This window comes from Cystobacter fuscus, assembly GCF_002305875.1.
GTDB classification, from domain to species: Bacteria; Myxococcota; Myxococcia; order Myxococcales; family Myxococcaceae; genus Cystobacter; species Cystobacter fuscus_A.
Genome location: NZ_CP022098.1, coordinates 5,108,883 through 5,164,865, shown reverse-complemented (window position 1 = coordinate 5,164,865; position 55,983 = coordinate 5,108,883). Strand labels below are relative to the sequence as shown.

The 55,983-nt window shown below is 67.2% G+C and carries 56 protein-coding genes and 2 pseudogenes (1 of these 58 cut by a window edge); 20 read left to right on the top strand and 38 right to left on the bottom strand.

Going from position 1 to position 55,983, the window contains the following annotated elements; genetic code table 11:
- Positions 1-6: 6 nt before the first annotated feature.
- The 22 genes from rplF to CYFUS_RS21185 form a co-directional block, all read right to left on the bottom strand.
- Positions 7-576 carry a 50S ribosomal protein L6 gene (gene rplF, locus CYFUS_RS21290; protein ID WP_095986891.1) on the bottom strand — a complete coding sequence of 190 codons (570 nt, stop codon included), beginning with the start codon at positions 574-576 and terminating at the stop codon, positions 7-9.
- A gap of 58 nt (positions 577-634) precedes the next feature.
- On the bottom strand, positions 635-1,036 hold the full coding sequence (gene rpsH / locus CYFUS_RS21285) for a 30S ribosomal protein S8 (RefSeq protein ID WP_095986890.1): 402 nt from the start codon (positions 1,034-1,036) through the stop codon (positions 635-637).
- 178 nt (positions 1,037-1,214) lie between these two features.
- Positions 1,215-1,400, bottom strand: coding sequence for a type Z 30S ribosomal protein S14 (locus tag CYFUS_RS21280; RefSeq protein ID WP_071900185.1), 186 nt, complete (start codon positions 1,398-1,400; stop codon positions 1,215-1,217).
- A gap of 15 nt (positions 1,401-1,415) precedes the next feature.
- Positions 1,416-2,066 (bottom strand): 50S ribosomal protein L5, encoded by a 651-nt coding sequence (rplE, locus tag CYFUS_RS21275; RefSeq protein ID WP_002625377.1) that lies wholly within the window; start codon positions 2,064-2,066, stop codon positions 1,416-1,418.
- A gap of 179 nt (positions 2,067-2,245) precedes the next feature.
- A complete protein-coding gene (rplX, locus tag CYFUS_RS21270; RefSeq protein WP_002625378.1) occupies positions 2,246-2,581 on the bottom strand; it encodes a 50S ribosomal protein L24 in 336 nt (111 codons plus the stop codon).
- A 37-nt stretch (positions 2,582-2,618) separates the two neighbouring features.
- The gene (gene rplN, locus CYFUS_RS21265; protein WP_002625379.1) at positions 2,619-2,987 is read right to left on the bottom strand and encodes a 50S ribosomal protein L14; all 369 of its coding nucleotides are present in this window, start codon (positions 2,985-2,987) and stop codon (positions 2,619-2,621) included.
- A gap of 102 nt (positions 2,988-3,089) precedes the next feature.
- On the bottom strand, positions 3,090-3,404 hold the full coding sequence (rpsQ, locus tag CYFUS_RS21260; protein WP_095986889.1) for a 30S ribosomal protein S17: 315 nt from the start codon (positions 3,402-3,404) through the stop codon (positions 3,090-3,092).
- Between the two features lie 11 nt (positions 3,405-3,415).
- On the bottom strand, positions 3,416-3,622 hold the full coding sequence (rpmC, locus tag CYFUS_RS21255) for a 50S ribosomal protein L29 (protein ID WP_071900187.1): 207 nt from the start codon (positions 3,620-3,622) through the stop codon (positions 3,416-3,418).
- Between the two features lie 63 nt (positions 3,623-3,685).
- Positions 3,686-4,105: a 50S ribosomal protein L16 gene (rplP, locus tag CYFUS_RS21250; RefSeq protein WP_095986888.1), complete on the bottom strand. Its 420-nt coding sequence runs from the start codon at positions 4,103-4,105 to the stop codon at positions 3,686-3,688.
- A gap of 57 nt (positions 4,106-4,162) precedes the next feature.
- Entirely contained in the window at positions 4,163-4,828 is a 666-nt protein-coding gene (rpsC, locus tag CYFUS_RS21245) for a 30S ribosomal protein S3 (protein WP_071900188.1), read from the bottom strand.
- A 48-nt stretch (positions 4,829-4,876) separates the two neighbouring features.
- Positions 4,877-5,221 (bottom strand): 50S ribosomal protein L22, encoded by a 345-nt coding sequence (gene rplV, locus CYFUS_RS21240; RefSeq protein ID WP_002625384.1) that lies wholly within the window; start codon positions 5,219-5,221, stop codon positions 4,877-4,879.
- Between the two features lie 40 nt (positions 5,222-5,261).
- A complete protein-coding gene (gene rpsS, locus CYFUS_RS21235; protein WP_002625385.1) occupies positions 5,262-5,543 on the bottom strand; it encodes a 30S ribosomal protein S19 in 282 nt (93 codons plus the stop codon).
- Between the two features lie 15 nt (positions 5,544-5,558).
- Positions 5,559-6,404: a 50S ribosomal protein L2 gene (gene rplB, locus CYFUS_RS21230; protein WP_002625386.1), complete on the bottom strand. Its 846-nt coding sequence runs from the start codon at positions 6,402-6,404 to the stop codon at positions 5,559-5,561.
- A 32-nt stretch (positions 6,405-6,436) separates the two neighbouring features.
- Entirely contained in the window at positions 6,437-6,730 is a 294-nt protein-coding gene (locus tag CYFUS_RS21225; RefSeq protein WP_002625387.1) for a 50S ribosomal protein L23, read from the bottom strand.
- Positions 6,727-7,350 (bottom strand): 50S ribosomal protein L4, encoded by a 624-nt coding sequence (gene rplD, locus CYFUS_RS21220; RefSeq protein WP_095986887.1) that lies wholly within the window; start codon positions 7,348-7,350, stop codon positions 6,727-6,729. The genes CYFUS_RS21225 and rplD overlap by 4 nt, the downstream gene beginning before the upstream one ends.
- A gap of 51 nt (positions 7,351-7,401) precedes the next feature.
- Positions 7,402-7,710: a 30S ribosomal protein S10 gene (gene rpsJ / locus CYFUS_RS21215; RefSeq protein ID WP_002625389.1), complete on the bottom strand. Its 309-nt coding sequence runs from the start codon at positions 7,708-7,710 to the stop codon at positions 7,402-7,404.
- Positions 7,711-7,895: 185 nt separating this feature from the next.
- Complete coding sequence (gene tuf / locus CYFUS_RS21210) at positions 7,896-9,086, bottom strand: elongation factor Tu (protein ID WP_095986886.1); 1,191 nt, start codon at positions 9,084-9,086, stop codon at positions 7,896-7,898.
- A gap of 121 nt (positions 9,087-9,207) precedes the next feature.
- Positions 9,208-11,283 (bottom strand): elongation factor G, encoded by a 2,076-nt coding sequence (gene fusA, locus CYFUS_RS21205; protein ID WP_095986885.1) that lies wholly within the window; start codon positions 11,281-11,283, stop codon positions 9,208-9,210.
- A gap of 100 nt (positions 11,284-11,383) precedes the next feature.
- Complete coding sequence (gene rpsG, locus CYFUS_RS21200) at positions 11,384-11,854, bottom strand: 30S ribosomal protein S7 (RefSeq protein WP_002623637.1); 471 nt, start codon at positions 11,852-11,854, stop codon at positions 11,384-11,386.
- 142 nt (positions 11,855-11,996) lie between these two features.
- Positions 11,997-12,368, bottom strand: coding sequence for a 30S ribosomal protein S12 (gene rpsL / locus CYFUS_RS21195; protein WP_095986884.1), 372 nt, complete (start codon positions 12,366-12,368; stop codon positions 11,997-11,999).
- A 173-nt stretch (positions 12,369-12,541) separates the two neighbouring features.
- Positions 12,542-13,060 (bottom strand): ribosomal protein S18-alanine N-acetyltransferase, encoded by a 519-nt coding sequence (gene rimI / locus CYFUS_RS21190; RefSeq protein ID WP_095986883.1) that lies wholly within the window; start codon positions 13,058-13,060, stop codon positions 12,542-12,544.
- Entirely contained in the window at positions 13,057-13,746 is a 690-nt protein-coding gene (locus tag CYFUS_RS21185; protein ID WP_232537691.1) for a hypothetical protein, read from the bottom strand. The genes rimI and CYFUS_RS21185 overlap by 4 nt, the downstream gene beginning before the upstream one ends.
- 134 nt (positions 13,747-13,880) lie before the next feature.
- Between CYFUS_RS21185 and dnaJ the strand changes: the two genes are divergently transcribed.
- The 5 genes from dnaJ (at position 13,881) to CYFUS_RS21160 (ending at position 22,110) form a co-directional block, all read left to right on the top strand.
- Positions 13,881-15,062, top strand: a complete 1,182-nt coding sequence (dnaJ, locus tag CYFUS_RS21180) for a molecular chaperone DnaJ (protein WP_095986881.1) — start codon at positions 13,881-13,883, stop codon at positions 15,060-15,062.
- Between the two features lie 107 nt (positions 15,063-15,169).
- Positions 15,170-15,811 carry a HEAT repeat domain-containing protein gene (locus CYFUS_RS21175; protein WP_095986880.1) on the top strand — a complete coding sequence of 214 codons (642 nt, stop codon included), beginning with the start codon at positions 15,170-15,172 and terminating at the stop codon, positions 15,809-15,811.
- 225 nt (positions 15,812-16,036) lie between these two features.
- The gene (locus CYFUS_RS21170; RefSeq protein ID WP_095986879.1) at positions 16,037-17,716 is read left to right on the top strand and encodes a hybrid sensor histidine kinase/response regulator; all 1,680 of its coding nucleotides are present in this window, start codon (positions 16,037-16,039) and stop codon (positions 17,714-17,716) included.
- 88 nt (positions 17,717-17,804) lie between these two features.
- Positions 17,805-19,523, top strand: coding sequence for an arginine--tRNA ligase (argS, locus tag CYFUS_RS21165; RefSeq protein WP_095986878.1), 1,719 nt, complete (start codon positions 17,805-17,807; stop codon positions 19,521-19,523).
- Between the two features lie 34 nt (positions 19,524-19,557).
- A complete protein-coding gene (locus CYFUS_RS21160) occupies positions 19,558-22,110 on the top strand; it encodes a 1-acyl-sn-glycerol-3-phosphate acyltransferase (protein ID WP_095986877.1) in 2,553 nt (850 codons plus the stop codon).
- 28 nt (positions 22,111-22,138) lie between these two features.
- Here the strand turns inward: CYFUS_RS21160 and CYFUS_RS21155 are convergent, their stop codons facing one another.
- Genes CYFUS_RS21155 through CYFUS_RS21145 form a run of 3 tightly spaced genes read right to left on the bottom strand, consistent with a single transcriptional unit; the run spans position 22,139 to position 25,191 of the window.
- Positions 22,139-22,573, bottom strand: a complete 435-nt coding sequence (locus tag CYFUS_RS21155; protein WP_232537690.1) for an Ig-like domain-containing protein — start codon at positions 22,571-22,573, stop codon at positions 22,139-22,141.
- On the bottom strand, positions 22,573-23,745 hold the full coding sequence (locus tag CYFUS_RS21150) for a cytochrome c3 family protein (RefSeq protein ID WP_095986875.1): 1,173 nt from the start codon (positions 23,743-23,745) through the stop codon (positions 22,573-22,575). The genes CYFUS_RS21155 and CYFUS_RS21150 overlap by 1 nt, the downstream gene beginning before the upstream one ends.
- Positions 23,746-25,191, bottom strand: coding sequence for a hypothetical protein (locus CYFUS_RS21145; protein WP_232537689.1), 1,446 nt, complete (start codon positions 25,189-25,191; stop codon positions 23,746-23,748).
- Positions 25,192-25,271: 80 nt separating this feature from the next.
- On the opposite strand from CYFUS_RS21145, the gene CYFUS_RS21140 reads away from it, so the two are divergent.
- The 4 genes from CYFUS_RS21140 to CYFUS_RS21120 all read left to right on the top strand — a co-directional run bounded on the left by CYFUS_RS21140 (position 25,272) and on the right by CYFUS_RS21120 (position 28,974).
- On the top strand, positions 25,272-26,474 hold the full coding sequence (locus CYFUS_RS21140; RefSeq protein WP_157758559.1) for a type II CAAX endopeptidase family protein: 1,203 nt from the start codon (positions 25,272-25,274) through the stop codon (positions 26,472-26,474).
- The gene (locus CYFUS_RS21135) at positions 26,471-27,256 is read left to right on the top strand and encodes a HipA family kinase (protein ID WP_095986872.1); all 786 of its coding nucleotides are present in this window, start codon (positions 26,471-26,473) and stop codon (positions 27,254-27,256) included. The genes CYFUS_RS21140 and CYFUS_RS21135 overlap by 4 nt, the downstream gene beginning before the upstream one ends.
- A complete protein-coding gene (locus CYFUS_RS21130) occupies positions 27,234-27,629 on the top strand; it encodes a DUF3037 domain-containing protein (RefSeq protein WP_095986871.1) in 396 nt (131 codons plus the stop codon). Before CYFUS_RS21135 ends, CYFUS_RS21130 begins: the two co-directional genes overlap by 23 nt.
- 112 nt (positions 27,630-27,741) lie before the next feature.
- A complete protein-coding gene (locus CYFUS_RS21120; protein WP_157758558.1) occupies positions 27,742-28,974 on the top strand; it encodes a hypothetical protein in 1,233 nt (410 codons plus the stop codon).
- Here CYFUS_RS21120 and CYFUS_RS21115 read toward each other — a convergent pair whose 3' ends face one another.
- The 3 genes from CYFUS_RS21115 to CYFUS_RS50745 all read right to left on the bottom strand — a co-directional run bounded on the left by CYFUS_RS21115 (position 28,975) and on the right by CYFUS_RS50745 (position 32,238).
- A complete protein-coding gene (locus CYFUS_RS21115; protein WP_095986868.1) occupies positions 28,975-30,168 on the bottom strand; it encodes a macrolide family glycosyltransferase in 1,194 nt (397 codons plus the stop codon).
- 189 nt (positions 30,169-30,357) lie between these two features.
- Positions 30,358-31,257: a hypothetical protein gene (locus tag CYFUS_RS21110; RefSeq protein ID WP_157758557.1), complete on the bottom strand. Its 900-nt coding sequence runs from the start codon at positions 31,255-31,257 to the stop codon at positions 30,358-30,360.
- Positions 31,258-31,962: 705 nt separating this feature from the next.
- A complete protein-coding gene (locus CYFUS_RS50745; protein WP_157758556.1) occupies positions 31,963-32,238 on the bottom strand; it encodes a hypothetical protein in 276 nt (91 codons plus the stop codon).
- Positions 32,239-32,492: 254 nt separating this feature from the next.
- Between CYFUS_RS50745 and CYFUS_RS21100 the strand changes: the two genes are divergently transcribed.
- From CYFUS_RS21100 to CYFUS_RS21090, 3 genes are read left to right on the top strand one after another with little or no spacing between them, the layout of a single operon-like run.
- A complete protein-coding gene (locus CYFUS_RS21100; RefSeq protein WP_095986865.1) occupies positions 32,493-32,855 on the top strand; it encodes an ArsR/SmtB family transcription factor in 363 nt (120 codons plus the stop codon).
- A gap of 29 nt (positions 32,856-32,884) precedes the next feature.
- Positions 32,885-33,544 (top strand): arsenic resistance protein, encoded by a 660-nt coding sequence (locus tag CYFUS_RS21095; RefSeq protein WP_232537688.1) that lies wholly within the window; start codon positions 32,885-32,887, stop codon positions 33,542-33,544.
- Positions 33,541-33,942: a low molecular weight phosphatase family protein gene (locus CYFUS_RS21090; protein WP_095986864.1), complete on the top strand. Its 402-nt coding sequence runs from the start codon at positions 33,541-33,543 to the stop codon at positions 33,940-33,942. Before CYFUS_RS21095 ends, CYFUS_RS21090 begins: the two co-directional genes overlap by 4 nt.
- Before the next feature lie 93 nt (positions 33,943-34,035).
- Here CYFUS_RS21090 and CYFUS_RS21085 read toward each other — a convergent pair whose 3' ends face one another.
- The 3 genes from CYFUS_RS21085 to CYFUS_RS21075 all read right to left on the bottom strand — a co-directional run bounded on the left by CYFUS_RS21085 (position 34,036) and on the right by CYFUS_RS21075 (position 36,414).
- Complete coding sequence (locus CYFUS_RS21085) at positions 34,036-34,785, bottom strand: hypothetical protein (protein ID WP_095986863.1); 750 nt, start codon at positions 34,783-34,785, stop codon at positions 34,036-34,038.
- Between the two features lie 258 nt (positions 34,786-35,043).
- Positions 35,044-35,697: a hypothetical protein gene (locus CYFUS_RS21080; protein WP_095986862.1), complete on the bottom strand. Its 654-nt coding sequence runs from the start codon at positions 35,695-35,697 to the stop codon at positions 35,044-35,046.
- 255 nt (positions 35,698-35,952) lie between these two features.
- Entirely contained in the window at positions 35,953-36,414 is a 462-nt protein-coding gene (locus CYFUS_RS21075; protein ID WP_095986861.1) for a VOC family protein, read from the bottom strand.
- A 123-nt stretch (positions 36,415-36,537) separates the two neighbouring features.
- Here CYFUS_RS21075 and CYFUS_RS21070 point away from each other — a divergent pair, with 123 nt between their 5' ends.
- Positions 36,538-37,422 (top strand): LysR substrate-binding domain-containing protein, encoded by an 885-nt coding sequence (locus CYFUS_RS21070; protein ID WP_095986860.1) that lies wholly within the window; start codon positions 36,538-36,540, stop codon positions 37,420-37,422.
- Between the two features lie 693 nt (positions 37,423-38,115).
- On the opposite strand, the gene CYFUS_RS50740 is transcribed toward CYFUS_RS21070, so the two are convergent.
- From CYFUS_RS50740 to CYFUS_RS53985, 5 genes and pseudogenes are all read right to left on the bottom strand, one after another.
- Positions 38,116-38,469: a hypothetical protein gene (locus CYFUS_RS50740; protein WP_157758555.1), complete on the bottom strand. Its 354-nt coding sequence runs from the start codon at positions 38,467-38,469 to the stop codon at positions 38,116-38,118.
- 778 nt (positions 38,470-39,247) lie between these two features.
- Positions 39,248-39,418, bottom strand: coding sequence for a hypothetical protein (locus tag CYFUS_RS51765; RefSeq protein WP_198316665.1), 171 nt, complete (start codon positions 39,416-39,418; stop codon positions 39,248-39,250).
- Position 39,419: 1 nt separating this feature from the next.
- Positions 39,420-39,812, bottom strand: a pseudogene (locus tag CYFUS_RS54590) (hypothetical protein); the annotation flags it as partial.
- A gap of 292 nt (positions 39,813-40,104) precedes the next feature.
- On the bottom strand, positions 40,105-40,854 hold the full coding sequence (locus CYFUS_RS21055) for a hypothetical protein (RefSeq protein ID WP_095992145.1): 750 nt from the start codon (positions 40,852-40,854) through the stop codon (positions 40,105-40,107).
- A gap of 108 nt (positions 40,855-40,962) precedes the next feature.
- Positions 40,963-41,088 carry a hypothetical protein gene (locus CYFUS_RS53985; RefSeq protein WP_269770254.1) on the bottom strand — a complete coding sequence of 42 codons (126 nt, stop codon included), beginning with the start codon at positions 41,086-41,088 and terminating at the stop codon, positions 40,963-40,965.
- Between the two features lie 242 nt (positions 41,089-41,330).
- Here CYFUS_RS53985 and CYFUS_RS21045 point away from each other — a divergent pair, with 242 nt between their 5' ends.
- From CYFUS_RS21045 to CYFUS_RS21030, 4 genes are all read left to right on the top strand, one after another.
- A complete protein-coding gene (locus CYFUS_RS21045; protein WP_157758554.1) occupies positions 41,331-42,215 on the top strand; it encodes a hypothetical protein in 885 nt (294 codons plus the stop codon).
- Positions 42,216-42,385: 170 nt separating this feature from the next.
- Positions 42,386-43,183 carry an IclR family transcriptional regulator gene (locus CYFUS_RS21040; protein WP_095986855.1) on the top strand — a complete coding sequence of 266 codons (798 nt, stop codon included), beginning with the start codon at positions 42,386-42,388 and terminating at the stop codon, positions 43,181-43,183.
- Positions 43,184-43,312: 129 nt separating this feature from the next.
- Positions 43,313-45,547 carry an ATP-binding protein gene (locus CYFUS_RS21035; protein ID WP_157758553.1) on the top strand — a complete coding sequence of 745 codons (2,235 nt, stop codon included), beginning with the start codon at positions 43,313-43,315 and terminating at the stop codon, positions 45,545-45,547.
- A 115-nt stretch (positions 45,548-45,662) separates the two neighbouring features.
- Positions 45,663-46,877, top strand: coding sequence for an FAD-dependent monooxygenase (locus tag CYFUS_RS21030; RefSeq protein ID WP_157758552.1), 1,215 nt, complete (start codon positions 45,663-45,665; stop codon positions 46,875-46,877).
- A gap of 99 nt (positions 46,878-46,976) precedes the next feature.
- Here CYFUS_RS21030 and CYFUS_RS21025 read toward each other — a convergent pair whose 3' ends face one another.
- Positions 46,977-47,567 carry a hypothetical protein gene (locus CYFUS_RS21025; protein WP_232537687.1) on the bottom strand — a complete coding sequence of 197 codons (591 nt, stop codon included), beginning with the start codon at positions 47,565-47,567 and terminating at the stop codon, positions 46,977-46,979.
- An 873-nt stretch (positions 47,568-48,440) separates the two neighbouring features.
- Here CYFUS_RS21025 and CYFUS_RS21020 point away from each other — a divergent pair.
- Positions 48,441-49,046, top strand: a pseudogene (locus CYFUS_RS21020) (sensor histidine kinase); the annotation flags it as partial.
- Positions 49,047-49,053: 7 nt separating this feature from the next.
- Entirely contained in the window at positions 49,054-49,257 is a 204-nt protein-coding gene (locus CYFUS_RS50730; RefSeq protein WP_157758551.1) for a hypothetical protein, read from the top strand.
- Between the two features lie 30 nt (positions 49,258-49,287).
- Here the strand turns inward: CYFUS_RS50730 and CYFUS_RS21015 are convergent, their stop codons facing one another.
- Positions 49,288-54,654, bottom strand: a complete 5,367-nt coding sequence (locus CYFUS_RS21015) for a trifunctional serine/threonine-protein kinase/ATP-binding protein/sensor histidine kinase (protein ID WP_095986851.1) — start codon at positions 54,652-54,654, stop codon at positions 49,288-49,290.
- Positions 54,655-55,079: 425 nt separating this feature from the next.
- Between CYFUS_RS21015 and CYFUS_RS21010 the strand changes: the two genes are divergently transcribed.
- Positions 55,080-55,983 carry the 5' portion of an esterase gene (locus CYFUS_RS21010; RefSeq protein ID WP_095986850.1) on the top strand. Its footprint extends 161 nt past the window's final position, so 904 of the gene's 1,065 nt are visible here — the first part of the coding sequence; it begins with the start codon at positions 55,080-55,082; its stop codon lies beyond the right edge, outside the window.

Sequence of the window (55,983 nt, the reverse complement as noted above, 5' to 3'; positions counted from 1 at the left end):
CTCCGACTAGGCGGTACCGGTCTTGCCTTCCTTGCGGCGGATCTTCTCGGTCGCGTACTTGATGCCCTTGCCCTTGTACGGCTCGGGCGGGCGCAGCGACCGGATGTTGACCGCGGCGGCGCCGAGGACTTCCTTGTCCGCCGAGCGCAGCGTCAGGCCCAGCGTGGGCAGACCATCCTCGGTGCGCGCGGTCTTGTCGACCTCGGCCGTCACGCCCTCGGGAAGGTTGAACACCACCGGGTGCGAGTAGCCCAGCTGGAAGTTGATCGCCTTGCCCTTCACCTCGGCGCGGAAACCGACGCCGCGGATGTCCAGGCGACGCTCGAAGCCCGCGGACACGCCCTTGGCCGCGTTGGCCAGCAGCGTGCGCGTCAGGCCGTGCAGGCTGCGCGCCTCGCGCGAGTCGTTCTCGCGCTCCACGACGATCTCGCCGTTGGCGACCGTCACCTTCACGCCCGTGGCGGGAAGCTGAACGACCATCTTGCCCTTGGGGCCTTCGAAATTGACCTGGCGGCCCACGACCGTGGCCTTCGTCTTGTCCGCCAGCTTGACCGGAAGCTTTCCAATCCGACTCATGATTTCCTCGTGCGGTGTCGGGTCGTGGCACAAGCCACGGTCTCCTCACCGCTGCTGGCTAGTAGACGGTGCAGAGCAGCTCGCCGCCGACCTTCTGCTTGCGAGCTTCGGAATCCACCAGCACGCCCTTGGAGGTGGACAGGATGGAGATGCCCAAGCCCCCGAGAACCTGGGGAATCTCACGCACGTTCACGTAACGGCGCAGACCGGGCTTGGAGATGCGGCGGATGCCGGTGATGGCGGGGGCGCGGTCCGGGCCGTACTTCAGCTGCACGGAGATCTCGTTCTGCGGCTTGCGCTCGTGAACGGTGTAGTCCCCGATGAAGCCCTCCGCCTTGAGGACCTTGATGATCTCGACCTTGAGGTTCGAGTGGGGCATGACGACCTTGTCGTGCCGCGCGCGGGAACCGTTGCGCAGGCGGGTCAGCATGTCGCCGATGGGATCGTTGACGACCGACATGAATGGCTACCTTCCATGCGGAGCGGCCTGGCCGACTCCGCGTTCGCAACCGCCGCGCCTGCTGGGCCCATCCCAGGGGTTCGCCACGGTTGCCCTGCTCTACTGCGGGCGGTCCACCCTCTTCAGGGCGGACCAGGGTGCCCCGGTGCCTCTTCGGCGCCCGGACACCCGCGTCCAACTACCAGGACGACTTGGTGACGCCGGTGACCTCACCGCGCAGCGCGCGGTGACGGAAGCAGATGCGGCACATGTTGAACTTGCGCAGGAACGCGCGGGGGCGGCCGCACAGCGGGCAGCGGTTGTACGCGCGGACAGAGAACTTCGGCTTGCGCTTCGCCTGGGCGATCTTCGAGAGCTTGGCCATGGGTGCGGATCCTCGTTACGTGCGGAACGGCATGCCGAAGTGACGCATCAGCGCCAGCCCCTGCTCATCGTTAGCCGCGGTGGTGACGAAGCTGATGTTCAGCCCCTTCACCTTCTCGATCTGGTCGTAGTTGATTTCCGGGAAGATGATCTGCTCGCGAACGCCGAGCGTGTAGTTGCCCTTCCCGTCGAACGCCTTGGGCGACACGCCCTTGAAGTCACGCACGCGCGGCAGCGCCACGGTGATGAGGCGGTCGAGGAACTCGTACATGCGGTCGCCGCGCAGCGTGACGGCGGCACCGATGGCCTGGCCCTGGCGCAGCTTGAAGTTCGCGATCGACTTGCGCGCGCGGGTCACCACGGGCTTCTGGCCGGTGATGGCGCCGAGCTGGTCCACCGCCGACTCGAGGATCTTGGCGTTGGCGAGCGCTTCGCCGAGGCCCATGTTGACGACGATCTTCTCGAGGCGGGGAACCTCCATCGGGTTCTTGAGCGCCAGCTCCTTCATCAGCGCGGGCACGCCTTCCTTGCGGAAGCGCAGCTTGAGCCGCGCCGGCTTGGCCTCGAGACCCTCCTCGATGTTCGCCGCGAAACCGGCCTTCTTGACTTCATCCTTCTTGCGGCCCTTCTTTTCCTTCTTCGCCGCGTCCTTCTTCTCTTCAGCCATCGTCTTGTCCCCTGCTTCGGAGCGCGGCCGTGGACCCAGCGCGCCGATCAGTACCGCTATGGAAAACTACGAACACCGGAGCCCTACGGGTCCTTCGGAGCCCCGGTAACACCCGCTCGTCTGCCCTCCCCTCACCCGGGCAGGGCAAAGGGCGCGCATACATGCCTGAACCCACGACCCTAGTCAATCAGGCCGTTGCAATCCTTGCGCTTGCAGAACCGCTTCTTCTTGTCCCCATCCAGGCGGATGCCGACGCGGGTCGGCTTGCCGCACTTGGCGCAGACCAGCTGCACGTCCGAGATGTGGATCGTGCCCGGCTTCTCGACGATGCCGCCCTCGGGCTGCTGGGGGGTCTTCTTCAGGTGCCGCTTGACCAGGCGCAGACCCTCCACGGTCACGCGCTGGGCCTCCCGGTCGATCTTCAGGATCTTCCCGCGCTTGGTCGCCTCGGTCTTCTCCGAGCGCTCGGCGCCGGCGATGACCTGCACGGTGTCTCCAACCTTGAGCTTCTCCATGGTTCCTCTCCCTCCTCGCGGACCGCCTGACGCCCTACTAGAGGACCTCGGGAGCGAGCGAGATGATCTTCATGAACTTACGGGCGCGGAGCTCGCGGGCCACCGGCCCGAAGATGCGCGTCCCGATGGGCTCCATGTCCTTGTTGATGAGGACGGCGGAGTTGCCATCGAACTTGATGTAGCTGCCATCCGGACGGCCCACCTCGCGCGCGGTGCGCACGATGACCGCCTTGGCCACGTCACCCTTCTTCACCTTCGAGTTCGGCAGCGCCTCGCGGATCGACACGACGATCACATCGCCGATGGACGCGTACTTGCGCTTGGAACCACCCAGCACCTTGATGCAGAACACCTTCTTGGCGCCCGAGTTGTCGGCCACGTCGAGCACGCTCGTCATCTGAATCATCTGGAATTTCCTCTCTCAGCTTGCTGCAGGCCCCATCCCATCCGGAGGGGCTCCGCGCGGCTCGAGCCACGGTCCCCGCGCGCGGGCGCGGGCTCGGACGGCTCAGACGTTCTTGGTCTTCTCCAACACCTCGACCACGCGCCAGCGCTTGTCCTTCGAGCCGGGACGGGTCTCGGCGATGCGCACGCGATCACCCTCGTTGATGGTGACCTTCGCCGGGTAGTCGTGGTCCTCGACGTGCGCCTTGTACTTCTCACGCAGGCTCATGATCTTCCCGTACTTGGGGTGAGCAGCGCGGCGCGAGACGGTGACCACCACCGTCTTCTGCATCTTGTTGGAGGTCACGATGCCCACGCGGGTCTTGGGACGGCCGCGGGAGGGGGTCGTGGCGGGAGTGGTTTGAGTCGCTTCAGCCATGAGAAAAGCTCCTAAGCCTTCTTCTCCGCCCGGGCCTTCTCTCCCAGGACGGTCAGGATGCGCGCCAGATCGCGCTTGTGCTGGGTGCGCTCGGACGGGTTGTCCAGCGAGCCGGTGGCCCGCTTGAGCTGATCCTGGAACAGCGTGTCGCGCAGTTCGGCCGCGCGCTGCTTCAGGTCGTCCGCCGAGAGCTCCTTGAGTTCTTTCGCAGTCGCCATCTTCCAATCTCCTCAGAGCCAGTGGGCGGCCCTCATACCACCAAGGGGCCGCCCGCGGCGGAACTAGAGCGCCAGCTCGCTACGGGTGACGATCTTCGTCAGCACCGGGAGCTTGGCCTGGGCCAACTTCAGGGCGCTGGTGGCCACCTCGGGCGTCATACCCTCCATCTCATAGAGGATACGGCCAGGCTTGACCACCGCCACGTAGTACTCCACACCACCCTTACCGGTACCCATACGGGTCTCGGCGGGCTTCTTGGTGATCGGCTTGTCCGGGAACACGCGGATCCAGATCTTGCCGCCACGCTTGATGTGGCGCGTCATCGCGATACGGGCCGCCTCGATCTGCCGGGAGGTGAGCCACCCCGGCTGGAGCGACATGAGGCCGTACTCACCGTAGGTGAGGTCGCTGCCGCGGTACGCCAAACCCGGCGTGCGGCCCTTGTGCATCTTGCGGAACTTCGTACGAGCAGGCTGAAGCATCGTCGGTGTCCTTCAATCCCGAGCGGGCCGCGCCTCACGGAGCGGCCCACGAGGGGGTTAGCGGTTGGCGGCCGGAGCGGCGCCCGCTCCACCCTTGGTGGGGAGGATGTCGCCGCGGCAGATCCACACCTTGCAGCCGATCTTGCCGTAGGTGGTCTTCGCCTCGGCGAAACCGTAGTCGATGTCCGAGCGCAGGGTGTGCAGGGGCACCCGGCCCTCGCGGTACCACTCGTAGCGCGCCATCTCCGCGCCACCGAGGCGGCCCGAGCAGGCCACGCGGATGCCCTTGGCACCGAACTTCATCGCCGTCTGCAGCGCCTTCTTCATGGCGCGGCGGAAGGCGATGCGGCGCTCGAGCTGGGTGGCGATGTTCTCGGCCACCAGCTGCGCGTCGGTCTCGGCCTTGCGGACCTCGACGATGTTGAGGAAGACCTCGTTCTTCGTGAACTGCTGGAGGTCCTTCTTCACCGTCTCGATGCCCGCGCCGCGCTTGCCGATGACGATGCCCGGGCGCGCGGTGTGCACGTTGACCTTCACCTTGTTCGCCGCGCGCTCGATCTCCACCTTGGAGACACCCGCATGGTTGAGCGACTTCTTCACGAACTCGCGGATGCGGATGTCTTCATGCAGCCACTGCGCGTAGTTCTTGTGCTCGAACCACTTGGAGTCCCAGGTCTTGATGACCCCGAGGCGGAACCCAATGGGATGGACTTTCTGGCCCAACGTGCGTCTCCTTCAATCGGTTGCGTGGTTCGCCCGGCGGGCGGCCAACTACTTGGCCGCCTCCGCCAGCACCACGTGAATGTGGCTGGTCTTCTTGTTGATGCGCGAGGCGCGGCCCATGGCGCGCGGCATGTAGCGGCGCTGGGTCGGACCCTGATCCACCGAAATCGTCTTCACCACGAGCTTGTCCACGTCGACCTGGCCCTTGGACAGGTCGGTCGCGTTGGCCACGGCGCTCTTGATGAGCTTGGCCACGGGAACCGCCGCGGCGCGGCTGGTGAAGCGCAGGATGTTGAGCGCCTGCCCCACCGGCTTACCGCGGACGAGAGCCGCCACGGTGGAAACCTTCCGGGGCGACATGCTCAGGAACCTCAGATGTGCCTTCGACTCCATGTCATCTCCTCTGGCGGACGCCGCCTGTCAGCGGGGCCGGCTACTTGCCCTTGGCGACCTTCTTCTCCGCCGAGTGACCGCCGAACGTACGCGTCGGGGCGAACTCGCCGAGCTTGTGGCCCACCATGTTCTCGGTCACGAAGACGGGGATGAACTTGCGGCCGTTGTGCACCGCGAAGGTATGACCCACGAACTCCGGAAGGATGGTCGAACGGCGGGACCACGTCTTCACGACACTCTTCTTGTTCGTCTTGATCATGTCCTCGACCTTCTTGACGAGGTAACCATCGACGAACGGACCCTTCTTAATCGAACGCGCCATTGTGTAAACCCTCGACTACTGGCTGCGCGCGCCCGGACGGCGGACGCTCACGATGAACTTGTCAGTACGCTTGTTCTTGCGCGTGCTCAGGCCCTTGGTCTTCTGGCCCCACGGCGACACCGGATGCGGGTTACCCTGGCCCGACTTACCCTCACCACCACCGTGCGGGTGGTCAACGGGGTTCATCGCCAGACCGCGGACGGTGGGACGGATGCCCAGCCAGCGGCTACGACCCGCCTTGCCGATGCGGATGATCTCGTGCTCCAGGTTGCCCACCTGGCCCACGGTGGCGCGGCACTCGATCTGCACCATGCGCACGGCGCCGGAGGGCAGACGCACCTGGGCGTAGCGGCCTTCCTTCGCCATCAGCTGGCCCGAGGAGCCGGCCGAGCGGATGATCTGCGCACCGCGGCCCGGCTTGAGCTCCACGTTGTGGATGACCGTACCGACCGGGATGTTGATGAGCGGCAGGCTGTTGCCCGGACGGATGTCCGCGTTCTCGCCCGCCATCACGGTGTCCCCGACCTTCAGGTCGACGGGGGCGATGATGTAGCGCTTCTCGCCGTCCGCGTAGTGCAGGAGGGCGATGTTGGCCGAGCGGTTCGGGTCGTACTCCACCGCGGCGACCTTGGCCGGCACGCCGTCCTTGTCACGACGCTTGAAGTCGATGACGCGGTAGCGGCGCTTGTGTCCACCACCCTGGTGACGGCGGGTGATGTGGCCGTGAACGTTGCGGCCGCCAGACTTCTTCAGAGACTCGGTGAGCTTCTTCTCCGGCGTGTCCTTGGTGATGTCCGCGAAGTCGGACACCGTCATCAGACGACGGGCGGCGGAGGTCGGCTTGTACTTCTTGATGCCCATGGTTGGTCCTCAACGTCGGTCAGCGCCGTGCGCTAGACCGCGCCTCCCTCGAAGAGTTCGATCTTGTCCCCCTCCTTGAGGGTGACGACCGCCTTCTTGAAGTTCGGCCGCTTGCCGATCGAGCGCCCCACGCGCTTGGTCTTGCCGCGGACGATGTTGGTCCGGACGCCCTCGACGCTCACCTTGAAGAGCTTCTCGACGGCGTTGGCCACATCGTACTTGGTGGCCTTCTTGTCGACGATGAACGAGTACTGCCGGAACTTCTCACGGGCCTGGTCCAGCTTCTCCGTGATGAGCGGACCCTTGATGACGTCGGTAGCGTTCACGAGAGCGCCCCCTCGATGGCCTTGATGGCCGCGGAAGTCACCACCAGGTGCTTGTGGCGCAGGACGGACTCGAGGTTCAGCCCCTCGGGCGGGAGCACGTCGAACTTCGCCAGGTTGCGCACGCTGCGGTGCAGGTTGATGTTGTCCTTGGCGTCGATGACCAGCGCGCCGGCCAGCTTCAGCCGCTTGGTCAGCACATCGAACGCCTGCTTGCTCTTCGCCGCGTCCAGCTTGAAGCCGTCCAGGATGATGAGCGTCTTCTCCTGGGCGCGCAGCGACAGGGCCGCCCGGAGCGCACCGCGCCGCACCTTCTTGGGCGGACGGTAGAAGTAATCCCGAGGCTTGGGACCCATCGCCTTACCGCCGCCCACCCAGTGGGAAGCGCGGATGGAACCCTGGCGGGCGCGGCCGGTACCCTTCTGCTTCCAGGGCTTCTTGCCGCCACCGCTCACCAGCGAGGTGTTCTTCACCGCCACCGTACCGCGGCGACGATTCACCTGCTGCATCTTCGCCACCTCATAGAAGAGGTGCGCGTTCGGCTTGGCGCCGAAAATGTCGTCGGAGAGCTCGAGCTCCGACACCTTCTTCAAGTCCAGATCGACTACGTCGAACTTCGCCATGGCTATTTCCTCTGGGGAATGGAGTGGAACCGGTGGGCCCTACCCCGTCCCTCAGGATTTGATCTCCACGTCAACGCCGGCCGACAGATCCAGCTTCATCAGCGCGTCCAGCGTCTGCTGGGTGGGCTCGAGGATGTCGAGCAGGCGCTTGTGAGTGCGGATCTCGAACTGCTCGCGGCTCTTCTTGTCCACGTGCGGCGACCGCAGCACCGTGAACTTGTTGATGCGCGTGGGCAGGGGGATCGGACCGGCAACCTTGGCGCCCGTGCGCCGCGCCGTCTCGACGATCTCCCCAGCGCTCTGATCCAGGAGCTTGGAGTCGTAGGCCTTCAGCCGGATGCGGATCTTCTGTGTCGCCATTCGCAAAAACCTCTTTGTACGGCCTCTGATGGAGGCGCTACGCCCAACGTCCCCTGGATGTCACAGAGCCGTCTCTTCGAAGGGGCGCGGCATGTACCACCGCGCCCCGCGTGTATGCAACCTAATTCACACTGCCCCGGCTTTTCGCTGTTTCTTCGAGCCAGGGCAAGCGGAAACTTCTCTTACTACGCGATGATCTCGGCCACAACGCCCGCGCCCACCGTGCGTCCACCTTCACGCACCGCGAAGCGCAGCTCCTTCTCCATCGCCACCGGGGTGATCAGCTCCACCTCGATCGCGATGTTGTCGCCCGGCATCACCATCTCCACGTTGTCCGGCAGCTTCACCGTGCCCGTCACGTCCGTGGTGCGGAAGTAGAACTGGGGACGGTAGCCCTTGAAGAACGGCGTGTGGCGGCCCCCCTCTTCCTTGCTCAGCACGTAGATCTGCGCCTTGAACTTGGTGTGCGGGGTGATGCTGCCCGGCTTGGCCAGCACCTGGCCACGCTCCATGTCCTCACGCTTCAGACCACGCACCAGCGCGCCGATGTTGTCGCCCGCCCGGCCCTCGTCCAGCAGCTTGCGGAACATCTCCACGCCCGTCACCACCGTCTTCTGCGTGGCGCGCAGACCCACCACTTCCACCTCCTCGCCCACCTTGATGATGCCGCGCTCGACGCGGCCGGTGGCCACCGTTCCACGGCCGGCGATGGAGAACACGTCCTCCACCGGCATCAGGAAGGGCTTGTCCGTGGCGCGCTGCGGCGTGGGGATGTAGCTGTCCACCGCCTCCATCAGCTTCAGGATGGCCGGCTCGCCAATCTCCGAGGTGTCACCCTCGAGCGCCTTGACGGCGCTGCCAGGCACGATGGGGATGGTGTCGCCCGGGAACTCGTACTTCTTGAGCAGGTCGCGCACCTCCATCTCCACGAGCTCGCGCAGCTCGGGGTCGTCCAGCAGGTCCACCTTGTTCAGGAAGACCACGATGTAGGGCACGCCCACCTGGCGCGCCAGCAGGATGTGCTCGCGCGTCTGGGGCATCGGGCCGTCCGCCGCCGACACCACCAGGATGGCGCCGTCCATCTGCGCCGCGCCCGTGATCATGTTCTTGACGTAGTCGGCGTGCCCCGGGCAGTCCACGTGGGCGTAGTGCCGGTTCTTCGTCTTGTACTCCACGTGCGCCGTGGAGATGGTGATGCCGCGCTCGCGCTCCTCGGGGGCCTTGTCGATCTGGTCGTACGCGAGGAACGTCGCGCCGCCCGTCTTCGCCAGCACCTTGGTGATGGCCGCCGTGAGGGACGTCTTGCCGTGGTCAACGTGGCCGATGGTGCCGATGTTGACGTGCGGCAAACTTCTATCGAACTTCTCCTTACTCATCGCTGCTCCTCGGAGACTGGCTTACCGACCGAATGGAGAAAAAAAAGGTGCTGCGTCGTGCTTCAAACCCGCGAAAACGTCAATTGAAATCGCCTGCTCCCTTCGCGAGGGAGCAAGTCACTCAGCGATTCAGCGCGTCCTTCGGTGCCGGCGCGTAGTTGCTGAACCGCATGGTGTAGGTCGCTCTTCCCTGACTGCGGCTGCGCAGGTCCGTCGAGTAGCCGAACATCTTGGCGAGTGGCACCTGGGCGAGGATCGCCTGCACGCCTCCCGGCCGAGGCTCCATGCCCTGGATGCGCCCCCGCCGCGCCGTCAGGTCGCCGATGACGTCGCCCGTGAAGTCGTTGGGCGTGACGACCTCGCAGTCCATGATGGGCTCGAGCAGCACGGGCTCCGCGCCGCGCACGGCCTCCCGGAAGGCCATGGAGCCGGCGATCTTGAAGGCCATCTCGCTCGACTCCGTCTCGTGCATGGAGCCGTCATAGGCCTCCACCTTCACGTCCAGCAGCGGGTAGCCCGCGATGGGGCCGCTCTGCAGCGATTCCTGCACGCCCTGTCGCGCCGCCTCGACGAACTCCTTCGTCACCTTCTCCGCGGGAATGGTGTTCTCGAAGACGAAGCCCTGCCCCGCCTTGTTCGGGCTCACGCGCAGCCACACGTGGCCGAACTGGTTCTTGCCGCCCAGGGGGCGCATGAACTTGCCCTCGGACTCCACCGTCCGGGTGATCGTCTCGCGGTAGGCCACCTGGGGCTTGCCCACGTTGGCGTCCACCTTGTGCTCGCGCAGGAGCCGGTCGACGATGATCTCCAGGTGCAGCTCGCCCATGCCCGCGATGAGCGTCTGCCCCGTCTCCTCGTTCGTCCTCACCCGGAACGAGGGATCCTCCGCCGCCAGGCGCGCCAGGCTCGTGTGGATCTTCTCCTGGTCCGCCGTGGACTTGGGCTCGATGGCCACGTCGATGACGGGCTCGGGGAACTCCATCTGCTCGAGGATGATGGGGTGCTTGTCGTCACACAGGGTGTCGCCCGTGGTGGCCAGCTTCATGCCCACCACCGCGCAGATGTCCCCCGCGTAGCACTCGGCCACCTCGTCCTTCTTGTCCGCGCGCATCTGCACCAGCCGTCCGATGCGCTCGCGCTTGCCCTTCACCGAGTTCCACACCGCCGAGCCCGACTCCAGGCTCCCCGAGTAGATGCGCAAGAAGGTGAGCGACTGCGACGGGAAGGACGGGTCCGGCATGATCTTGAACGCCAGCGCGCTCAAGGGCGCCTTGTCGCTCGTCTCCCGCGTCTCCTCCTTGCCCTTGGGGTTCTTGCCCTGCACGGACGGGATGTCGAGCGGGCCCGGCAGATAGTCCACCACCGCGTCCAGCAGCGGCTGCACGCCCTTGTGCTTGAAGGCCGAGCCGCAGAACACCGGGAAGATCCTCAGCGCCAGGCACCCCTTGCGGATGGCCGAGCGGATCTCCGCCTCCGTGAGCTCCGTGCCCTCGAGGAACTTCTCGGTGAGCGCGTCGTCCTGCTCGGCCGCCGTCTCCACCAGCTCCGCGCGCGCCGCGTCCGCCTCGGCCCGGAACTCCTCGGGGATCTCCACCTCGTCGAAGCGGCTGCCCATCTCCGAGTCGGAGAAGACGAGCGCCTTCATGCGCACGAGATCGATGACGCCGCGGTGCTTGTCCTCGGCGCCCAGCGGCAGTTGCAGGCGCACCGGACGCGCACCCAGCTTCTCGCGGATGGTGCCCACGGACATCTCGTAGTCCGCCCCCACCCGGTCCATCTTGTTCACGAAGCAGATGCGCGGAACCTTGTACTTGTCCGCCTGGCGCCACACCGTCACCGACTGCGGCTCGACGCCGTTGACCGCGTCGAACACCGCGACGGCCCCGTCCAGCACGCGCAGCGAGCGCTCCACCTCGATGGTGAAGTCCACGTGGCCCGGCGTGTCGATGATGTTGATGCGGTACTTCTGCTCGTTGCGGTTCCAGAACGCGGTGATGGCCGCCGAGGTGATGGTGATGCCACGCTCGCGCTCCTGCACCATCCAGTCCGTGGTCGTGGTGCCTTCATGCACCTCGCCCATCTTGTGGATGGCCCCCGCGTAGAACAGGATCCGTTCCGTGGTCGTGGTCTTGCCGGCGTCGATGTGCGCCATGATGCCGATGTTGCGATAGCGCTCGAGGGGATACTCGCGGGGCATGGCTCCAAACCTCTCCAGAAGCGGATGTCTACAAAACCGCAAACACCCGGACGCGCGTTAAGCGCATCCGGGTGTCGGGCACAACAAGAAATCGCGAGGACTACCAGCGGTAGTGGGCGAAGGCCTTGTTGGCCTCGGCCATCTTGTGCGTGTCCTCGCGCTTCTTCACCGCGTTGCCGCGGTTGTTGGCGGCGTCCATGATCTCGCCGGCCAGCTTCTCCATGGCCGTCTTCTCACCGCGCGCCTTGGCGTAGGTGATGATCCAGCGCATGCCCAGCGCCACGCGGCGATCCTGACGGACCTCCACGGGCACCTGGTAGGTGGCGCCACCGACGCGGCGGCTCTTCACCTCGAGCACCGGCTTGACGTTGTCCAGGGCCTTCTTGAACGTCTTGAGGGGATCTTCCTTCGCACGCTCCTCGATGAGCGTGAAGGCGCCGTAGCACACCCGCTCGGCGATGGACTTCTTCCCCTTGCGCATCAGGTCGTTCACGAACTTCGTGACGAGACGGTCCTGGAACTTCGGATCGGGAAGGATCTTGCGCTTGGCTACTACGCGACGACGAGGCATCTTTTTCTATCCCTTACGCCCCGCTCCCATGCACCCGGGAGTCTTCAATGGGGGCTTCGAACTGCGTTGGCGAATCCGGGAGGCTCCCCAGGGTGCGGGGCAAGCGTCCCAAGTCATGAAGCGAAGGTGATCAGCTCCGAGCTCAGCTCGGACGCTTGGCGCCGTACTTGGAACGGCCCTGCTTGCGGCCGGCCACGCCGACCGAGTCCAGCGTGCCGCGGATGATGTGGTAGCGAACGCCCGGGAGATCCTTCACACGGCCACCACGGATCATCACCACCGAGTGCTCCTGGAGGTTGTGACCCACGCCGGGGATGTAGGACGTCACTTCGATTCCGTTCGTCAGACGAACGCGCGCCACCTTGCGAAGGGCCGAGTTCGGCTTCTTCGGCGTCGTGGTGTACACGCGGGTGCAGACGCCGCGCTTCTGAGGGCACTCCTTCAGAGCGGGGCTCTTGCCCTTGATGTTCAACTTCTCGCGGCCCTGGCGGACCAGCTGGCTGATGGTTGGCACTGAACTCCTCTTCCTTCCCGATTGTCCCGGGCGGGTGTACCCGGGGGCGCATACACACCTACCACTGCGCTTTGAAAAAGGGCCGCGAGTATAGGGAGGGGACCCCCCGTGTCAAGCACTGGCGGTCGTTCCCACACTCTACGGATGGCCGCGCTCCTCTACTCCCCCGGTCGCTAGAAGTCGAGGACCATCACGATCGCGTCCTCGGCGGCCTGGCCCTCGTCCACGTAGTAGTTGGGCCGCACCCCCACCGGACGGAACCCGAAGGATTTGTAGAGGTTGATGGCGGCCTCGTTGCTCTTGCGCACCTCGAGTGTCGCCAGGCTGCACTTGCGCGTCCGGCCCTCGGCCAGGGTGGCTTCGATCAGGGTCCGCCCCACCCCGCGCCGCCGGTGCTCCGGCGCCGTGGCCACGTTGAGCACGTGCACCTCGTCGTGGACGATCCAGAAGATGGAGATGCCCAGCAGTCGACGGCCTCCCTCCTCGATGGGCTCCTCGAGCAGGAAGATGACGGACCAGTCGTGCCCCAGCTCGCGCCGCAGCAGCTCCAGCGACCAGGGGTTGGTGAACGACGCCTTCTCCAGCTCCATCACCGCGGGCAGATCCTCGTGCGTCATCCGCCGCAGGAGGAAGGCGGACGGCCGGGCGCCCGGCGGCCTGCTCCCCCGGGGCTCCTCCCGCATCCGCCTCATGGCCGAGCCCCCTGGGCGAAGGGCGCCACCCGGCGTACCCGCGCGTCCGCCCGGACCCGCTTGAACTCCTCCTTCGCGAGCTCTCCGTAGCGCTCCCGCATCAACCGCTCCTTCAAGGCGTCGTGCACGCCCTCGTAGGACCCCCCCAGGGTCGACTTGTGTTCCTCCCAGTAGCGCCGCACCTCCGCTTCGCTCACCTGGGCACGCAGGCGGATCCGGCTGTCCAGGATGCGCTCGGCCCGCACGCTCCGCTCCAGCACCACCATCAGTTGATCCAGATCCGCGTCGTGCCGCGCCAGGAAGGACAACAGCGCCGGCTCGTCCTCGAAGCGCTCGCGGAACCGCCGCAGCCGCGCATCCACCGCCGAGCGCTCCGCGGCGAAGGCCTGCAGGCGATCCGCCCCCGCCACCAGCAGCCGCTGGTTGATGCCCAGCTCGAGCGCGCCCAGCAGCGTGGGCTCGTCCAGCCGCTCATCGGCCGCCCTGACGCCTCCCCGCTCCACGAGCGCCACCCGGGCCTCGAATTCCAGCTCGCTCAGGGTCAGCACCTGCCCCCCCACGACCGCCACCACCCGGTCCAGTACCCGAGAGCCCTCCAGGGAAGTCGGCGAAGCGGTCTGCGCCACGGCCCCACCGGAAGTCATCGGCACCAGCGCGAGACAGCCCACCACCAGTCCCCTCTTCACGGTTCGTCCGCGCGGCGCACCCATGATCTTCCTCGGTCCTCTCACTTTATACATCCGGACCCTGGGCAACACGCCATGCTGGCGCTCTCCGTACAACTGGTTACGTTCTTGCAATCGTGGAGGATGCCAAGCACATGGCGGACGACTATTACCAGATTCTCGGCGTGTCCCGGACGGCATCGGCCGAAGACATCAAGAAGGCCTTCCGCAAACTCGCGCGCAAGTACCACCCGGATGTCAACCCGGGGGACAAGAGCGCCGAGGAGAAGTTCAAGCAACTCAACGCCGCCTTCGAGGTGCTGTCGGACGAGAAGAAGCGCAAGCTCTATGACGAGTTCGGCGAAGAGGCCGCCAAGCTCGGCTTCGACGAGAAGAAGGCCCAGCAGTATCGCGCCTACAAGGCCGCGCGTGCCTCGGGTGGCGGAATGCCCTTCAGCGGTGGCGGTGGAGGGGGCGGCGCGGACTTCGACCTGGGGGACATCCTGGGCGACATCTTCGGGCGCACGGGCGGCGGCACCGGCGGGGTGGACATCGGGGAGATCTTCGGGCGCGCGGGCGGCCGGGCGGCGGGTCCCACTCCGGGCGAAGACATCTCGGCCACGCTCACGCTCAGCTTCGCCGAGGCCCTCACCGGCACCGAGCGCAGCATCTCGCTGCAACGTCCCGGACGCTGTCAGCGCTGCCAGGGCTCGGGCCAGGTGGGCACTCCCACCACGTGCGCCACCTGCGGCGGCACGGGCAAGACGCGCCGGGCCGGTGGCGTGCTCGGCATGGCCTCCGGGGGCACCTGCCCCACCTGCCGCGGCTCCGGACGCGCCGCTCCTCCCTGCCCTTCCTGCCAGGGCTCGGGCGTGCTCGACGAGACGGCCCGGCTCACCGTGAAGATTCCCGCGGGCGTGCAGACCGGCTCCAAGGTGCGGCTGTCCGGACAGGGCTCCGCGGGCTCGCGGGGTGGCCCTCCGGGCGATCTCTACATCGAGACGATCGTGTCCGAGCACCCCCTGGTGCGCCGGGAGGGGGATGATCTGTCCATGGATCTCCCGGTGACCGTCTCCGAGGCCATGCTGGGCGCGGAGATCCGCGTGCCCACCTTCCAGGGCGAGGTCACCGTCAAGGTGCCCCCCGGCTCCCAGTCCGGCCGCAAGATGCGCCTCAAGGGCCGCGGCTCGCCCTCGCTCAAGGGCGGGCCCCCGGGAGACCTCTACCTCACCCTCCAGGTCAAGGTGCCCGAGCAGCTCTCGGACGAGGCGCGCCGCGCCGCGGAGTCGCTCGCCCGGGCCTACCAGACGGATGTCCGGGGCGCGCTCCACCTCTAGGCCCGCCGCCCCCGGGCCAGCCCCCCAAGTCTCTTGCGTTCCCCGCCGCCACGTCCTACACGGCCCTTCAAGAACCCGGTTCAACCCCCCTCGGAGCCTCTTCACTCATGGGTATCTTCGACTTCCTCGGCGGCTCCGGCCCCGACAAAGCCCTCAAGCTCAAGCCCAAGGTCACCCAGAAGTACGGCGACCCCACCTCCCGGCAGAAGGCCCTCCAGCAGCTCGGGGAGATGAAGTTCCCCGAGGCCGTCACCGTGCTCATGCACCGCTACACCATCAACGTGGAGCCGCTCACCACGGACGCGGACGAGAAGGAGCACGTCTTCGAGCTCATCAAGGGCTTTGGCAAGGACGCCATCGCCCCCGTCACCGAGTTCCTGCGCAAGAACGAGCAGGCCACGTCCTGGGCCGTGCGCATCCTCGAGTCGCTCCAGAGCGAGGCCGAGGTCGTCTCCACCGTCGTGGACACGCTCACCGCCCTGAGCGCCCAGTACATGCGCGACCCGGAGAAGAAGGTCGTCCTGCTGCACTACATCACCGGCAAGCAGGACGAGCGCATCGCCCCGGCGCTCCTGCCCTTCCTCGACGACATGTCCGACGACGTGAAGATCGCCGCCCTCAAGGCGCTGGGGCCCCTCAAGTACGCCCCCGCGCGCGAGCCCATCCAGAAGCTCACCACGGGCGACACCGCGCGCCGCGTCCAGATGGCCGCCACCCAGGCGCTCCAGGAGAGCGGCTTCCAGGCCTGACCCAACCCTGGAAAACCCTTGGGGTTGGCCGCCCGCCTCCCCACCTGATGTCACCTGTTGGACACGGCAATTGTCCTGCGGAGAGCGCTGTTGCGCCGCGGTGGCACACCTGGGTTCCCACCCCCGTGTCCACTGGCGCAGGATTGCCTGCGCGGGGTGAGGCCTTCCACCCTCCCCCGTCGATGAGGAGCGGAAGCACCGCTCCCTGGCCGCCGAGGTTGCTCCGTGCCCAAGAAGAAGGTTCCCCATCTGGCCGAAGTCGTCACCCTGCGCCCTGAGCCCAAGAAGCCCGTCCGGCGTCTGGTGAAGCCCCAGCCCCCCGTGGAGAGCGAGGTCGCCGAGCGCACCCTCGCGGAGATGGCCCAGCACATCACCTCCAGCGAGGGCCCCACCGAGGCGCTGCGCGCCCAGCTCCAGCTCATCCACGGCCTGATGCAGGCCAAGGCCTGCTACGTCGCGCGCTACCTCCCCGCGCGCAACCAGCTCCACGTGGAGCACGTGCGCGGCCGCTACGACGAGCGCATCACCGCCGCCACCCCCGAGGAGGGTGTCGTGGGCCGCGCCTTCGCCGAGCGCGCCATCCTGCGCGACGAGGAGACCATCGCCGTGCCCCTGGAGAGCCCCCTGGGCACCAGCGGCGTGCTCGCCATCCTCGCCCCGCGCCGCTCCGCCCCGGACTCGCTCCTCATGGCGCTCGCCAGCCAGTTGTCCGCCTCCTACGAGGTGGCGCGCCTGCGCGACGACAGCGCCCGGCGCAACAAGGACCTGCAGACGGCCATCGCCGGCCTCAAGGCCCTGGAGCAGAGCCGCGACGAGCTGCTCGGCAACGTGTCCCATGACTTGAAGAACCCCCTCACCACCATCAAGGCCTACCTGGCGATGATGGGACGCGAGAAGCTCGGGGGCCTGTCGGACGCCCAGCGCCGCGCGGTGCAGGTGTGCGACCGGAGCGCGGACCGCATGCTGCGCATGGTGAATGATCTGCTCCTCATGTCCCGGCTCCAGGCGGGCAAGATGCAGCTCAACCAGCGCCCCTTCGGGCTCAAGGCCGTGGCCGAGGAGGTGGTGCGCACCCTCGCCCCCGCCGCCGAGCAGTCCAAGGTCCAGCTCGTGCTGCCCCCCACGGGCGAGGTCTTCGTGCGCGGCGACCGCGAGCGCATCGCCGAGGCCATCCAGAACCTCGTGGAGAGCGGCATCAACCGCTGCGAGCCCGAGGACACCGTGGAGCTGCGCGTGGGCAGCGAGGACGGACTCGCCCTGCTCACCGTCAAGGACAGCGGCCCGGGTCTGGGCACCGAGGACCTGGAGCACGTCTTCGATCCCTTCCACCGCCCCGATGGCACGCGCGGCCAGGGCCACAGCCTCGGCCTGCCCCTGGTCGCCAAGATCATGGCGCTGCACGGCGGCCGCGTGGAGGCCTCGAGCACCCTGGGCGAGGGCACCGCCCTGCAGATGGTCATGCCCCTGTTCGCCGGCGCCGTCAGCTCGCCCGACCTCGCCCAGACCGGTCCCCGCGCCGGCGGCATCCTCCTCGTCGAGGACGACGTGGACTGCCGCGAGGTGCTCCAACAGGTCCTCGAACAGGAGGGCTACCGGGTGATGTCCACCTCGGGCGCCTCCGAGGCGCGCTCCATCCTCTCGCACATCCGCCCGGCCATGGTGCTGTTGGATCTGCGCCTGAGCGAGGAAGACGGCCGCTCGGTGCTGCGCTTCATCCGTGGCACCGAGTCGCTCGCCGACGTGGCCGTCTACATCATCTCGGGCGCCAGCGACGTGTCCACCCTCGGCGCCGGCCAGGGCCTGGATCGCATCGATGGCTTCTTCGAGAAGCCCCTCCAACTGCCGCGACTGCTCGACACCGTGGCCGCCGTGGTGCGCCCGAGCCGCCGGGGCGCGGTGACCTGAAGCAGTCATTCCAAGGACGCACGACACGCTGCGTCAACAGAAGATGCGCGGAATCCCTGACTCCTTCGCTTAGTATGCCGCGCGTCCCATGAGCACTTCCGCCTACTCGCATTACCGGGCAGCATTCGTCGAGGCGCTCGCCCAGTCGCTGGGCGTGCCCGCTTCCGAGATCGACGCCCAGGTCAAGCCGGCCGACCCCACGCACGGGGACCTGTCGTTTCCCACCTTTCCCCTGGCCAAGGCGCAGAAGAAGGCTCCTCCGGCGATCGCCGCCGGGCTCGCGCAGAACCTGAAGGTGCCCGGCCTGGAGATCGTGGCCGCCGGTCCCTACGTCAACGCGCGCTTCTCGCTCCTGCCCTTCACCGCCGAGGTCATCGACGCGGCGCGCGCCCAGGGCACGCGCTATGGCGGCGGGGACTCGGGCGCGGGCAAGACGGTGGTGATGGACTACTCCTCGCCCAACATCGCCAAGCCCATCGCCTTCCACCACATCCGCTCCACCGTCATCGGCCACGCCGTGGCCAACCTGCACCGGGCGCTCGGCTACCGCGTGGAGGGCATCAACTACCTGGGCGACTGGGGCAAGCAGTTCGGCCTCGTCGCCGTGGGCTTCCAGGAGTACGGCGACCCGGCCAAGCGCCAGGACATGGCGCACCTGGTCAAGGTGTACGTCCAGGCCAACCAGCGCGCGGAGAAGGAGCCCGCGTTCGACGAGCGCGCCCGTGACTTCTTCCGGCGCATGGAGGCCAATGACGCCGAGGCGCTCGCGCTGTGGAAGGAGTTCCGCGAGACGTCCATCCGCGACTTCCTGCGCATCTACGCCCGGCTGGGCATCCGCTTCGAGCACATCGAGGGCGAGAGCTTCTACCAGGACAAGATGGAGCCGGTGATCGAGGAGATCTCCCGCACGGTGGGCGTCAAGCAGTCCGAGGGCGCCCTCATCGTGGGCCTGCCCTACGAGGAGAACGAGCCGCCGGTGCTCCTCAAGAAGAACGACGGCAGCACGCTCTACGCCACGCGCGACCTGGCGGCGGCCATCGACCGCCACGAGCGCTTCCACTTCGACAAGTCGCTCTACGTGGTGGCCACGGATCAGTCGCTGCACTTCCGGCAGCTCTTCCGCGTGCTCAAGGCGATGGGCCGCGACTTCGTGGAGCGCATGGTGCACGTCAACTTCGGCCGCGTGCACGGCATGAGCACGCGCCAGGGCAACGTGGTGCTGCTCACCGACGTGCTCGACGAGGCCCGCTCACGCGCCCTCGCCCTGGTGAAGAACAACATCGAGGAGGGGAAGATCCAGACGGACGACCCCGAGGCGCTGGCGGAGCAGATCGGCCTGGGCGCCATCTTCTTCGGCGACCTGAAGAACCGCCGCGCCACCGACTACACCTTCGACTGGGACGAGATCCTCAACTTCACCGGGCACACGGGCGCCTACCTCCAGTACGCCCACGCGCGTGCCTGCAACATCCTGCGCAAGGGCGGCGGCGCGCCCACCACCTACGACGCCAGCCGGCTCACGCTGCCGGAGGAACAGGCGGTGCTGCGCGCCATCGCCCGGCTGCCCGTGGTGGTGCAGGAGGCGGCGGATCAACAGGAGCCGAGCTTTGTCGCCCGGTGGCTGTTGGACCTGGCCGCGGAGTTCAGCCGCTACTACACCCTGGGCAACCAGGATCGGGCCAAGCGCGTCCTCCTCGAGGGGGACGAGCCACTCAAGCAGGCGCGGCTGGCGCTCACGGATGCCACGCGCGCGGCACTCGCCGCGGGGCTCACCCTGCTGGGTATCGCCACTCCCGAGAACATGTAACGCCACTCACTCGTGCAACTAAGGGGGCTCGCACGTGGACACCGTCCTGGGACCGGCTGTCGATCATCATGAGGCGTTGAGCAAGGAGTTCGGCCCCATCTCGAGGGTATTGGGGCAGCGCTACTTCGACGGCGTCCGCTTTCCCGCGGAGGCCGAGGCGGAGCTGCGCGCGCTGCACGCCAAGGGCTTCGTGGTGCACGTCATGCGCACCACGGCGTGGATCAACTTCCTCTATCTCTCCTGGGCGAGCGTGCGCCGGGGGCTGCCGCTCATCCGGGCGGTGGTCAACCTGCGCCCCTGGTTCACCCGCCCCTTCCGCAACGCCCGGCAGCGCGGCCCCTTCGAGGAGCGCTTCGCCCACGCGCGCGACTCGGGCAACAGCGGCCTCATCTTCCTGAAGAAGACGGCCCTGTTCAGCGCCTCGGGCAAGGACATCGAGGAGAACCCCTTCCCCACCCTGGTCGCCATGGCGCGCCGGGAAGAGCGCTCCGTCTTCCTCGTGCCCGAGCTCTTCGTCTGGGAGAAGCGCACCGCGCGCCTCAATCCCAACGTGTGGGACAGGGTGTTCGGCAGCCCCGAGGCGCCCGGCTTCCTGCACTCGATGGTGGCCTTCTTCCGCAACTACCGCCGCGCCCAGTTCCGCGTGGGCGAGCCCATCGATCTCAAGCGCTTCATCGCGGAAAACCCCCAGGACTCCGACGAGGTGATCGCCCGCAAGGTGCGCGGCATGCTGAACCACCACCTGTCGCGTGAGACGCGCGCCGTCTTCGGTCCCCCGGAGAAATCCGCCGATCGCATCCTCGACGAGACGCTGCGCGACCGCACCCTGCGCAGGGCGCTCGACACCGTGGCCACCGAGACCAACCGCAGCCCGGAGAGCGTGCTGCGCCAGTCCCGGCGCAACCTGGAGGCCATCGCCGCCCGAGCCAGCCCCACCATGCTGGCGTTCGCCTCGCCCCTGCTCGCCTGGGTCTTCAACCGCATCTACGACGGCATCGAGGTGGACGAGGCCGGGCTCAACCGCGCCCTCAAGGCCGCCAGCAAGGCCCCGCTCGTGCTCTGCCCCTCGCACAAGAGCCACGTGGACTACCTGGTGATGAGCTGGATCCTCTGGAACCGCGGCTACGCCGTGCCGCTCGTCGCCGCGGGCGCCAACCTGTCCTTCTGGCCGCTCGGCCCCTTCCTGCGCCGCTGCGGCGCCTTCTTCCTGCGCCGCTCCTTCAAGGACGACAAGATCTACGCCGCCACCTTCAAGGCGTACGTGAAGAAGCTCGTCCACGACGGCGTGCACCAGGAGTTCTTCCCCGAGGGCGGACGCTCGCGCACCGGCAAGCTGCTTCTCCCCAAGCTCGGCATGTTCACCTGGCAGGTGGAGGCCGTGCTCGAGGGCGCGCGCAACGATCTCATCTTCGTCCCCGTCTCCATCGACTACGAGAAGGTCGTGGAGTCGGACAGCTACTCGAAGGAGCTGGCCGGCGGGGAGAAGAAGCCCGAGGACCTGAAGGCCCTGCTCAGCACACCCAAGGTGCTCGCCGCGCGCTACGGCCGCATCCACCTCACCTTCGACGAGCCCCTGTCGCTCGTGGAGTTGATGAAGAGCCGCGGGCTCGAGCCTGGCCAACCGCTGACGGACGAGCAGAAGAAGGGCCTGGTGCGCGCCCTGGGCAACCGCGTCATGTACGGCATCAGCAAGGTGTCCACCGTGACGCCCCACGCCCTGGTGAGCTCCGCCCTGCTCTCCCACCGCCGGCGCGGCATGACCAGCCGCGAGCTGTCCGAGCGCATCCACCTCCTGCGCCGCGTCGCCAGCGAGGAGCAGGCCCCCCTGGCCATGCTGCTCAAGGACTCGCCGAGCAACCCCGACGCCATGGGCCCCATCCAGGACGCCATGCGCACCTTCTGCTCCGACGGCCTGGTGCGCACCCAGAAGGCGCACGGCGAGGTCATCTACCAGGCCGAGGACGAGCGCCGCGGGGAGATGGCCTTCTACAAGAACACGCTGATGAACCTGGTGGCGGCGCGCAGCCTCGTGGCCAACGCGCTGCTCGTGGGCTCCCCGGCGCCCTTCGACGAGGTGAAGGCCCGCGCGCTGTGGCTCTCGCGCCTCTTCAAGGTGGAGTTCATCTACCGGGTGGGCGCCAGCTTCGACACCATCTTCGCCGAGGTCGTCGAGCGGCTGGTGCGCATGGGCCTCATCCTCCACCAGGACACCACGCTGAGCGTGGCCCCCGAGCCCCATGCCCGGCCGGAGCTGGAGTTCCTCGCGGATCAGCTGCGCGACTACCTGGAGGCCTACCTCATCGCCGCCCTCACGCTGCCCGAGGTGTCCACGGGCGCGGTGCAGGATCGCAAGTCCTTCGTGCGCCAGGCGCTGGACCTCGGCCGGGCCGAATACCACTCCGGCCGCATCACCGCCGCCGAGTCACTGGCCAAGGTGACGCTGGAGAACGCGGTGGCCTACATGCTCGACCAGCGCTACCTCGTGGAGGAGGACAAGAAGCTCAAGCTCGGCCCCGCCGCGCCCGACGTGGCGGCGTGCAAGCAGTTCGCCGAGGAGATCCGCCGCTACCTGCGTCACCAGCGCTGAGCCGCGGCCCCGCCTCGCACGGAGGCCCTCACGGCTCCGTGCGGAAGGGCACCCGCACCTCTTGCGTGAGCGGATTGCCCTGGGTGTCCGTGAGCAGCGTGCGCAGCACCAGCGTGTAGGCCGTGCCCGGCGTGAAGGCTCCCGCGCTGGCGCGCACCGTGACGGTCGAGGGCACGTCCCCCCGCTCGAGGTCGTCCTGACCCTCCGGCTCCGCGGGCACCAACACCTCCAGCGGCACCTCCGCCCGGCCCTCGAAGACGGCGATGCCCGGGCGCAGCGTGCGCGTGTCCATCCGCTCGGAGAAGAGGATCTGCAGCGTGCCGCCCGCCTCCACCGTGCCTCCGGCGCCCGGCTCGGTGGACACCACGTCCGGCGGATCCGCGTCGGCCGCGGCGAGGAAGGGCTCGCCGGGCTCCAGGCACGCCGCACACCCCAGGAGGCCCAACCACAAGAACCGGCGCATCAGCGGCACCCCTTCTGGGCGAGGCTCGACTCGGTGTGGCACTTGAGACAGGCCCGATCATTGCTCGCCGCCACGCGCTTGCACGCCGCGGAGAACCCATCCGGGTGCGGGTTCACCTGCCGCCCCGTCATCCCCGAGTGGCACGTGAGGCACGACTCCTCGCGGTGGCAGGACACACACGACTGCATGTCCCGCGACGCCGCGACGCCGTGGTGCTGGGGCCCGGGCACTTCCACCCAGGCGTTGTAGTCCGGGTGCACCTTCACGTTGCGCGCGCGCAGCGAGCGGTCCGAGTTCTGCCCCACCCCCGAGCGCTCGTGGCACGCGACGCAGAAGGACTGCGCGCGGTGGCAGCTCGTGCAGCGCGTGGAGTCCTGGCGCGCCTGCACCGGGTGCAGGGTGATGAAGTCGTTGGGGTGCACCGACAGCGGCTTCTGGAGCGCGTCGTGGCACGTCTGGCAATAGGACTCGGTGTGGCACGACAGGCACGTGCCCCGGTCCATCGACGCGCGGTTGCCGTGGTTGAACTCGTAGCGCGGGCCGTGGTCCAGGCCGAGGGGATCCCCCTGCATGGGGCGCAGGATGCCCGAGGGGAACGTGAGCTGCAGTCGCCCCGAGGGCTGCTTCAGGTGGCAGGCGCCGCACTCCTTGGGCGCCTGGTGGCCGTCATGGCACTTGAGGCACGTGACCATCTTCGGCAGCTGCTGCCGGGTGGCGAGCTGCACGTCCGTCATGGAGCCATGGCACGTCGCGCAATCCACCTTCTTCTGCACGTGGAGCTGGTGGTTGAAGTTCAGGTTGGCCGGGGGCGCGTCCAGCTTCGGCGGCGCCAGGTGCACCGTGGCGTCGAAGCCCGGGTGGCACACGTTGCAGGCGGACGGAGGATCCGTCTTCGCGCCCTTCCTCGCCGCGTCGAGGTCGTGGCACGTCTCGCACTCCTCGTGGCCCGGCAGGTTGCGGTCCTTCACCGAGGCACTCGTCCGGGCGCTGTCATGACACGTGGTGCACTCGGCCCCCGCCTCCAGGTGCTGCTTGTGATCGAAGCGCACGGGGATGCGCTGCGCCGGGTAGATGGCGAGGCTGCGCTCGTTCGCGGTGGCCGCCCAGGCGAGGCCGGCCACCACCAGGGACAGGGCGACGAGGCCCAGGACGATTCGGGACTGGCGCTCCATCTACAGGCTCGCCTTCAGATCGAAGAGGAAGAACACCTTGGTGTCCCAGCGGGTGTAGGGGTTCACGTTCTGCTCGAACACCAGCGACACGCGCGCAGCCCGGGTGAGCGCCTGGCTCGCCCAGAGCTGCGCGCCCAGGAAGCCGCCCGCGAGCAGGGGGTTGAAGCCATCATGGATGTACGCCGCGCTCAGCCGCCCATCCAGGGTGGTGCGGCCCTCGCCGAAGCCGTAGCCCGCGGTGAGATCCGCCCAGAGCTGCGTGCCGCCATACCCCCCGCGCACGGACACATCCAGCGCGGAGCGGAAGCGCTCCCGGCGCAGCGCCGCGCCCGCCGAGCCGCCCACGGTGAAGGAGGGCTGCCCGCCCGCGGCCTTCGCCGCCCCGGCCAGTTGCAGCGAGCTGTTGAGGACGGTGTGGTAGAGGCTGCCCACCGCCTGGACGTAGTAGCGCAGGGTGCCGCGCGGGAAGAAGTCCACGCGCACGCGCGCCTCGTCGCGGGGCGCGTAGGCGAACCAGTACCAGATGGAGTCCGCGGAGAAGACGGGCGAGAGGCGCATCGCCTCGCCACTCACGGCCAGGTCCTCCGCGTCCCAGCGCACCTGGAGCCGGGCCTGCGCGGGCTTGAGCTGCAACAGGTCCACGTCCACGCCCGCCACCGCGTTCAACCCGAGGCCCCGTCCATACCGGGCCTCCACCGTCGCGCGCTCGAGGTCCGTCTTGCCCGCCAGCAGCGCCCGGCGGTAGCCCACGGACGCCGACACGCCCTGGACGTTCTCCAGCAGCAGCTTCGCGCCGTACACGGGCTCGAGCGCCGTGAGCGTCGGATCCGCGCCGGCCACGCCCTGCTCCAGACGCCGGGTGTCGCTCTCGCGCACGCCATCGGGCTGGTACACCGAGGACGACAGGAACCCCGCCCCCTTCACCCACAGCCCGCCGTACACCTCGGCGCCCAGCCCCACCGGGCTCACGTAGCGCAGGCTCAATCCGTCGAAGGCCAGGATGTCCGACACGTCGCCGTAGAGCTGCCGGCCGAGCCGCCCCTCGATGCCACCCACCCCATAGCGCACGAAGGCGTGGAGCAGGTCCGCGTCCTCCGAGCGCACGCCGTCGATCTTCGCCGCCTCTCCGCGCGGCAGACCGAAGTCCGCGAAGACGCGCAGGCTGGACTCGAAGCCCAGGTCCTGCCCGGTGACGAGCTCGTACCCGGCGACTCCCAGGTACTGGACGATCCGCCGGCGCGGCAGCAGCACGGGCTCGCTCGGCGAGGCGTCGCGCCAGGAGCGGATCTGATACACCTGGGCCTCGGTGCGCGCCTCCACCTGGAACGCCGAGGCCGAGGCCAGCGACGAGCCGAGCAGCACCGTCAGCAACCCCGCGCGCTGGAGCCCGACCCGCTCCCCTCCGCTCGTCCGTCGCCGTGTTCGTTCTTCGAATGGGGGCGTCAAGGTCCGGGCATTATAGGAGTGCTTCGCGCCAGGATGTCGTGTTTTACACATCCTCTTTCTCTCGCAGCCGGAGTCCCGTGGTGGAAGACGTCAACCCCAACCCCGCGCCCCCTTCTGGATCCAGGCCGTTGGATCCGCTGGGTGTCGCGGTGGCCGCCACCCTGGCGGTGTTCCTCGCCTTCCTGCTCGTCTCGCCCGTGCAGGTGCTCAACCTCGCCCTGGGCGTCTGGTTCACCCAGCTCTTCGTCTTCCTCGGCGGAGGCTGGCTCGTGCTGAGCGCCACCGGACGGGCCCCGGCGCGCTACACCGGCCTGTCCGCCTGGAGCGCGGGGCCAGCGGCGTTCGGCTTCGTCCTCGGAGTGGCCAACTTCTTCGGCATCATCGCCCCCGTGCAGTACCTGGCCCAGCTCGTCCTGCCCGGGTCCTGGAACGACTACGACGTGTCGGGCATCTTCCTGGGACAGTCGCCCGTGGAGCTGGCCTTCATCGTGGCGGGCCTGGGTATCGGCGCGCCCCTGTGCGAGGAGTTCTTCTTCCGGGGCGTCTTCTTCCGGGGGCTGCTGGCGCGGGGCGGCCCACCATGGCGCGCCCTGTTCTTCTCCGCGGCCCTCTTCAGCGCGTTCCACCTGGACCGGATGGGCTTCGTGTCGCGCCTGGAGCTGGGCCTGGTGTTCGGCTGGCTGCTGTGGCGCACGGGCTCGCTGTGGCCCGGCATCCTCGCGCACGCGGCCAACAACCTCGTGTCCACCGCGCTCTTCTTCGGCGCCCGGCACCTCGAGTCCGCGCGGACGCCCTCCCCCGGCGACGAGGGCCGGATGGTGGTGCTGCTCGCGCTCGGGGGCTGCGCGGTGCTGCTCGGACTGCTGTCCGCCGCGCGCCGCTTCCCGGGCCTGCTGGGGGGTCCTCTCCGTCCACTCGAGGAGCGGGAGGCTCCCGAGCCGCCCGTCCACCTGGAGCCCCCGACGCGGCTGCTGCGCCGCGCCTTCCCCTGGATGACGGCCGCGACGCTGGTGCTGGGCGCCTACGTCGTCCTGGACCCCGTGGGCATCGAGTTGAGCCAGGTCGATCTGCGCTACCCGCTCGCCCCCGTTCCCGAGGACGCGCCGGATGCCCTGCACGCCGAGCGCAATGCCCTCTATGAACTCCGGGTGCGCGCCCGCCGGGGCGAGACGCCCGTGGGCGAGTACACCCAGGAGCGCCGCCGGCAGTCCCGGCAGTCAGGAGGAGGACGACCCCCCGTCCTTCCCACCCCGAACCTCCCCGCATCGAAGGAAACCCCGTGAGAACCCTTTCCGCGACCCGTTACGTCACGCCCCTGCGCGAGGGCGGCTCGTGCCCCGCCATCGTCGAGGCGGAGGACTCGGGCATGTATGTCCTCAAGTTCCGCGGCGCCGGCCAGGGCATCAAGGCGCTCGTGGCGGAGATCCTCTCCGGAGAGCTCGCGCGCGCGCTCGGCCTGCGCGTGCCCGAGCTCGTGCTCCTGGAGCTGGATCCCGCGCTCGGCCGCGCCGAGCCGGATGGCGAGATCCGCGACCTCATCAAGGCGAGCGCCGGGCTCAACCTCGGCATGGACTACCTGCCCGGCTCCATCACGTTCGATCCCACCGTGCGCCCCACCCCCGAGCCCACCGAGGCCTCGGCCATCGTGTGCCTGGACGCCTACGTGACGAACGTGGACCGCACGCCCAAGAACCCCAACCTGCTGTGCTGGCACTCGGCGCTGTGGCTCATCGACCATGGCGCGTCGCTCTACTTCCACCACTCGTGGGACGACTACCTCGAGCGCAGCCGGAGCCGGTTCCCCGCGGTGCGCGACCATGTGCTGCTGCCCTGGGCCTCGGCGCTGCCCGAGGCGCTGGCCACCCTGCGCGAGCGCGTGACGGCGGACGTCATCCACGGCATCGTCGCCCGCGTGCCCGAGGCCTGGCTCGGTCCCACCCAGGAGCCACGCTTCTCCACCGTCACCGAGCACCGCGAGGCCTATGCCTCCTTCCTGCTCGAGCGCCTGAACGCAGCACCCGCGTTCATCGAGGAGGCCATCCGTGCCCGCGCGCAGCTCGTTTGACTACGCCATCATCCGCGTCGTGCCCCGCGTGGAGCGCGAGGAGTTCATCAACGCGGGCGTCATCCTCTATTGCCTCACCCATCGCTTCCTGGGCGCGCGGGTGGAGCTGGACACGAGCCGGCTCGAGGCGCTCGCGCCGGGCACCGACCCCGAGCTGATCCTGCACCATCTGGCCTCCATTCCCCGGGTGTGCGCCGGAGGCCGCGCGGCGGGCCCCGTGGGACAGCTCCCCCAGAAGGAGCGCTTCCACTGGCTGGTGGCCCCGCGCAGCACGATGATCCAGACGGGACCCGTGCACTCGGGCCTGTGCGAGGACCCCGCCCAGGCGATCGAGCACCTGATGCAACGGATGGTGCGACCTCCCACCCCCTGAGCCCGCTCGCCTCCCCGGGCCCGGCTACCGCCCGGGGCCACCTCTCTGCTACAACCTGGGATGTCTCCTCCCGCGCTCGCGTGGAACCCGGGGATGAGCAGGAAGGCCTACCGTGGACGCTGACTGGATCACCTGCCCACACTGCGCGCTCAAGCACCGGCCCCGGGCCCAGGCCCTGTGTCCCCGCTGTGGACGCACCTCGACGGTGGCCCGCGCGTCCATGGCCGTACCCACCGTTGCCCCCACTCCCGCCCCCGTGCGCCGGGCCCCGGCCATGTCCACCCCCGCGGCCGCCGCGTCCGAGTACGTACCAAGCGTGGAGTACCTCCCGGAGATGGAGCCCGCCTCGTCCGCGAAGCTCTCCCGGGGAGCGCCGGCCCCCGCCACGGCCGCTCCCGCCAGGCCGGCGACCTCCACGCTCCCCCTGGGCGGTGGCCTGCTGCTGCTCAACGCCGTGCTCCACCTCTTCGAGTTCCTCTTCCTTCCCACCATGTCCACGAATGAGTCACTCCGGGCCGTGCAGCTCGCCGGGACGCTCTTGGGCGTGGGCGTGGACACGCTGCTCGGCATCGGGCTGCTGCGGGGCAAGGAACAGCTGCGCGTGCCGACCCTGCTCCGGCTGGTGGTGGGCCTGTTCGTCTTCGGAGGCATGAGCCTCTACCAGGCGCAGTACCTCTTCACGCTCGTCGTGTGCGCCTTCTCCTGCGGCGTGCTCGCGCTCGTCTGGAGCAAGCCCTCGGCCTTCCTCGGGGGCGTGGCGCTCACCGCCGCGCTGCTCGGCATGACGGTGGAGATCGTCGGCTTCGTGCGGCTGTCCTCCACCCAGTCCCTGGAGGATCGCGCGCGCATCGCGCTGCGGCCGGACCTCGAGGGCAACCGGCTGCTGCGCGACAGTACCCTGGTGAGCCACCGGTTCGGCTACAAGCTGCCCATCCCCTCGGACGGGTGGTACCGCCACAAGACCAACCTGTCGGCGCCGGAACCCCACCTGGACATGTGGCTGTCGCACCCGGACGTCAACGGCAACCTGATGGTGGCCGTGCGCGAGTGGAATCCGGCGGAAGCCGCGGATCTGCTCCAGGCGCGGGACGTGGCGCTGCGAGACCTGCGCACGCGCCATCCCGACTTCCAGGTGACGGGCACCTCCGAGGGCACCACCCCGGGCAACAAGTCGCGCATCGCCACCGTGAGCGGGCGCGGCACGCGCGGCGGCAAGCCCTTCCAGTTCGAGCTCTCCGTCTACAAGACGGGCGACCAGTTGCTGCGCGTGACGGCCTTCGCCCCGGTGGACGTCTTCGAGTCGCTGGAGCTGCCCCAGTCGACCACGAAGCTGCGGCCGAACTGATCAGGAAGCGCTGGCACCGGCCCACTTCTCCCTGTACGCGAGGATGGCCTCGGCCGCGCGGCGGTAGCCTCCCGAGGCGAGGACCTCCTGCTGCAGGGTGCGCGCCTTCTCCCGGAACGTGGGCTCGCGCGAGACCCGCTCCACCGCCCGCCGCAACTGCTCCACCGTGACGGTCTCCCGCTGCAGGGCCAGTCCCAGTTCCAGCTCGGCGACCCGCGCGGCGTTGAGCGGCTGCTCGGCCATCTGGGGAATGACGACCACGGGCACCCTGTGGGCGAAGGACTCCATCAGGCTGTTGGCCCCGCCGTGGGTGACGAAGACGGACGTGCGCTCGAGCACCTCGAGCTGGGGCACCGAGGGGCGCACGAGGAAGTTGCCGGGCACCTCCCCCAGCTCCGCCACGTTCACCGTGTGCCCGGTGGAGAGCACCACGCGCCAGGGCATCCCGCCGAACGCCTCGAAGCACATCCGGTAGAACTCCGGCCAGTTGTTGAAGACCGTTCCCAGCGAGATGTAGAGCACCGGACCGCCCTCGAGGTGCGCCAGGGGGAAGTCCCCGGTGTCTCCGCGCGCCCGGATGGACGGCCCCACGAAGACGTAGCGCTCATCGAAGGTCTCGCCCCCGGGCTGGAACGCGCGCGGCACACAGACCAGGTTCAGCGGCTCCTCGTGGCGCAACATGCCCCAGAGGTCCGTAGGAGGCAGACCGTACTCCTGCCTCAGGACGGCGATGTCCTTTCCCGCCTGCTCGAACAGGCCCGGAAACATCGCGACCCGGCTCTTCATGAAGTCCAGGCTCGCGCCGCCGCGCGGCGTCACGACCATGGTGGGGCGGAAGAGGACCGCGGGGATGCGCAGGTGGTTGGCGAGCAGCTGCCCCCACAGGCAGAGCGGATCGTAGACCACGTAGTCGGGGCGCTGGGCGCGCACGGCCTCGATGAGCTGGGGAATCACCGCGCGGCTCTCCGCGGGCATACGGGCCGGGAGGAACCCCACGGTGCCGGACTTCAGGCCCTCCTCCACCGTGCTCTCGTAGCGATGGAAGCGCGCACCCGCCCGCTCCACCTGGGGACGGAACGAGTCGGTGAGGTAGTAGGTGATGTCCTCGCCCCGCTCCACCAGCTCGCGCACCACGGGAAAGGTGGCGTTGGTGTGCCCGTGAAAGGGGATGTTGAAGAAAGCGCCTCTGGCCATGTGCGACCTCCTGAATGGCCAACCCTCGCGGATCTGGGAGTGGGGCAGCCAGCCATTTCTCCGGCTGGAAGCACGGCGGCCCTCCGGGTGTAGGAGGGCCGCCGCCCTTGGCTCAGGACTCGGCGGATTGTGGTGGAGCCGATGGACATCCGGGCCTTCGCGGTCATCGGCGCCCACCCTCGTGAATCACTACCAGCCACACGGCAGATAGAGATAGTCAATGGAGCGCTGTTGCAAAGCCATGGCCCCGGAGAACAGCTCCCGGGACAAGCGTCCGGAGGCGTCGTAGCTCAGCTCTCGCGACCCCTCCAACACGCCATGGTCATCGTACCGCTCCACGCGCACCAGTTGCGGCGCGTAGGTGAAGACGAGCGTATGGTGTTGGCGAACCGGCTGCTGTATGTCGCCCTCGATGCGCACCTCGTCCTGGAGCGCCAACCGGCCCTGAGCGTCGAAGGTGAAGCGCGTGGTGAGCCGACTCTCTTCTCTATAGGGAAATTCTTTGTAATAGGACTCGCGCGCCGTCAGGCGACCCTGCTCATCATAGTTGTAATCGGTTGAGCTGACGGTGGCGTGGTGAGCGGAGGAGGAGAGACGCTCGCTCAGCAACCGCCCCGCCGAATCGAAGGTCTCCTCCCGTGACCCACCGTGCGGGGTCACGTAATGGATGGAGTGCTTCAAGACACCGTTCTCGTGGTAGTCGAAGCGGGTCATCCCGTACAGGCTTCCGTCAGCCCCCGTGTCGCGGGCCTCTACCCTGAGGCCCGCCTCGTCATAGACGAAGGACTCGGTGGAGGACAGCTCCCCATCGCGAATCTTCTCGACATAGAGCAGACGTCCCCTGGCATCGTAATGATAGAGGTCTCCCGTCACGGGGTAGTCGGAATGATGGGCGAGCAAGAGCCCGTCAGACGCGTATTCCCATGTGGAGAGCTGGTCGGACTCGGGTCCGTGCTCTTCCCTGATCACCTCACGACCCGCGGCATCGTAGACGGAGAAGATCTCGAACTCGGTGCCGCCACTGGGCCCGAGGGAGCGCCAATGGAGCATCCGCCCATGTGCATCCAGCAGCTTCTCCTCGTGAAGCAAGCCATCCTGAAGATAGGTCCGCTGAAAAACACACACCGAGAGGCTGGGAGAGAGCGTCGAAGGGCGCTCGCCGGGGTCCTCCTCCCACCGAGGGACACTTGTCCGTTCGCCCCCGCAGGCGATCCAGAGTGAGGACACCACTGCGACCACAGCGAACACTTCGCGAATGTTTCCCATTGACGAGTTCCCCCTGGACCGCTGAATCCAGATGACCCTGGGCCAAGGAGCGCAGCCTGACAAGTGAGGCGGGAGCGTTCCCGTCCATCAGCCGACACCCTCGGGCCATCGCCCGGCGAAGCCTGTGTCAATGTGGCTGTTGTTGGCCGGCGGAGAGACACGACACGCAGGGCCGGCCGCCGACGATCAGCGATGACAGCTGCGGTACTTCAGGCTGTCGGTCAGGTCGGTATAGTACTACAGTGGGACCTCGCCCCTGCCCTCCAGGATGTTGTGCCTCCTTGCTGGGTATCCACGCCCCAGAAGACCAGGCAACGTCACGCTACGGGATGATGCTTGGGTCGCTTGTAAACAACGCATGGAAGAGCGTAGCTTCCGAAGGCTCCAGGCCCCCAACAAAGAGCGGCACAGGTGTTTCCGCAATCTCACGAGAAATCGCGCTGGCCCCGAATGCTACTTCAATCCTTCTGGCGACAATTTGATCTTGCGTGGGTGCGCAGGTTGCCGTGCTTTGTAGCTTCAGGTCCCTCAGCGGTTGGCAACGGCATCGGGCGTGAGCAGCAGGCGCGCGGAGCCCCAGCCGGGCGCCTGGGGGTTCAGGGGAGTCATGTTGCAGGCCGCCGCGCACGGGCTGACATGTATGGCCAACCACTGGGAGGCCCGGGTGAGCCTGAGCTGATTGCCCAGGCGCTTCCAGTGCTCTCGCGCCTCAGTCGCCAGTTGTACGGCACGCGGGCGGTCCTGGTTCGCGCTCCAGCGCACTTGGGCCAGTTCCCACTGCACGTCCATACGCAAACGCCCCATGTCGAGTGACAGAGCACGCTCCAGGAGTGGCACGGCCTCGGCCGGCCCAAGCAGGGTGTCAGACAACTCGTAGGTGGGCAGAGGGCGAGGTGTCGGTACGAGTCCTTTGACACCTTTGCAGGAGGGTTGCGCCATAGGGCGGTGGCTGAAAGCCCATGGGTCGGTGTTGACTCACTCAGAGCCTCATCTGGCACACAACCGCCACGGACAGGGGGATTGCCGGCATCGGGAAATGCGGATATTGAAATATCGTCATGTCCGCTGCCGCATCGCTCGACGTCCAACAGCCATCCCGGCTCTTCAAAGCGCTGGGGGATGAAACCCGACTACGCATCGTGGCGCTGCTAGCCCACGGGGAGCTGTGCGTCTGTCACCTGGAGTCCGCTCTCGAGCTGACGCAATCCAACACCTCCCGCCAGCTCAGTGTGCTGCGCGCGGCCGGTGTGGTGGAGCCCCGACGGAATGGGAGCTGGGTTTACTACCGGCTCGCGCCCCAGCTCGACGAGGTGTGCAAGCAGCAGCTCAAGGCGCTCGTCAGTTCCTTCGGCAAGCAAGAGACGCTTCGCAAGGACGTCGAACAGCTCCTCAAATCCCGTGGGCCCAACTCCTGCCAGTGAGCCTTGCCCCTCCCCGGTTCCTCTATTCGGTGCTCGGCTGGTTCTTCTTGAGCGTGGTGCCGGGTTGGCTCGGCGCGGAGGGCACTGCATTTGACGTGTCCATGTGGAGCATCGGGAAGAGCGTGTTGATCTTCCTGGGCGTCCCTCTGGCGGCTGGGGCACTCACTCGCCTGAGCCTTACGCGGTTCAAAGGCGAAGACTGGTACGAAAAGAAGTTCCTCCCTCGCTTGGGACCTACGGCGTTGCTCGGACTGCTCTACACAATCGTCCTGATGTTCGCGATGCAGGGCGAGAAGCTCACCCGCCTCCCATTGGACGTAGTGCGCATCAGCATTCCGCTTCTGATCTACTTCGGCATCATGTTTACGAGCGCTTTCTTCCTCTCGCGTAGGTTGGGGTTCAGCGACGAGGAAACCACGTCCCTGTCCTTCACGGCAGCCGGTAACAATTTCGAGCTAGCTATCGCGGTCGCAGTGGGCGTTTTCGGCATGGCTTCGGGTGAGACACTGGCGGGTGTCGTGGGACCACTGATCGAGGTGCCCGCCCTTATTGCGCTCGTCTACCTGTCTCTGTGGCTCAAGCGGCGCTTGTTCCCAGAGTCAGGCTCACCCGTGCTGCCGCATCGATTCAGCGACAACAACATTGTCAAGGGGCATTCCGCGCCCCCCACTCCCGAGGGAGCCCGATGAAGACGGTGATTTTTGCCTGTGTCCACAACGCGGGGCGCTCGCAGATGGCAGCCGCCTATTTCAACGCGCTAGCGGCACCGGAAAAAGCACGAGCCTTTTCGGCCGGAACGCAACCGGGTGAGCGCGTCCACCCCGAGGTTCAGGCCGCTATGTCGGAGGTGGGGATCGACTTGTCTGGCGCGAAGCCCCAGCGGCTGACGGATGAGCTGGCGCAGGGCGCGTTCCTGCTCGTCACCATGGGTTGCGGGGACGCCTGCCCACATGTGCCGGGCTTGAAGCGCGACGACTGGCCCCTGGAGGACCCGAAGGGGAAGCCGGTGGAGCGTGTTCGCAAGATTCGCGATGAGGTGCGCACCCGCGTTGCGATGCTACTGGAGCGTGAAGGCTGGGCTTCCTAGAGCCCACCCGGCGCGGCTTCGATTCCCGCCGCCTCCACGGCAAGGACAGGACGCGCTCCTCTCCCAGGGTGCGAACCAACGCCCGGCGCGCGCTCAGGGCCCGGCGGATTGCGGCGGACGACCCTGCTCCTTCGCCACGGGCAGATAGCACTTGCCCTCGTACTCGGCCCGGTCGTCGGCGCATGGGGGCCGCTGCGCGAGTTCTACCCAGCACCCGCCGTTGATCTCGACCTCGAGTTGATTCCGGGTGTTGCAGGGTGCCTTCTTCTGATTGCGAAAGGGCTGTCTGGGCGGGGGATAGGCGATGGTCTGCCCAGAAGCGTCCCCGGTGTTGATCAAGGACGGGGCTTCCAGGGGCACCTCCCCCGTGGGAAGGGAGCGCGCGGGCGGAGGGGCGCCCGCGGTGACGTGGAACCAGACACCGAGTCCCAGCACGAGCACGGCAGTGCCTACGAGAGCGCGGGAGCCCCAACCCGCCCGGCGGGGCTTCACGGGCCCGGCCGCGAAGTGGGCATGGAGCCGGGGACTGTCTTCCACGCGCCGGAACGCGGCACTCATCAACACGAGCAGGTCGGCCACCTCGGTGGGTGGAGCGAAGGGCGGAGCCTGCTCGACCGTCAGCGACACGTCGGGGGAGCCGTGCTCGCAGGACAGACCGAGTCGCCAGGGCCCCTGGTGCAGCCAGTACACCCGGTCGCTCGGCCGCAACGTCACGGCTGGCTGGCCCGTGGCCACATGCCACGACGCATAGAGGTGCCCCAACTCGGGCCCCACCTCGTCGAACTTCCTGCCGAGCCGGAACGGCCCCACCCGCTCGTGCCTCGGGTCCTTCTCGTCCGCCACCTGCTGTCCCCTCGCGAAAGCGCACCGATGCGCCAGCCGCACAGGGGAGCGGATTCAACCACTCGAGTCAAGGCGAAGGGCGCATCCTGTTGGGTGACACGGCACGGCTCAGGCCACCGCCGAGGGGCACTCCCGGGCCACGGGCAGCCGCGAAGCGATGTCCCCGCGTCAGGTCCAGCAGATGAAAGAAGAAGCCCTTGTCGCCACTGGTGCCGGTCTCCTCCGGCCGCCCCGGTCCTCGCGGTGGGGCTCGCGGACTCACTCCTCCCGGGCGCGCACCACGTCCAGCCGGGAGCGGATGGCGAGGGACAAGCCCACCTCCTCCAGCGAGAGCGGACTCTGCTCCACGGGCCCGGGGACCGAGCAGTCCATCAGATGCAGAGGCGCCGCGGGGGAGCCGGCGGCCTCGGCGAGTTCACGCGCCCGGGTGACGAAGCGGCGCAGGAGCTCGGCGCGGTGGGCCTCGGGCCGCAGCAGCCGCGCCTCGACGGCGGTGAAGCTGAAGTGGGGGCTCTTCTTCATGAGCTGACTGTCGCGCTCGGTGTCGTGGCAAAGGCGCGAGAGCGTGCCCAGACGCGAGCCTCGGGCCCAGAAGTCCAGTTCCGCCGGGAGGGGAACCTCCAGCAGGCCGTCCACGGCGACGAAGGTGCTGTCATCCTCCGAGAGCGCGAGCTTGTTGCGCGAGGGCCGACTGAAGCGGGCGCCGCGGAGCACGAGGGTGACGTCGGTGCCCAGGGTGTCGCGCAGCCGCCGTTGAAACTGCTCACACGCGCGCTGCAACGTGGGCAGGGCCTGCGCGAGCTCCTCGGTCTCGAGCGACACGGTGAGGGAGACCTGGAGCACGTCGGGCCGCACGGTGAACTCGGAGTGGGCGGGAAGGGGCTCGGGGACGTACTTGTTCTTGGAGGACATGGCAGAGGGGAAGCCTATCCGACTCCTCCCGTTCATGGGTCCAGGGCGGGCGTCCCCCGTGTGGTGGCCAAAAGTATAGAAGGCAGGGGCCAGCAAGGCCGCGCGCGGCGCCAGTGGGCACACGGCGCAAGTCCCCCAGCCCCCTGCTGGCTTTGTCAGTCCCGATGGCGCACGAGGGTCCAACCCTCGCGGCCGAAGCGCTCCGCCGTAGCCAGCCCGATGCCCGGGCCGGCGCCGACGCTCAGCAGGCGCCGCTCACGACAGCACCTGCGCCAGCTCGATCAGGTTGCCGAACGGGTCGCGGAAGAAGGCCAGCTTGCGGCTGATGGCCTCCAGCACGAACGGCTCGGTGACGATGGTGACGCCACGTCCGCGCAGCTTCTCGACCGTCTCCTCGACATTCGAGACGTTGAGGCAGAAGTGATGATAGCCGCGGTACTTCAGGCTGTCGGCCAGGTCGGTATAGGGGCGGACTTCGGCCGGCGCCGGCTCACCGCCGCCCAGCACCTCGACGTAGAAATGATCGTCGGTCGGCGGAGCCAGATAGGCCAGGTTCTCGTCGCCATAGGCCCATTCGGCCACGACGCGGAAATCCAGCTTGCCGACGTAGAAGGCCTTGGCCTCTTCCAGGCTGGGGGTGCGGACGGCGACGTGATGGCCGCGCATGTCGGCGAAGATCGAGCCGGGGTTCTGGGCGGGCGGGATGAAATCAGCCATTTGAAACGCTCCTGTTCTGGCCGGCGGCGTCAGTGCCGCCCGGCTTCGAGGAGAAAAGTGCACCTTCACGACCACGATGATTAGATTGGAAATCTTCCGCTCAATCCTGAGTATAATTCAGCAATGCGCACGACGGATCTTTCGGAACTGGCCGCCTTCGACGCGGTCGCCCGCCACAAGAGTTTCAAGCGGGCGGGCGAGGAGCGCGGCGTCACGGCCTCGGCCATCAGCCACGCGGTCAGCAATCTGGAATCCCGTGTCGGCATCCGGCTGCTGAACCGCACGACCCGCAGCGTATCGCTCACCGACGCGGGGGCCATGCTGCTGTCGCGGCTGGCACCAGCGTTCGGGGACATCGGCTCGGCCATGGACGGGTTGAATCAGTTCCGGGACTCGCCGTTCGGCAAGGTGCGGCTCAATGCGCCCAGCTCGATCGCGCCCTTCATCCTGGGTCCCGTGCTTGGACCCCTGATCGCCTCCCATCCCAACCTGGAGCTTGAGATCGTCACCACCGATCGCCTGGTGGATATCGTCGAGGAAGGTTTCGACGCCGGCATCCGGCTGGGGGAAAGCCTGCGCGACGGCATGACGGCTGTGCGGATCAAGCCCCGCCTGCGCTTCGCGGTCGTCGGCTCACCAGCCTATTTTGCGGCTCGGCCGGTCCCGCGCACCCCCACCGAACTGAAGGCTCACATCTGCTTTCAGAACCTCTATCCCTCGGGCATGCGCTACGCCTGGGAGTTCAAGAAGGACGGCCGGACCGTGGAGTTCCAGCCCACCGGCCCCTTTTCTTCCGACGACCATGACCTGCTGATCCGGGCGGCCTTGGCGGGCGGAGGCCTGGCCTATGTCTGGGAGAACCGGGCGGAGACGCTGATCCGCGACGGCGCACTGATCCGCTGCCTCGACCCGTGGTGCGCCCCGGAAGACTGGCTGTATCTGTACTACCCGGCCCGGAAATACATCTCCGCCGGCCTGCGGGCGGTGATCGAGGCCATGCGGGCCTAGTACTACAGTGGGACCTCGCCCCTGCCCTCCAGAATGTTGTGCCTCCTTCTGGGTATTCAGCCACAACATCCACGCCCCAGAAGACCAAGCAACGTCAGGCTACGGGATGATGCTTGGGTCGCTTGTAAACAACGCATGGAAGAGCGTAGCTTCCGAAGGCTCCAGGCCCCCAACAAAGAGCGGCACAGGTGTTTCCGCAATCTCACGAGAAATCGCGCTGGCTCCGAATGCTACTTCAATCCTCCTGGCGACAATTTGAGCTGGGAGTGCCATGCTGGGGGGCGGTTGCGCGAAGCTGGCCTTTTTGGTTCGCAAGCCACCGTCAGCATGACCACGCTCCACACCATACACCATGTAGACTGGCGCCAATAGGCTTATGCAGCCAACGACAACCCAATCTACAGTTGGCGCTCCAGCCATCTTCGGGGGATAAACCAAACAGCGGGGCCCCCCATCTCCGGATGAGAGTGTGTCGCCAACGACAAAGGTTGAAAGTTCGCTCTCCAGTTCATCCAGGAAAGCGTTCCAGGGTCCCACGTTTCCAAGCCATTGCGTCCATAGTGCGTGAAGGCGCTGTGTCGCTGGACTCGTTTCTGACGTGTAAAGGAATTCACTGCTTGAATCGTAGTAATTCCGCACGATGCCACTCAGGTCGTCTTTAGATGGGGTTTTCATCGTCTGTCCGCTCAAATCCTAGAAAGGAGCGTCAACACCAAAGACGACTGGCTTTGTCTTGGGATCGCACATCGGCCGGACTCGCGAACCCTCGATGGCATCATTCAGCAGCTCTCGGTATTTGTTCCTGATGTCTGAGCACAACGTATATAGCGGCGGCGGAGTTGGCTCCGTCATGCCTACGAGCACGGTATATGCGGCATTGTTGGCGCACTCGGCTGCAATTGCCCGTGCATCTGCATCTGAGATGGGGCCATTTTTTTTCGTTTTCAATTGGCATTTCGACACCGAATTGGCAGATGTACGATTCATCTGAATTTCCATGATTGATTTGCGCATGAATGCATGCGGCGCGCCATCCTCCGGGCCCACGTTTTCTCTGTGGAGTGATCGTGACAAATGCAAAATGCGTTGGCTTGATCAGTCCATTTACAGGTTGGCGCACGCATCCCGTTTGTGGCATGACAACCAGGAAGATTGTGAAGAGTTGCGTCACAACTGCGCCGCTCAGTCGAGAACGCGAGGCAGCAGTAGTGCAACGAATGGGCTTCAATGCAGCTAATGCATCAGCCTTGACCCCTTCTGCTGGGAGAAGCAAAGCCATTTTTCGTCCTCTTCGGCGCAACCATCCGAGGTGGCTGTGCCAACGATGCCCCGTGGGTCAATGATTTGAGCACAATCAAAAAGCGAACTCGCCGGACTGAACAGGTATAAACGCGAAAGCGACCAAGTCCCGTACTGCGGTAATTTCTAGGAAACTATGCCTGACAGGTAACCGGGTGGTCAACCACACTTGGCATTAATTTCCTACCTGCTGCGTCCGTAGTATGCGGCATGCCTGACGCTCCAGGTCGTGTTGTTGACCGAGTGGTGGTGAAGAGGTGTGCTGCGCGAGTTCCGCTCAAACGTTCGAGATTACAGGCTTTTTTTGATGACCTTGAGGTCCCGGGGATACATGGGGGCCTGTAGGTGGAGCGGCACTGGCCCGTATCGATGACGCACCCAACCTCTTGCGTGGGTGCGCAGGTTGCCGTGCGTTGTAGATTCAGGTCCCTCAGCGGTTGGCAACGGCATCGGGCGTGAGCAGCAGGCGCGCGGAGCCCCAGCCGGGCGCCTGGGGGTTCAGGGGAGTCATGTTGCAGACCGCGGCTCACGGGCTGGCATGTATGGCCAACCACTGGGAGGCCCGGGTGAGCCTGGGCTGATTGCCCAGGCGCTTCCAGTGCTCTCGCGCCTCGGTCGCCAGTTGCACGGCACGCGGGCGGTCCTGGTTCGCGCTCCAGAGCGCTTGGGCCAGCTCCCACTGCACGTCCATACGCATCTGGCTTGAAGTCCCGGTGGACGATGCCGGCCGCATGGGCCGCGGCCAGCCCTCGCCCCGCTGCCACGTACGCCTCCAGCACCTCCCGCCACGAGTGCTCCCGCTCATGGCGCCAGCGCCTGAGCGTCTGGCCCTCGACGTACTCCATGGCGATGAAGACGGAGCCGTCCTCCAACGTGCCAGCATCGTACACCCCCAGTACGTCCAGCACCGTGTAGCGCGCGGCCAGTGTGCTCCCGGGCTGCCGTGGCGCGTCTACGCCCGGTGTCACGCTCTTCTCGGCAACCCCCTCCAATTCGAGCGCTGGCGGAGCCGGGGGCCGCACCATGGTGAACGTCTGCGCATTGAAGTCAGGCTCCGGGGCGGGTTTCTTCTCTTGCTCGGCTTCGCTCATGCGCACGCATCCTCTGTTCGCTGCTGGCTCGGAGCCCCTGAATCATCCCCTCACTTCATGAGGCGAAGGCTTCGCTGAAGAGGAGCTGTTCACGGACGAACTGGACCCGTGTTCTGCCGGGTGATGTCGAGGTGGAACAGGCCGCGCGCGCTCAGCTCCTCGCCCTCCCGCGCTGCAGGGCGAACACCGCGCGCAAGGAACGACAAGCGGCGGCTTCGATTCCCGCCGCTTCCACGGCAAGGAAGGGACGCAGCCGCTCTTCTCTCGGGGTGCGAACCAACGCCCGGCGCGCTCAGGGGCCGGCGGATTGTGGCGGACGGCCCTGCTCCTTCGCCACGGGCAGATAGCACTTGCCCCCGTACTCGGCCCGGTCCTCGGCGCACGGGGGCCGCTGCTCCAGCGCCACCCAGCACCCGCCGTTGATCTCGACCTCGAGTTGATTCCGGGTGTTGCAGGGTGCCTTCTTCTGATTGCGAAAGGGCTGTCTGGGTGGGGGATAGGCGATGGTCTGCCCAGAAGCGTCCCCGGTGTTGATCAAGGACGGGGCTTCCAGGGGCACCTCCCCCGTGGGAAGAGAGCGCGCGGGCGGAGGGGCGCCCGCGGTGACGTGGAACCAGACACCGAGTCCCAGCACGAGCACGGCGGCGCCCACGAGGGCGCGAGAGCCCCAACCCGCCCGGCGGAGCTTCACGGGCCCGGCCGCGAAATGGGCGTGGAGCCGGGGACTGTCTTCCACGCGCCGGAACGCGGCACTCATCAACACGAGCAGGTCGGCCACCTCGGTGGGTGGAGCGAAGGGCGGACCCTGTTCGACCGTCAGCGACACGTCGGGGGAGCCGTGCTCACAGGACAGGCCGAGCCGCCAGGGTCCCTCGTGCAACCAGTGCACCCGGTCGCTCGGCCGTAGCGTGACGGCCGGCTGGCCCGTGGCCACGTGCCGCGACTCGTAGAAGTGGCCCAGTTCGGGCCCCACCTCGTCGAACTTCCTGCCGAGCCGGAACGGCCCCACCCGCTCGTGTCTCGGGTCCTTCTCGTCCGCCACCTGCTGTCCCCTCGTGAAGGCGCGCCGATGCGCCAGCCGCACAAAGAAGCGGATTCAACCACTCGAGTCAAGTCAAATAATGCGTCCTGTTGGGTAACACGGTATGGTTCAAGCCACCGCCGAGGTGCACTCCCGGGCCACGGGCAGCAGCAGGACGAAGCGGGCGCCGCCCTGGACGCGGTAGGTGCGCGTGCCGAGGAGGGAGAGCACCGTGAACATGGCAAGTGCAGGCATGACGCAACCCGACAATCACTGCCATGCAAATATTGCCAAGATACTGATGCCACGCCTTCAGCCACCATGGCCTCATTTCGCATAGCGAAATGAACCGCATGGTCTTGTTTCGCATGGCGAAACCAGCCATATCCCAATGGCCGATCCGACCGCCCTGGCTTGATTTTCCGCGCTTCCCATGTAGTGTATTTTATTGTCTGGGGATGCGCGGTCTGCCCCTCCCCCAGACACAGGGAGAAATCATGAAAGCGACGGCAGGTTCCAGGATCCTCGTTGCGCTGCTCGTGTCCATGGCGTGGAGTGCCTCCGCCCCGGCCCAGAGTCTGACCAGCTTCACGGCGACGTACAGGGGCGGCAGTGGCGCCATCTGTGGCACGGCGTACAGCATCATCGGCAAGGAGCCTTTGTCCTCGCAAAGCAGATACCCGGTGTTCATCTACACGGTGGGCACCACGGAGGGGTTCGATCATTCCTCGGCGATGGCCGCCGTCGAGGAGATGGCGAGCCGTGGCTATGTCGCGGCCACCGTCGAGTATGACAACGCCACCTTTGGCACCTGCTCCACGCTCGAGAGCCGCGCCAGGTGCATCTTCGATTCGACCCGCTCGACCAGCGCCATCAACACGATCTGTTCGCGCGCCAGGGCGGATTGCTCCAAGGGCGTTGTCGTGGCCGGCTTCAGCCAGGGGTCCATCATGGCCATCCTGGCCAGGAACCATGACGACCGGGTGCGAGCCGCCTACGGGCTGGGAGCGGGCGTCGAGTATTCCGTCTACGATCTCCGCTCCTGCGTCGCCAATGGCAATCGCGCATTGCCGGGAGACCGGCTCCGGGTCGTGAATGGAGAAAACGACGCGTTCATGGGTGCGACCGAGCTCACCGTGCGCAGCCAGATCCAGGCGATGACAGGGCTGTCCTGCCCGTTGGCGACCTCCTGCTTCCGCGACAACGCCAGCGGTTGGTACATCGTGGAGAATTCCGAGGCCTCGGATGGATCCGCCGACCACTGCTACATGCGTCAGGGAAGCTGCATTGGCCTCACGCTGGACCAGAAGTGGCGTACGGGCACCTACGACTGGTCATTGAGGACCAACCTGGATTGGCTGACACAGTTCACCCAGCCCTAGCGAAGGGGACGGCGTGGGCTCTCCGGTGTTCACGTGCCTGGAGCGGCCCACGAGCCCCTGGACGAGCCCGGGAGGTTGACGCTCAGCACTCCCCCACTCCTTGTTCGCCAGGCGAAACCAGCTTGCACTCGCATTGACCCGAAGTCTTTGGAGGGCCTATCGTCCCGACGGTGGGACTCTTGCACGATCCAGACGAGGAAGAGGCCAAGGACCGCCAGTTCGTGACGGCGCTGGCGCGCGGGCTCGAGGTGCTCCGTGCGTTCACGCCTCACACCCCGCTGCTCGGCAACCGGGAGCTCGCGGCCAGCACCGGCCTGCCCAAGCCGACCATTTCCCGACTGACCCACACCCTGACCCGGCTCGGCTATCTCAAATATTCGGAGCGCTCGGGAAAGTACCAGCTCGGCACGGGGGTGCTGTCGCTGGGCTATGCGGCGCTCTCCAGTATGAACGCCCGTCAGATGGCCAGGCCCCTGATGCAGGAAATGGCCGACCAGGTCAACGCCATGGTCTCCCTGGGTACCCGGGATCGGCTCAGCATGGTGTACGTGGAGCACTGCCGCTCCCACTCCGCGGTGACCGTGCGCCTCGACGTTGGCTCACGCATCCCGCTGGCGACCACGGCCATGGGGCGGGCGCTGCTCGCCGCCCTGCCCGAGCTGGAACAACGTGTGATGATGGAGCGCATCGCCAGGCAGGAGCCGGACCAGTGGCCGCACATCCGCGCCGGCATCGAGCAGGCCCTCGAGGAGTACCGGACCCATGGGTTCACGCTCTCCGTCGGTGAATGGACTTCGGATGTGAATGCAGTGGGCGTCGCCCTCATCCCGCCCGATGGCAGTCAAATCCTGGCGTTCAACTGCGGCGGCCCCTCGTTCCAGCTGTCTCGCGAACGCCTCATGAATGACCTCGGCCCTCGTCTGGTGGACCTCGTCCGCGGCGTCGAGGCAGGTCTCCTGCGCCGCTGAACGGCGCATGGGCTTGCCTCGCTGAGGGTCCTCCCAGGAGGGGGGCTTGGGCTTGTGGGGCACCGGTCTTGGCGGACCGCGCTTCCACCCCCACCTATCAGGGTTGGACCGGAGGAAATCATCGACCTGTTGCGCACCCACGACCGCTCCTCCTCGAGCCGCGAGAAGGCAACCGCGCGCCGGTCGCTCTCGCTCGCCCTGCTGCTGACGGTGCTGGTGGGGGTGCTGCTCACGATCGGACTGCTCGATTTCGACAGGAGGGCCCGCCATGGCCAGGAGCAAGAGGCCCTGGCCCAACAGCTGGCCCGCATCCAGGAGCTGGCCTCGCAACTGAGCACCACGTTGCGCGGCGCCGAGCAGCTCATGGATACCCTGGCCGTGCTCGCGGGCCCGCCCGAAGAGAAGCACGTGCTCGAGGAGTTGATGCGCCGCGTACTGGCCTCCGCACCCGAGAGCACCATCTACGGGCTCGGTGTGTGGTTCGAGCCCGGTCGGTTCCTGCCAGGCACACGCCACATGGGGCCCTACATCCACCGGGAGGTGGCGAGACATGGAGCGCTTCCGCTCCTCACCTATGAGTGGTCCACGCCCGCCTACGACTACTTCCGACAACCCTGGTACCAGCAGGCGCGCGCGCGCGGGGGCCGCCTCGTCATCTCCGAGCCCTACGTCGAAGAGGACCAGCCGTACGAGACACTCTCGAGGGCCTTCTTCGACGACCAGGGACGGCTGCGCGGGGTGGTGAGCGTGGACCTCTTCCTCCCCCAGGTCACGGACATGGTCCGCCATGCCAACCTGTCTCCCTCGGAGTTCCTCTATGTCGCGAGCCCCGCTGGCGCGCTCCTCGCCCACCCGCGGGAGGAGCAACTGCTCGCCTGGGCACGAGCACGAGGCAGACCCGTGCGGTCCCTGTGTGAACTCACCCTCGTGGAGTTGCGGACGTGGGAACACGAACAGGGGTTGGATCGGGGACGGCACCGCACCGAGGTGAGAGTCCCCCAGGTGGGCTGGAGGGTCTTCGCTTCGACGGACGAAGGTGTGCTTTTCAAGGCCGTTCACCGGCAGGCGGGGTTGGTGGTGGCCCTGTGTGTGATGCTCTGGGGAGGACTGGGGGCGAGCGGCCTGGCCATGGCCCGCTCGGAACGGACACGCGCCCTGATGCGCACGCTCGCCGAGCGCCAGCGTCAGGAGAAAGAGCGGCAACGGCTGCTCGCCCAGGTACGGCAGCGCTCGGCGGAGCTCCACGCCATCCTCGAAGGCATGGTCGATGCCGTCGTCGTGACCGATGCCCTGGGGGTGATCACCCTCGCCAACCGGGCCGCGCTGAAGCTCTTCGGGCAGGCGATGCACGAAGGGTCCCGGCTGGACTCCGTGTATCCGCACCATCGCCCCCGGGGGTTGGACGGGCGGGCACTTCCTTTCGATGAGGTGCCCATGAACCGCGCCCTGCGAGGCGAGCAGGTGGGCGACACGGAGTTCATCATCACCGGGCCCCAAGCGCCCCAGCAGCTCGTCCTCCGACTGAACTCCGCGCCCATCCGCGACGAGTCGGGTCGCGTCATCGCCGCGGTGTCGGTGGCGCGCGACATCACCCAGGCCATCGAGCTGGAGCGCCTCCAGGGCGACTTCGTGAGGATGGCCGCGCACGAGCTGAAGACGCCCCTGACGGTGATGAAGTCCTTCGCGCAGCTCGCCCGGCGTGCGGAAAACTCCTCCTCCGCCCTGGGCCGGTTGCTCGAGGGCATCTGCCGCGGCGTGGATCGCATGGATCGGTTGGTGCGGACGCTGCTCGATGCCTCGCAGCTCCAGAGCGGCCAGTTGCGCTTCGAGAAGGAGGAGGTGGAGTTGCGGGCGCTGGTGGAGGCAGCCATCGTCCGAACCATCGCCAATCACCCGAACAATCCCATCCACCTCCGGACGGTTCCCGACACGTGGGTGTTCGGGGATCGCGCGCGGTTGGCGCAGGTGCTCGCCGAGTTGCTCGACAATGCCGCACGCTACTCACCCATGGGCCAGGACGTGGAGGTGGCCGTCACTCCCGACGGGGACGTGGTGGAGATCTGCATTCACGACCAGGGCATTGGCATCCCGGCGGAACAGCGGGAGCGGGTCTTCGAACGCTTCTACCGGGCCCATGCGGGCTCGCCCCATGATCGCGGGGGACTGGGGTTGGGGTTGTTCCTGGCCCGGGGCATCGTGCTGCAACACGGTGGCCGCCTGGAACTGGAGAGCCGCGAGGGAGAGGGAACCCGCGTACGTTTGCGTCTGCCACGTCTGCTCGAGCGACGGCCCACGCCGGGGAGGACCTCGGGTGAGACTCCCGTGCGTCCTCCCGTCGAAAGTGGATATGGAGGATTCCACTGATGATGCATCCGTGAATCCGACGGCGGGGTTTGTTCTCCAACCCCAATCCAGGCCGATTTCCGTCACAAGCCACGCTCTGGTGACGGATTCCGCCGCTCTTTACTGTCTGGACATCATGACGAACTCAACGACACCTCGTCGCCGCGTTCTGGTGGTTGGACTCGGCATCAGCGGTATCGCCACGGCCATCCGGCTTCACAAGCTCGGCTGGGAGCCCGTGCTCATCGAACGGGCTCCCGAGCGCCGCAAAGGCGGCTACTTCATTGGCCTGTTCGGTACCGGCAAGGCCTCGGCCGAGCGGCTCGGCGCGATGAAGACCCTGGTCGATCGAAGGTCCCCGCGGATGCAGTCCTACGAGGTCGACCGGGCCAATCATCGGTACAAGGGCATGTCCTTCGTGGACGTGCCCGGCGAGCCTCGCCCGTTGCTGCGCGGCGACATGGAGAACTCCTTGTTCTCCGCGTTGCCCGAGGAAGTGGAGCTCCGCTTCTCGACGGTCCCCACCCGGTTCGAGCAGGACGGGCGCGGGGTCGACGTCACACTGGCTCACACGAAGAGCGGCACGACCACGACCGAACGCTTCGACCTCGTGGTGGGCGCTGACGGCATGCGCTCGACCGTCCGTCAGCTCGTCTTTGGTCCGCATGAGGACTTCTTCTACCCGCTCAACTACATGATTGGTGCCTGCGTCCTGCGCAACCCCGTGCCGGGCTACGCCACGCACGAAGGACTGGTCCTGGCCGAGGCGGGACGGTCGGCGTGGGTGTTTCCCTTCGCGAATCACAACCCCACCGTGCTCTTCTCCTACCGCGTCGAGGACGTGGCCGCGCAGTTCCGCCGCCCCCCCATCGAGTCACTGCGCGAGGCGTATGGACCGGAAAAGACGGGGCCCGTGCTGGGTTATCTGCTCGACGAGTTCGAGGCCGCGGACGAGTATCTGTTCGACTCGACCAATCAGGTGCACATGAAGAGCTGGCACAAGGGGCGGGTCGTGCTGGTGGGCGATTCCGCGTGGTGCTTGACCCTGTACTCGGGCATGGGCGCCTCGTCCGGGATGGCCGGGGGTGAGCTTCTGGGCAACATGCTGGAGAAATATCCAGACGACGTGGAGCTCGCATTGTCCCAGTGGGAGGCGAAGCTGCGCCCGTTCATCTCGAACATGCAGCTCCACGGGATGAAGATGAGACAGTTCTTCACTCCGTCCAACGAGGCTCAGCGATTCCTTCGCGGGGCGACCATGCGCCTCATGAACAATCGTCTGACGGGCCCGCTCGCCAGAAAAATCATCCAGGGCAACAAGGAGACGATGCTCGACATCGTCGCGCAGTAACGCGGTCGACGCCCCGCCTTCGGCACCGGCCCGACATGTCCAGTCGACTGGGGCAGTGTCTGGCACCACTCTGGGTGGAGAGCGGACGTCATGGGTGGGCTAGACCGCTGCGTTTGTCGGCGTCTGCTCTCGCGCCGCTCGCCGGAACAGCATGGCGGATGCGAGCCACAGCGTGGCGAAGAAGCCCGTCAGCAGCAGCAGATCGATCGGCCAGCTCGGAGCACCGGCGCCAGCGCCGCCGATCAGTGCGATGAGGGCCACCACCACCTGGGCGAGCGCCATTGCGAACAAATCGCGCGCCATGCCAGCCGGCTGGAAGCGCGCGATGATGGCACCGATGACGCCAACGGCGAGCACTCCGCCAAACATCAGGTTGGCGTCATTGTCCTCGCTCCCGATGATCCCGACGGCGGCGTTCATCCAGACGAGGAGAAACATGCCCGCGAGCGCAATGCCAACGGCGGCGCGGTAGGCGGCGCTGCCAGTCTTCCTCGCCAGCAGCTCATAGGTGCCACCGACGCCGAGCAGGAGCGCGCCGAAGAACGCGAAGTCGGCCCCGTCCCACTTCACCTCATCGGTGAACTGCATCGCGACCAGCGGCAGCAGCAGCAGCGCCCCGGCGCAGGCCCAAGCGAAGATCCGCAGGCGAGGCGTGCGCTGCCCGCGACCATGTTCATAGACGTCTGCCATGTCCGTGCCTCCGTGAATACTGGCAAAAGCTAATCCGCCCCATGCCGCGGATGGAAGCGATGCTTCGGAGGAAAACCCGTGCAGAACCTGTGCAGGCCATACCATCGGCCTTCAACCGACGTGGTCCGGTTCGACCACGCAGCCCCGCGGAACAGGAACGCTGCCGCTCCGGGACAGCGGCGGACAGCTTTGTCCTCGTTTTCATCATGTGCCCTCAGTGTGCCCCTCTGGCGTCTCTAGCCCAGAGCGGCGCGTGGCTGGGGGATGGGCCGATCCAGTTCCTGCACTGCGTATCGATTGGGAGATATATCTGCTCATTGCGGTGGTGCAGGAGTATTGATCTCAGGCAGTCCACACGATCTGCCTGACTCCCACGAAGAACACCGCCGAGGACCCCTATCTCGAGTGCGTGTACTCGGACTGCAATGCACTCGCTTCTCCCCCCGTCCCGCTCCCGTGCTCCGCTGGCCCGCTCGACACTCATCAAGATAGAAGGCCCTGGCGGAGCGCATCCGGACCCTGGGCCCCGAGGACGTTGGCGCGCGCTTCGACAGTCTGTTCGTGCGGCTGCCCGACGGCACGGTCCGCAGCCGCCCCGAGAGCTTCGATGGCACGAAGGCGCCAGGCGTCTTCGTCCCCCGGGGCGTCACCCTCGACGAGGACATGCGCCGCCGGTTGCTGGCCTCCTATGACGTGCTCTCCTGGTACGGGCCCGCCTTCCACGTCCGCGTCACGGACACCTTCGTCACGCTGCCCGAGGGGCCCATCATCCTCTACTGGCCCGAGCGCCCCACCTGGGTCCACGACGCCGAACCCGGCCTCATGGTCACCGAGCTGGAGTACTTCACCACCAGCACGCCCCAAAACAACGGCAAGCTGGGACAGAACCTGCTCGAGGACCGCACGGCGATCACCACGCTGCTGGACGACGTGGGCCGCTACACCGAGCACATCGGCGACATCGTGAAGGTGCAGCAGAACTACGCCCGCACGCCCCGGTTGCAGGAGCCCGTGCACATGGTAGGGCTGGTGGAGGACGCGCTGCGCATCAACGCCGCCGGTCTCACCCGCCATCAGGTGAAGGTGGTGCGCCAGCTGGCCGACCTGCCTCCGGTGCTCACCGACAAGCACAAGACGCTGATGATCCTGGTCAACCTGGTGAGCAACGCCAAGTACGCCATGGACGCGGTGCCTCCCACCGAGCGGGTGCTCACCGTGAAGCTGGAGCGTACCGGGAACGAGCAGGTGCGCATCCAGATGCATGACAACGGCATGGGCATCGCCCCGGAGATGCTCACCCGCATCTTCCAGTACGGCTTCACCACCCGGCAGGAGGGGCATGGCTTCGGCCTGCACTCCAGCGCCCTGGCGGCCCAGGATATGGGGGGAACGCTCACCGTCCACAGCGAGGGACCTGGACACGGGGCCACCTTCACCCTGGAACTGCCCTACCTCGCGGCGCCTCCACAGGCGACTTGAGGGCGGCTTGAGCTTCAACACCACGCGCTCTGGGGCGGCCCTCGCGCAGGGGCCAGGTGCGCACTCGCCGGGGGCAACGAGGGTCGTGCAGGTGATGATCCTCCACCCGGGCAACCTCCCCGGCGCGGCCCGCGCCCTCCTGCCCGCGCTTCCGAACGAGGTCTCGCGCGTGGCGAACGATGGGCTCGTGGGGCTCCGCGTGCCCCAGTGACCGCGAGGGCCGCCTTCCCCGCCACTCCAGTCAAGGATCCTTCTCGGGAGAAAGGGGGCCCACGCGGGGCTCCTTCCGCCTGGTCTCGGGGGGGAACGTCCTGGGCTCGGGCATGAGCGGAATCTCCAGGGTGGCCGTGGTCCCCTTGCCGGGCCCCTCGCTCTCCAGCGTCAGACGCCCTCCCAGCATCTTCGCCGCCAGCGAGCTCGAGTGCAGGCCGAAGCCGTGGCCGTCCTTGCGCGTGGTGAAACCATGCGTGAAGAGCTTGCCGAGGATCTCCGGCGCGAGGCCCACGCCACTGTCCGTCACCTGGATGCGTGCCCACCCATCGTCCGTGGTGAGCCGCACGAGCAGGTGCCGCTGCTGCTCGGGCATGGCGTCCATGGCGTACTTGGCGTTGGCGACGAGGTTGACGAGGATCTGCATCACCTTGTGCTTGTCATGCCACATCCGGGGCAGGCGGGCGAACTCGCGGGTGAGGGTGATGCCGTGGCGCTGGAGCGAGGTGTACTGGATGCGCAGGGTGTCGTCGACGAGCTGCGCCAGATCGCACTCCTCGGTGAGCAGCGGCGTCTTCGCGTAGGTCTGCTGCACCTGGACGATGGCCCGGATGTGCTCCAGGTGCCGGTTCATGGCGTCCAGGTTCTCCTGCAGGTTCGTCTGCTCATGGATGAGTTCGGCGGCGAGCGCGGACAGGTAGTCGGGCAGGCGGCTCCCCCGGGGATCCTTCGTGAGGAAGTCCATCAGCGTTTCGCGGTGCTCCTCGAGCAGCGCGGCCACCTGCCGCACCCGGACGACCCGCGACGCGCCCACCGCGTGACGCGTCGTCTCGAGGTTGACGACGGCGCTGGTGAGCACGTTGCCCACGTTGTGCAGCACGTTGGAGGCGATCTCGGACATGCCCGCCGCGCGTGCCATTCCCACCAGCCGGGCCTGGGCCTCCTTGAGCTCGTGCGTGCGCTCGTCCACGCGCCGCTCCAGCTCGTCGTTGGCGTCGCGCAGGGCGGCCTGGGCCTGCTTGATGTCGGCGTAGAGCCGCGCGTTCTCGATGGAGATGGCGGCCTGGGAGGCGATGTGCACGAGCAGCGTGAGGCGGGCCGGGGTGAAGGCATCCGCGGTGAGGCTGTTCTCCAGATAGAGCACGCCGACGAGCTCCTCCTGGCGCAGCAGCGGCAGGCAGAGCACCGCCTTGGCCCGGCCGTGCTCGAAGTAGCCGTCGGAGGCGTAGGGATGGGGCCGGGAGGCATCCCCGATGAGCACGTGCTCGCGCGTGCGCTTGACGTAGGTGAGGAGCGACCAGGGCAGCTCGTGGGTGGAGTTGTCTTCCGGAAGCACCACGGCGCCGCCCTCCGCCACGTTGGAGAGGGCCACCAGCCGCAGCTTGTTGCCGTGCGGGCGCAGCAGGGCGCCGCGCTGGGCGCCGGCGTTCTCCATGGCCACCCGCAGCAGCGTGGACACCAGCTGCTCCAGGTCTATCTCCCCGGAGATGGCCTGTTGGGCCTTCACCACGGTGAGCGCATCGAGATGAGTCGAGGTCGTATCGGAGGCCGCGCGGTCCTGGGCGCTCGCCGTACCCGAGAGCGTGGGCCACTGGTCCTCCAGGTGCTGGACCTTGCCGTGGGCCCCCCACGTCCGGTACGCATCCCGCGCCTCGCGGGCGTAGCCCAGGGCGATGGTCTTGACCCCCCGCTTGCGCCAGAAGCGCGCCGCGAGCTCGTTGGCGAGCGCGGCGTTCTGGAGGAAGCCGTGCTCGCGCGCCGAGTGGATCGCCGCATCGTAGGCGTGCATCGCCTCGTCCCACTGGTCCTGGCGCTGGGCGAGCTCGGCGGCGGCCATCCGCTCGGCCGCGCGGAAGTTGCCGGGGCTGTGCTCCGCCCACTCCCCGAGCTGTCGCTGGTGCCGCCGCATGGCCTCGAGGTAGTCCCGCCGTGCTTCGGGCGCCGCGTCCTCGCAGCGGCCGGACAGGGCCAACGCGCTGTAGAGGTGGAAGTCCGCCAGCTGGATGTGGCCGAGCGAGGACCAGAGGAGCTCCTGGGCCCTGGCCGATGCTTGACATGCCTCCTCGTACCGGCCGCACATGACGCGCGACTGCATCTTGAGGGTCCAGTACCAGCACACCACGGTGCTCATGTGCGGTGTCGACGACAGCCCCGCCTCGAAGGACTCCTCGTCGAAGTCCTCTCCGTTCAGCGACTCGAAGGACGCTGACAGGCCGCGCAGCTGCTGTATGTAGCGCTGGGTGCACTGGATGATTTGCTGGACGCCATGGAAGTTGGCCTTGCGCACGAAGTCCATGCGCGCGACCGACTCCTGGTGGATCTCGTCCAGGGGGTGCCCGAGGGCGAGGCGATCCGTGACGATGTGGTTGCAGCAGTATCCGGCGGTCTGGAAATCACCCGCCGGAACGGCCTGCTGAAAGGCATTGCGGATGTACTCCAGCGAGAGGGTGAGCGGCTGGGTCCAGACGCTGAGGAGCTCCATCGAGTAGAGGATCCTCGCCCGGGAGGTGGTGTAGCCGTGGCGCTCGACGAGGGCGAGGGCCAGCTCGCCGAAGGCATAGCCCTCCCGGTACCGCCCGAACAGGCTGCCCAGCGTGATGCCGTACCACGCATACCCAGTCGTGATGGCCTCGCTGTTGCCGTGGCGCAGGGAGAGGGAGAGCATCCTGCACAGGTACAGGACGAGCAGGTTGACATCCGTGGCGAGCGCGGGCGTGAACAGGGCGGAGAGGGCACTCATCATCGCCTGGATGTCCGGGTCCGTCATGAGCGGCAGCTCGAGGAGGCTCGCGATGGGGCGCTCCCCCAACAGGGTCCACACCTCCGCGTTGGCGGCCTCCACTTCCTCCCGGGAGGGATGGGGGGGCATGGGCATGCCCAGCGAGGTCAGGCACTCCAGCAGACAGTCCACGGCGGGCTGGGTTTCGCTGGCGGCCATGTGGATGTCGCTCAGCAACACGGACACCGACGCCAGCTGCGCGGGGGTGCGCGCCCGGGGGCGGAGCGCCTCCACGAGTTGGCGCGCCCCGTCCGTGTTGCCGCTCATGAACTCGCTCATCGCCCGCTGGAAGCTCAGCTGGAAGGCCAGCGCGTGCTCGCGCTCCCAGGGGTCCGGCAGCAGCGAGAGGGCCGCGGTGAAGTAGGTGATGGCCGAGCGGTGCGCGGTCGAGGCCTGCGCCTTCCTGCCCGCCTCGGCGTTGAGCAGCGCGACCTGGTGGCGCTCCCCGGGGAGCACGAGCAGCTCGGCCCCGGCGTTGAGCTGGTTCACCACGTCGAAGATCTTCTCGCGCACTTCCTCCGGGGGCAGGCTCGCCAGCAGCAGGCGGCCGATGCGCAGGTGGATGGCCTTGCGCTCCTCCTCGGGAATGAGGGCGTGGGCCGCCTGCTGGATGCGATCGTGGAGGAATCGGTATTGCTCCTGGCCCGTCCGCATCAACAGGCCTTCCTGGAGCGCGGGCTCGAGCTCCCGCTCCACCTCGTCCTCCGCTCTGTCGGAGATGATGGCCAGGGTGCGCTTCGGGAAGGCATTGCCCGCGCACGCCGCCAGGCGCAGCAGGTGTTGGGTCTGCTCGGGGAGCTGTCGCAGCCGGCCCACCAGGAAGTCGACGACGTTGTCGGAGTAGGCCCGGGCCCGGATGCCCTGCTCATCCCAGTGCCAGCGGCCCTCGGGCGTGCGGGTCAGCAGCCCGTCCTGATTGAGCGTCCGCATGAGCTGGAGGAAGAAGAAGGGGTTGCCTCCGGTCTTCTGGTGCACCAGGGCCGAGAGCGGCTCGATGACCTCCTGCTCCGCGCCCGGGAGCGCATCGGTGATGATCTGCCGCAGTTGTTCCTGGCTCAGCGGCTCGAGCCGGAGCTCGGCCACCCACGCGCCGCCCTTGCGCAGCTCCGTCCGTGTCAGCATCAGCGGGTGGGAGGGGCTGACCTCGTTGTCGCGGTAGGCGCCGATCATCAACAGCGGCGGGGTGTCCGGGTGGGTGAAGAGGTGCTGGATGAGCCGGAGGCTGGCCCCGTCGGCCCACTGCAGGTCATCCAGGAAGATGACGAGCGGATGCGCGGGGGTGGAGAGCACCCCGAGAAAGCGCTGGAAGACCCAGTCGAAGCGATGTTGTGACTCGGCGGGGGTGAACGCTGGGAGCGCCGGCTGCTTGCCCACGATGAGCTCGAGCTGGGGGACCAGATCCACGAGGAGCTGCCCGCTTCCCTCCCACGCCTCACAGAGCTGTTGGCGCCAGGCCTCGAGCTCCGCGTCGGTGCCGGCCAGCAACTGGCGCACCAGGCCCCGGATGGCCTGGGCCAGGGTGGCGTAGGGGATGTCCCGCTGGAACTGGTCGAACTTGCCGTCGAGGAAGAGGCCTCGCCGCTGCACGACGGGCCGGTACAGCTCGTGCACCACCGCGGACTTGCCGATGCCGGAATAGCCGCTGATCAGCACCAGCTCCGGATGCCCGCCCCGGCCAATCCGCTCGAAGGCCTGGAGCAGCGTGTCCACCTGCGCTTCGCGCCCATAGAGCCGCTGGGGCATCTGGAAGTGGGTGGGGATGTCGTGCTCGCCCAGGGGAAACGGCTCGAGCTCGCCCCGGCCGAGCGCCTCCTGGCAGCGCAGCAGGTCCGCCTTCAACCCGTCGGCGCCCTGGTAGCGCTCCTCGGCCACCTTGGCCAGCAGCTTCATCACGATGGCGGACAAGCAGGGGGCAATGGCCGGGATGCGCTCGTGCGGCGCTCTCGGGGTCTGCGCCATGTGGGCGTGGAACCACTCGAGCGCATCGCGCCCATGGAAGGGCAGAGTGCCGGTGAGCAGCTCGTAGAAGGTCACTCCCAGGGAGTAGAGGTCGGTGCGGTAGTCCACCGAGCGGTTCATCCGCCCGGTCTGCTCCGGGGACATATAGGCGAGGGTCCCCTCGATGAGCCCGGCGGAGACCGCCTCCACGTGCTCCACGCTCTGGACGGTGGCGCTCCCGAAGTCGACGATGCGCGTCTCGCCCGAGGGCAGGCGGATGATGTTGGAGGGCTTGAGATCCTTGTGGATGACGCCGCGGCGGTGGATGTCCGTGAGCGTTGACGCCAGGGAGATGGCCAGCTCGAGGAAGCGCTCCACGCCGAGCGGAGTCCCCGCCGTGTCGGACAGGGCGGCTCCGCCTTCACCTTCCATCAGGAGCACCGGCCGCTCGCCGCTCAGCTCGAAGCCCAGGACCCGGGGGACGCCGCGCACCTCGCTCAGCCGCTGCAGGACGGCGTACTCGCGGCGGTAGTCGTCGCGCTCGCGCACGCCGGGGTGCGCGGACATGGGCATCTTGACGATGACGGGCAGGCGGTCGGAATCGCGCACCGCGCGATACAGGATATTCGTGCCCGTCGACTTGAGTTTGTCGATCAGCGTGTAGCCAGGAATGCCGACCATAGGAAGAGTGTCCACCTTGGTTGAGCCCACGCTCCCCACGAGCCGGAGGGCGACCTTTCGCAACTCACGGCCGGGGGCGCTTGGTGCCAGCACGCTTCACCGGGGCTCCCAGGGGTGCTGCTCTCGTATTATCGAGAAATGATACTGGGTACAGCGGAAATAGACGAGCGACAACCCACCAGCCCGGAGAGATCGAGGTGCCCGGGGGGCCAGCCACGTAGCGTGACCACGAACGATCGGCTCCTCGAGGGCTCTTCGCCCTCGGTCCGCGTCGCATAGGACCCTTCGTCACATCCGCCGGGACGGCCTTCCATCGGGAGAAAGCCCTGGCCCGGCGAAGGCGGTCAGGGGGACAGGCCATGCAAATGCCGTGTCATCAGGCATGTGCATCACCAATCATCCAGATGTAGGGGGAGTTCTCCGTAATGCGTGCCAATACCGTGACCTATTCCCACCCGCGTGAGGAGGTCGTGAACTTCCGTGCGGGCGATGGCAAGCCATTGAATCTCATCCGGGTCCGAGGCTCTCGCGCTCCAGTCAAGGGGCCCGTGATCCTCGTGCATGGCGCCGGCGTGCGCGCCAACATCTTCCGTGCCCCCATTCCGCGGACGCTCGTCGATACCCTCGTCGCCGATGGCTACGATGTCTGGCTGGAGAACTGGCGGGCCAGCATCGACGTCGCGCCCAACGAGTGGACGTTCGATCAGGCGGCCGTCCATGACCACCCCAAGGCCATCGAGACGATCGTCCAGAAGACGGGCTGGAACGAGGTCAAGGCCATCGTCCATTGCCAGGGCGCGACGAGCTTCATCCTCTCGGCGGTCGCCGGGCTGCTGCCCCAGGTGAAGCTGATCATCAGCAACGCCGTCTCCCTGCACCCGGTGATGTCGCGCGCCACGTGCCTCAAGCTGAGCCAACTCGTCCCCCTGCTCTCACGGTGGACGTCCTACCTCAATCCCCAGTGGGGCCTTGGCTCCAGGGGCCTGCTCCCCCAGACCCTCACCCTCATGGCGCGAGCCACCCATCACGAGTGCGACAACACCGTGTGCAAGATGGTGAGCGTCATCTACGGCCTGGGCCATCCCACGCTCTGGAGTCACGAGAACCTCAATCCGCAAACCCATGAATGGGTGAAGCAGGAGTTCGCCCAGGTGCCCCTCTCCTTCTTCCGGCAGATGCTCGAGAGCCTGCGCGCGGGCTACACCATTCCCGTCGAGGGCTACCGGGAGCTGCCCCACGACGTGGCCCTGCGCCGCCCCCAGACGGAGGCCCGGTTCGTCTTCATGACCGGCCGGAACAACCGGTGCTTCCTCGCCGAGAGCCAGCAGC

Excerpts from the sequence above, each read along its gene's own strand:
- rplF (WP_095986891.1), bottom strand. The coding sequence starts at position 576 with ATGAGTCGGATTGGAAAGCTTCCGGTCAAGCTGGCGGACAAGACGAAG.
- rpsH (WP_095986890.1), bottom strand. The coding sequence starts at position 1,036 with ATGTCGGTCGTCAACGATCCCATCGGCGACATGCTGACCCGCCTGCGC.
- CYFUS_RS21280 (WP_071900185.1), bottom strand. The coding sequence starts at position 1,400 with ATGGCCAAGCTCTCGAAGATCGCCCAGGCGAAGCGCAAGCCGAAGTTC.
- rplE (WP_002625377.1), bottom strand. The coding sequence starts at position 2,066 with ATGGCTGAAGAGAAGAAGGACGCGGCGAAGAAGGAAAAGAAGGGCCGC.
- rplX (WP_002625378.1), bottom strand. The coding sequence starts at position 2,581 with ATGGAGAAGCTCAAGGTTGGAGACACCGTGCAGGTCATCGCCGGCGCC.
- rplN (WP_002625379.1), bottom strand. The coding sequence starts at position 2,987 with ATGATTCAGATGACGAGCGTGCTCGACGTGGCCGACAACTCGGGCGCC.
- rpsQ (WP_095986889.1), bottom strand. The coding sequence starts at position 3,404 with ATGGCTGAAGCGACTCAAACCACTCCCGCCACGACCCCCTCCCGCGGC.
- rpmC (WP_071900187.1), bottom strand. The coding sequence starts at position 3,622 with ATGGCGACTGCGAAAGAACTCAAGGAGCTCTCGGCGGACGACCTGAAG.
- rplP (WP_095986888.1), bottom strand. The coding sequence starts at position 4,105 with ATGCTTCAGCCTGCTCGTACGAAGTTCCGCAAGATGCACAAGGGCCGC.
- rplV (WP_002625384.1), bottom strand. The coding sequence starts at position 5,221 with ATGGAGTCGAAGGCACATCTGAGGTTCCTGAGCATGTCGCCCCGGAAG.
- rpsS (WP_002625385.1), bottom strand. The coding sequence starts at position 5,543 with ATGGCGCGTTCGATTAAGAAGGGTCCGTTCGTCGATGGTTACCTCGTC.
- rplB (WP_002625386.1), bottom strand. The coding sequence starts at position 6,404 with ATGGGCATCAAGAAGTACAAGCCGACCTCCGCCGCCCGTCGTCTGATG.
- rplD (WP_095986887.1), bottom strand. The coding sequence starts at position 7,350 with ATGGCGAAGTTCGACGTAGTCGATCTGGACTTGAAGAAGGTGTCGGAG.
- rpsJ (WP_002625389.1), bottom strand. The coding sequence starts at position 7,710 with ATGGCGACACAGAAGATCCGCATCCGGCTGAAGGCCTACGACTCCAAG.
- tuf (WP_095986886.1), bottom strand. The coding sequence starts at position 9,086 with ATGAGTAAGGAGAAGTTCGATAGAAGTTTGCCGCACGTCAACATCGGC.
- fusA (WP_095986885.1), bottom strand. The coding sequence starts at position 11,283 with ATGCCCCGCGAGTATCCCCTCGAGCGCTATCGCAACATCGGCATCATG.
- rpsG (WP_002623637.1), bottom strand. The coding sequence starts at position 11,854 with ATGCCTCGTCGTCGCGTAGTAGCCAAGCGCAAGATCCTTCCCGATCCG.
- rimI (WP_095986883.1), bottom strand. The coding sequence starts at position 13,060 with ATGAGGCGGATGCGGGAGGAGCCCCGGGGGAGCAGGCCGCCGGGCGCC.
- dnaJ (WP_095986881.1), top strand. The coding sequence starts at position 13,881 with ATGGCGGACGACTATTACCAGATTCTCGGCGTGTCCCGGACGGCATCG.
- CYFUS_RS21175 (WP_095986880.1), top strand. The coding sequence starts at position 15,170 with ATGGGTATCTTCGACTTCCTCGGCGGCTCCGGCCCCGACAAAGCCCTC.
- argS (WP_095986878.1), top strand. The coding sequence starts at position 17,805 with ATGAGCACTTCCGCCTACTCGCATTACCGGGCAGCATTCGTCGAGGCG.
- CYFUS_RS21155 (WP_232537690.1), bottom strand. The coding sequence starts at position 22,573 with ATGCGCCGGTTCTTGTGGTTGGGCCTCCTGGGGTGTGCGGCGTGCCTG.
- CYFUS_RS21150 (WP_095986875.1), bottom strand. The coding sequence starts at position 23,745 with ATGGAGCGCCAGTCCCGAATCGTCCTGGGCCTCGTCGCCCTGTCCCTG.
- CYFUS_RS21115 (WP_095986868.1), bottom strand. The coding sequence starts at position 30,168 with ATGGCCAGAGGCGCTTTCTTCAACATCCCCTTTCACGGGCACACCAAC.
- CYFUS_RS50745 (WP_157758556.1), bottom strand. The coding sequence starts at position 32,238 with ATGGGGCGTTTGCGTATGGACGTGCAGTGGGAACTGGCCCAAGTGCGC.
- CYFUS_RS21100 (WP_095986865.1), top strand. The coding sequence starts at position 32,493 with ATGTCCGCTGCCGCATCGCTCGACGTCCAACAGCCATCCCGGCTCTTC.
- CYFUS_RS21090 (WP_095986864.1), top strand. The coding sequence starts at position 33,541 with ATGAAGACGGTGATTTTTGCCTGTGTCCACAACGCGGGGCGCTCGCAG.
- CYFUS_RS21080 (WP_095986862.1), bottom strand. The coding sequence starts at position 35,697 with ATGTCCTCCAAGAACAAGTACGTCCCCGAGCCCCTTCCCGCCCACTCC.
- CYFUS_RS21075 (WP_095986861.1), bottom strand. The coding sequence starts at position 36,414 with ATGGCTGATTTCATCCCGCCCGCCCAGAACCCCGGCTCGATCTTCGCC.
- CYFUS_RS21070 (WP_095986860.1), top strand. The coding sequence starts at position 36,538 with ATGCGCACGACGGATCTTTCGGAACTGGCCGCCTTCGACGCGGTCGCC.
- CYFUS_RS51765 (WP_198316665.1), bottom strand. The coding sequence starts at position 39,418 with ATGCGTATGGACGTGCAGTGGGAGCTGGCCCAAGCGCTCTGGAGCGCG.
- CYFUS_RS53985 (WP_269770254.1), bottom strand. The coding sequence starts at position 41,088 with ATGCCTGCACTTGCCATGTTCACGGTGCTCTCCCTCCTCGGCACGCGC.
- CYFUS_RS21045 (WP_157758554.1), top strand. The coding sequence starts at position 41,331 with ATGAAAGCGACGGCAGGTTCCAGGATCCTCGTTGCGCTGCTCGTGTCC.
- CYFUS_RS21030 (WP_157758552.1), top strand. The coding sequence starts at position 45,663 with ATGACGAACTCAACGACACCTCGTCGCCGCGTTCTGGTGGTTGGACTC.
- CYFUS_RS21025 (WP_232537687.1), bottom strand. The coding sequence starts at position 47,567 with ATGGCAGACGTCTATGAACATGGTCGCGGGCAGCGCACGCCTCGCCTG.
- CYFUS_RS21015 (WP_095986851.1), bottom strand. The coding sequence starts at position 54,654 with ATGGTCGGCATTCCTGGCTACACGCTGATCGACAAACTCAAGTCGACG.